Raw genomic sequence first — 56,515 nt, forward strand, 5'->3', positions numbered from 1 at the left:
CCTCAGTGGACAATGCCAAAGTCAGATCGGTCGTGCCAGCAATGGTGGCTGCGTTCGCGACATGCTCGATAGCTGAAGAAATCTGCGGATCTGCAGCTTTTGCCGTCTGAGTCGAGACGAGCAAAGTGCCGACGGTCAGCGCGAACGGCTTGAGAAAATTCCTGCTGGACATCTGTTCCCCCGAACGTGGTCTGAAGAAATTCTCGTTTACCAATAGCGCGGCGTCAAGTGGCAATCTTTCTACCAATTTGGCGGAAAAAGAAATTGAGGTGTTTCCCCGACGATATTTGGCTTTTTATAGACATCGCCTGCGCCACTGCGATAGCAAGGTCGCGGGATTGCCCTGATTACATTGCGCGATTGTAATCCGCGCGACACCACGCGCTCACGCTCACGCGTGCAGCACGAGCATGCCTTTACAAAGGAGGATCGTCATGAAGCTCAAGTTCACTGCCGCCATGTTCGTCGCTGCGCTGGCCCTGCCGGCGGCCGCCCATGCTGCGCCTTGCAAGGATGCCAAGGGCAAGTTCATCAAGTGTCCGCCCGCCGCGCCGGCCGCCGCTGCCAGCCATGCGGCAGCAGCGCCCGCAGCTGCCGCGACACACGCAGCGGCCACCACGCGTCGCGGCCCCTGTCGCGATGCCAAGACCGGCCGCTTCAAGAAATGCTGATGCACCCGATAGCCTGATACATCGCGCGGGTCGTGAGCCCCGGATTGTTCGAAAATACAGAACCCGCCCGGCCTCAACCGGGCGGGTTTTCTATGGAAATCAGCATGCCACCAAATTCGACCGGTTTTGCGGCGCAATGAGCGCAGGGGGAAAATTGTATTCTAATCAACAGACTATCGGGAGGGGCATATACGGTGGTACGCTGATCCCTCCGGATCCGAACGATTTTCAGTTACATTCGGATCGGACATTTCGTTTTCTTTGGGCGGAACACCCGGTCCGTGGCTGGCCTTGGTTGCAACGGGTGCATGGACAGGAGGGGGTACACCACCATGCACCAGCCTACCGCTCCCTGCCAAAAGCCGAGAAGTGGCAGATCCCACGACCTCTCCGGACAGTTCCAGCAAGAGGGACGGGCATCAACATCGGGCGCTTGAGGCCCCGCCCTTCGACCGAGCTAGCGAACCCGGCCGCGTTTCACGAGATTGTAGATCGCCAGCAGCACGACCGCGCCAAGAAAGGCGACGAGGATGGTCATCGGATCGAACGGGCTGCTGGTGAGATGGGCATGTCCCGAAAGTGAGCCGAACAGAAGACGGCCTACGATCGAGCCGACGCAGCCCACGAGAATATTCCAGATATACCCCCCCTCGGTCCGCATCACCATGCCAGCGATCCAGCCGATAAAGCCACCAATGATGAGCGCGATGATGAAATGCATGGCGACGGTATCCTTCCCAATGGTTTGTCTTCGTCCCCACCGCTGAAGATGACACCTTCATGTAAGCGGCGCTATCGGCCGTTCCACCAGAATGGAGCATATTTGTTCTCGGAATGGCGGGGCTCTGCCCAACGCACGAATGGAACTCTCGCGGGGCCAATTTACAGGATGCAAATATCGGCAGTTCCGGTGGAGATGGCGGTCTCGTTGCTCCGATTGCGAGATGAAATGGTTCGTGCAATGACTGATGACTCAATCTCGCCATGGACTGCGGCCGAGGTTGAACAGGGGTGGTGACATGGAGGTTCGGGGTAATGGTCGATAACAAGCCAGCTGGTGACGTCGATGTTACGAAGGCGTGGCGCGCCTCGCAGGATCAGAAGGCGGGTGCCAGGCGTCTGCGTCTGTTCGCCGCGCTCGCTTGGGTCGTTGCTATCGGTGGTGAGATCGCGGGGATCGTCCTGCTGCGCCAGCATAAGTTCGACCACGGTAACCTCGCACTCCTGATCGGGATTCTCATTGGTATCGCCGTCTTCGCGATCGCCGGCAGCCTGATGTGGAAAGCGGCCAACAAGCAGGATCCGGCGCGCGAGTCTGAACCCTTCAAGTTCTTCGTTCAGAACCAGCTCGGCGCGATCATCACGGTCATCGCCTTTCTGCCGTTGCTGGCTCTGATCTTCCTCGACAAGGACATGGATCCCAAAAACAAGAAGATCGCCGGCGGTGTTGGCGTCGTGCTGGCTCTGCTGGCGACAGTGTTAGGGATCGACTTCAATCCACCATCGGTGGAAAAGTACACGCAGGACATGAATCAGTGCGCGGCGCAGATCAAGGCTGGCCAGCCCACAACCGCCTGCTCGCCCGAAGTCGCCGAACAGGCCAAGCAGATCGCCGCGGATTCCGAGACGGTCGCGGACGCAACCAAGGATGACGCTCATCCCGCGGGCCAGGACGTCGTTTACTGGATCGCGCCGGAAAATGGAGCCAAGACCTCGGCTACGCCGCATGTCTTCCACCTATGCGAGGCGGTGAGCCCGCTGCGCGGCAAGACAGTAAACCATGGCTCGGTAGCCGAAGCCTACGCGCAGAACGCGAACCGCATCACCAAGCAGATTGCCATGGAACAGTCCCAATGCGGGTTCAAAAAGTCGGAAGCAGCCCCAAGCGCTTCCGCAACCTGACACAGTTGGTTGAAAATCCGTTGGTGTCCGATGCGGGGGCCGAGTTGGATCGTAAGGCTCGACGATCCTGCAATGGCTCCCGCCCATAGCTGGCTGCGCTATTTGACATATCGAGGGAATACCAACGCCCGACTGGGCTAGAGCCAGCTCGCGACACCACCGTGCCGCGAGCACGTACCGCGATGGTTTTCGCTGAAGCTCCATGTACCATCGCGACATCGGGCGGTAGCGCCTCTGGGTTGGGATTGGGACCGCATCGGCCGGTGAACCGAGTGTCCATTCACGTTCGTATAATAGTCGGAACCATGCGAGATTCGCGAAGCGGAACTGTGATGGTTTGGCGTCTTGGCGACGGAGGCTGACGGGACAGCCACCAGGGCGATGCAAGCAAGGATCAGCGCTTTCTTCATGGTTCCCCCAACCGTTTCGAATGCTTCCGTCAGGTGCTGCGCTGCAGAGGTAAGCAAATCCGGTCAGCCACCATCATGCCTCTATGCCTGCCCATGTCTATCGCCTTTCCGGATCTCCCGGAGTTGGGTGATGATGCCGGTCCAGACAGTCTCGTTGCCTTCATGCTCCTCGGCGATGGCGATCGCCAGATTTTCCTCGGCGGTGCGCTCGGCATCTTCGCCATAGGTGGCAATCAGCATGGTCGCGACGCTATGCAATTCCCATTTGGCGACAACGGGCTCGACATCGAACTGTTTCATCATGGTTTGCCTGTCCGCAGGGTCTCAATCGCAAGAACTACACCACATTGCCCGCTCCAAATCATCGCCAATTTGTCATTCTCTCGCGATCGGGGCCGGTGTGAATGTATGGCTGCTTCCGATGCCCTGACCAAGGGGCCCGAACGGCCGTTATTGGGGCGATCGCGGCAAAATGCCCAGATGGGCGGTTCGCGTCCAGTTTAGGACATCAATCGGCACCCGTCAGGTCGGTGCCGCAGCGGGGACATTGCTTCGGCGGTAATGAGCGAACGAAGGGCTTGCCAAAAGTTATAATGCGCCATCGACATGTGGGACATCGTGCAAAAAATCGCGTGTAGATAACCGACGCTACGCAAAGAGTGAACGACACGTAAGCCAAAGGTTGGGCAAATCGCTCGCTGAAGCTGGCTACGTAGATAGTCAGCGGCACGAACGGTAGCCAGCCAAAGGAAGCTATGTAGAAGCGGGTCAAAGGGCTCATGTCATGGCTATACGGGCTAAAGGTCAAAGCTCGCAACGACCGCTTCCCACCAACCCAGGCCATTCCCGGTGCCAGCGACATCGATAAACAAACGACCGCTTCCGGCGTACGAGTTTAGGCGCATGAACGGCCGCTTTTAAGGCGAATTCTCCAGTTGGATGAGGCGGAAACGGTGACCTGGACGCGGGTTCAGATTTGCCTCTGCTGATAATCGCCTCGGCAAGCGCGCATGGCTTTGGCGATAGCCTTGTTGGTCTTATCGAGGTCGAAGCGCTCTGGATCGAATTTCGTACCCGCCCAGCGGCGCATCGCCTTGTACTCTTCGTGCCCGGAGTCGAGCCACGCTTCCAGGAAATCGGCATAGCCTGGGTATCCGCCGACGTCTTCTGGCGGGCATGCACGCTGACCGGCTACGCAGCGCGGATATTTGACATCATCCTCGATCCCGGCGCGGCGCAAAACCAACTCGTGCTGCCAGTCATCGCCAAAATCATATTGATACGAGATCGTGAGCGTTGGGTCGGCCTCATAGGGAAACGTCAGATCCTTGAGCTGGACTTCGGTCGTCTCAAACACCCGTGGGCCATAGGGTGTATCCTCGATAGCCTCCGGCGCGCCGATCGTCAGGCCCCCGACGTGAAACTGGTGCAAATGGCTGTCGGTCCACCCGAAGGCCGCCTGCAGCACTTCATGCAGCTGAGCGAAGTTGAGGTCGCTGGGTAGTTCCAGCGTGCGGGTGATCGCCGGCTCGACGCCGAGGATCCGGGCTTCAAGACGGACGATATAGGCGTAAGGATTGTAGGGTTTCGGCATGGCGCGACCATGCCCGCGAAGACAAAGAGCCACAAGCGTGAGGCCAGCATTTTGCGGCGAGCAATCCCCGTCGCAACCTAATGCATCCAGCCCCGCGTCGGCGGCGTTGACGGTGCAGGGGAGGGCGAGCGGTGCGCCGGTGGCGGCAGCGGATCGCCGAGACGCCACGTCGCATGATCGACGCCCGGCGTCCGCATCAGCAAGGCCAACGCTTCGTCATAGGCGGGATCGGGAAGGGCGCGCGCGAGATGGATCGCGCTCGCCTGCGATCCCGTATCGGTCAATGCGAGGCTCGCGATCGGCGTGTCCGTCCCGAGGTTGAAACGCAGCCCTTTCACGAAACGACGCCGCTCCTCCACCGCCTTCGTGACCAGGGCGCGATCGTCGAGGCCCTCGTAGGGCAGCCATTCGCGCGTCACCGGCATGACGGTGATCTCGATCAGCTGCGGCAGCCCCGAGCGGCCGATCGAGAAGCTCCCGGCGATGACCAGATGACCCTCGTGGTCGTCCGAGCGCCACAGCTCCTCCTCCAACGCGAAGCGCTTGTGGAACCGCCGCGCCATGTCCTCGTCCATCAGGAACGGCCAGTCCGGCAGATGCCGCACCAGGATCTTCTCCCCGAGCCGCGCGGGCTCGATCGATTTCACCTCGCCGATGAGGATCATGATCGCGTCCTGCGAGGCGCGGGCCAGCTGCAGCTCGCCGTGCCGGCGCCCGGCGATCGCGTCCCGGTCGTCGAGGCGGTACGTCTCGGGTACGAACAGGACACTGCCGAGACCGTCACCGCGCGCCTTGCAGCCATGGGCCGCCTGCAGCAGTTGTCGGCGCACCACGTACCAGTTGCGCTTGCCCGCCATGCGCGGGTGCCAGTGCGTCAGTTCGGCCCGGTCCCACAGGTAGTGGAGCAAGCCCCGGATCGTCAGGCGCTGGTTGGTCGCCTTCACTTCGGGCTTGTCATTGGTGAACGAGGCGGGCGCGGCGCGGGCCGGCCCGCGCGACAGCGGGAAGCCGAGCTTCAGCAGGGTCTCTCCCGTCTTCGCATCGTCCACGATCGCGCCGCCGCGCACCTGGGCAAGACCCGTCAGGAAATCCGGCGCCTCGTAGTGGTCGCAATGCGGCGCATGGAGCGCACCGGTCCCCGGCCAGCGCGCGACGATGTGCTGGCCATGCCGGTGCGTGATGTAGAGATCGAGATCGGCATCGCGCCGGCACAGGCAGCGGATGCGCTCCTTCTGCGCATAGGCATGGACGAGCAGGGCCTCGAACCCCGGCTCGTCCGCACCCATTTCCCGGTCGATGATGTGGTAGCGCTGCGTCACAGGCCCTGCGCGATCCCGTCCTCGACAATTCCCTGCCACTGCGGCCCCAGCACGAAATCCCTGCCGAACACCCCGACCGGACCATCGGCGGCATCGGTCATGTAGGGGTCCGGTTCCTTCGTCACCGTGCGCCCGGCCTTGCGCGCGTCCATCCACTGCGCATCGCGGGCGCGCAGCAGGCCGGTGAGCCAGCGCACGTCCGTCGCGATCGCAAAGGGATGCCGGCCCGCCAGCGTGTACCACAGGCACCGCTGGTAATCGTTGCGCGCGTCGCCGAGGATTTCGGCAAGCTCACGCTTGCCATCGGGATCGCCGGCCACGATCCGATCGATCGTGCAGGCTAGGTTATGGGCCTCTGCAATGGCGATACCCGGATCGGTGCCCACGCTGGCGCCGGCGAGCGCGCGGCGCTCCCAGCAGGTGTCGGGATCGTCGCGGACCTCGATCAGGCCGAGGTCGATATGGAGGTCATGAAGCCAGTCGTGTGTCATCGTTTGCCGTCCTTGCCACAGGTTGAAACACCCGAGAGAGCGCACGGACAAGCCTCCGGCGCGCACCAAAATACGGGGGTCGTTATGCTCTGGGTATGCTGGCGAGGCGTCGCTCGCCGATGGCTGGCCGGAGGCCCTGGTCTAAAATAGCACCCGAAAGGGACAGCTGCCTTCCGGCGGACCGGTGGCTCTTCTGTTCCCTACCCGTTCCGTTCGGTTGCGGCAAGAACAGGTATCCGCCGAAGGCGTTCCAGTCCATCCCATGCCGCAAACCCGTCCCAGCGAGGCTCCACTGGCAAACTCAATGGATTGAGCAGGCATGCCTCTGCCAGCGTCGTCTCCATTCTACCAAAATTGCAGGGCGCGCACGTAACGACCACGTTTTCAAGGCTGCTCTCGCCGCCACGGCTGTTGGGCAAGACATGGTCATATTGCAGCCACATGCACTGGAACGCCGCATGTTGCCCGGCATTGCGGTTCGTCCAGGTCACCGTATCCGGATATTCCCTGTTCAACAGCGTTCGGATTGCGGGGTCCACAACTGGTATCCCGCAGAAGCGGCAATGATAGCCATCACGTTCCACCACTGCTTTCTTCGTCGCCGGCGTCGGCATCCTGGGAACCGGACGAGCGTCCTTTGCAAGGTATGGTGGACCATCAGGTATGGAAATGAACCCGTGCCGTACCCGGCAGCCGGCACCCCAGGCAGCGTCGGTATATTGCCACACGACCGGACTATTCGCTTCGGCGAAGCAGCGGTCCGCTGTTTTCCGATCACCTGCCAGATGTGCGTCGACGCCGCTCGAGAGCAGTCTCGCCACTTCAAAGATCTCCGGAATGGGCTGCATGAGGCTGCGGCGAAGAGAGCGTGTCATTCGTCAACTGTGTGATCACCGCCGTCGAGTGGCAAGATACGATATAGAGCTATGGTCCAGAGGCTTGGCCCCGCTCCGGCCCTGCGGTCCGCAGCGGAACCTGCCCTACTCGCCGGAGCGCGCTCCGGCTCCCCGAGCCCCGCTCGCGGGTCTCGGCTCATCCGAGTGACGGTCAGGGGCAGGGGAAAGGGGGAGGGACCGGCTTCGTCCCCGCCGTCGCCGCGCTGATGGACGCAGGGTGACGGGAAGTGGAGCGCGACCGTTGGTCCCGCGCGCCCTTGCGGCGATCGGCCGCTCGCGTTGCCGCTCACCGGCCCATCGCCCATGCCATCGCCGCCCGGGGACGGACGGCGATGCGTCCCCCACGCACAGGTCCTGTCCATCCTCTCCTACGCCACCTTGCAGGCTCCCGGCGTTGCAGCGTGGTTTCGGCAGGCAAGGAGTTGCGTCGAGGCCAGGCGCCTCTAGCCGGATCGGGGCCGCCGGCGTCTGTTTCTCCTCTCGAGAAGCGCCGGCCCCGATCCGCCAAGCTCTGCCAGTCCTCTCCCGTGCCTCTTGCCCGCCAAGTGCCCACGCCGCGCCTTGGGGCCTGCGACGGCGGCTCCGGAGATGATGGACAGGAAAGGCCGAACCCTTGCGCGCGGGTGACCGGGAAGGAACCGGCCCCTGGTCGGGGCCGGGCGTGGTTCGTGCCCCGCGCTGCCGCGCGGCGTTTTCGATGCTCCGGCTCACCAGAGACGATAGGATTTGTGTCAAGAAATCAATCAGATAGACCAGATTTACCGCGCCCTGTAATAAGTAAAGGCCAAGGCGGGAACAGTCCTTGGCAAGTCAACAGGGGCCTTGCCCGAATAGTCTGGAGTATATCATGGCAACTATCGGTTATCTCGCACGCAGCGAACGTGGCGCATTTATCGGCAAGATCGACACGCTCGCCTTCAGCAATGTTGTCGGTCTGCGTCCCTTCCATTCCAGCAAGCCTAACGCACCCACTTTTGAAATGGTCGCGCGCACCGCGTCGCGTTCCTGGGTGGCGATCGGGGGCCTGTGGGAACAGACCATGAAAAGCACCGGCGAGAGCTTCCTTCAGGGGCGGATTGACGAACCGAGCATGGCGCGGCCGATGGACATCGCGCTCTTTCCCAACGAGGAAGGCGGCTTCAACATCGCATGGACCCGCCGCCGCACCCGGCAGGACCTGCCCACCGGGGAGGAGGGCATGGACATGCCGCCCGCCAGCGAAGCGCAGGACGATGGGCTGGGCAGCAGCACCGCAGGCGACGACACGTTCCTTGCCGGCATGACTGGTTCTGACATGACCGGACCCGCAAAGGCGAAGGGCCGCAAGGCCGCCGACGAGAACCCGGCCTGAACCAAGTGGAGCCGGGAAGGGGGCTTCACCCTTTCCGGCTCCATGGCTGAACATCGGTTATGTTCGCCCCGACGCTTACAGAACATCCGGGGCGATGCACAAGGGCAATTCCCATGGCACGCTTTGATACCTTCCGCGACTTCGCCACGCATTATGCAGACCTCACCAGCGCCGAAGCCTTCCCCGCCGCGTTCACCGCCGAAATCGCCAGCGCGCAGCTTTCTATTGTAGAAGAACCGACCAGCGCCGACATGCCCGACGAGCAACAGGCCCGCGCCTGCGTCGAGCAGATGACCGGCGACCTGTTCACGCTCCTTGCCGATACCCGTCTGGCCCCGCTTGCCCCCCGGATCGCATGGGGCATGGTCCATTCGTTCCACAAGGTTGCGCACTATCTGGCGGCGCAGGAGGATGACGCCGCGCGCGAGTTGGGCGAGCTTGCCCGTATCAGCGACCCTTCGGAAATCCACGCCGCGCAGATCGAGGACAGGCAGCGCCTGTGTCAGTCGCTCCATGAAGCCATGGCCGCCATCGAATGCATGCGCGACCATGCCGCCGAGGTCTACCGCGTCGAAACCGGCAGGCCATGGAGCGCGACCGGGGGCAGCCGCACGAGCCGCGCGTTGACCGCCTCGCAGATCGAGGCGAGAGACTTCCTTGCCGCACGCGCGCAGGAGCGGCGCGAAGCCCACGCGCCGAGCGGGCCGCTTGTCGTGGTCTCGGGCGGCAGCAACTGGACCGAGATTGACGCAATCTGGAACCGGCTTGACCTGATCCATGCGCGCGTTCCGGCCATGGTGCTCGCCACCACCGCCCAGCAAAAGGGCGCGGACCTGATCGCGGCGCGCTGGGCAGCGGCGCGGGGCGTGCCCTCGGTGCATTTCCGGCTTGAGCGCCGACACGGCAACCGTGCTGGGTTCAAGCGCAACGAGCAGCTTGTGAACCTACGCCCCGTCGAGGCGATCATCTGCGAGGGCAGCGGCATTCAGGCGAACCTTGCCCAGCGGTGCCGCGCGGCGGGCGTTCCGCTTACCATCTACCGACACAGCGATTTCGCCGGCGACCGCGACGACGACGGAAAGGAGGTGGCCTGATCGCGCGAGGGCCAAAGGGCGGGGGATGGTGCCGGCATCCCCCTTGTCCGGGCAAGGGGCCGCCCTGGGCGCGCGGGTCCCCTCTGGCCCGCCTCGCGGCGGACCAGTCCCGCGCGCCGGCCCGCGCCAGGGGCGGGCCAGGTCCCGGCTCGCTCACGGCGGCACGGGGGCCGCCGGTTACGCCTCGCCGGGCCTGCATCATCAGCGACGCGCCATCCGGATAGCCTTCGCCTCGCTGACGGGCCGGCCCATGCCGGCCACGCCCACGCATCGGCGGGCGCGAGAGAGGCAGGGAAGGGGCCTGCTGCTGGTCGTCCCAGCATGGAGGCGAACCACGATCGCCCTCAAGGATCAGCGGCCCCTCCAATTTTCTGGCGAAAATTGGTTCCTCCGCTGCCCGCTCAGGCGCCGGCTGCGCCGTCCCTGACCGCGGTCGCGCTTCCCCTCCGCGCAAGGTCTTGCCGCTTGGCGGTACAGGGCGACGCGGTGTCGCTTCGTTCATCCAATCATGCTATGGAGATCATTATGGCTACGCAGCACCCGAAAGAGCGTCTCGACCTCGACGAGCAGATCATCCGGATCGAGAAGCTTATCGTCGATGTTCAGAACACGCGACAGACGATGAGGCTGGAGCCTTGGAAACTGATGGCTACCGGAATTACGTCAGGTGCCGCGCTGTTTGCCGCTGCCGCGGCATTTACCAAGCTGCTCATGTAATCCAATCCGGCCGGGGCTTCGCGCTCCGGCCTTTTTCCTTGCGCCGGTCGATCTGCGTGGCCTGGGTTGACGTCTCACCTCAATCCCGACCCCAAACCGAGAATGGCAACGTGTGGTGGATGCCGTTGAAAAAGTCGCTTCTTGGTCGAAGGGTAAGGTTCCGATCGCTGCGGACGAACTGAGATACCTGGCTTCAGGTCATCGCGGCTTGTCTGGCGATGCTGATCTTGGCGAGCTTGCGCAGGTTCTGGACGGCTGCGGCGAGGTGGAATTCGTCCCGGGCACCATTGGGTCCGCGCAATCGCAGCCGGTCGAGCCGCATGATCCGTTTCAGGTGAGCGAACAGCATCTCAACCTTCTTGCGCTCGCGGCGCGAGACGATCCATTCGTCTTCCTGTGACAAGGCCCGCGCCAGATCGCGTGCGCCTTCGTGGATCGAGCGGGTTACCTTGCGAGTTGGCAAGATCGGCGTGCATCGCGGCTTCAGGACGCAACTCGTGCAGTCCTGTTGCCGGGCTCTGTAGCGGATGAAGCCGTCCTGGTCAGCCTCCGGCCGCGGCGAGGTGAAGTTGCGGTTGCGCGGCCTCAGGCGCTTGCCGGCCGGGCAGATATAGCTGTCATCCTCGTGATCGAAGGTGAAGTCGCTGCGTTCGAAAGCGCCATCGCTCCTGGCGGATTTGTCGAACACGGGCACGTGCGGCTCGATGCCGCGCTCGTGCACGAGCCAGGCGAGCATGCCGGCCGAACCATAGCCGGTGTCGCCGATCAGCTTGCGGGGCCATAGGTCATGGCGATCGGCTACCCGCTACCCGCTCGATCATCCGTTTGGCGGCGGTCACCTCGGCCTGGCGCACGGCCGTGCTCGCCTCGACATCCACAATCACCGCGTTTTCGACGTCGATGAGGTAATTGGTGGCGTAGCAGAAATCGGCGCGTCCACCATGCGCTTGGGTATAGCGGGCCGCTGGATCGACTGGCGAGACACGCTTGGGCTCGACCGGAGTTGCGCCACCGAAGATGGCATCGTCGAGAACGGCGAGGTACTCCTCGACGGCGCGCCTTGGCAGATCGGTGGCAAGGCCCTGCGTGCCCTCGACATACGTCTGCCGGTTGGCTTCTGCGCGGATCAGGCTGGCATCGACAGCAAAGCCGTCGCCTCGGACCAACCCTTCGTCAATACAACGCCGCACAGTGGCTTCGAACAGCTGGCGAAACAGGTCGCTCTCGCGGAAACGACCATGGCGGTTCTTTGAAAAGGTCGAGTGATCGGGCACGTCGCCGTCGAGACCCAGGCGGCAGAACCAGCGGTACGCCAAATTGAGGTGCACCTCCTCGCACAGGCGGCGCTCCGACCTGATGCCGAAGCAGTACCCCACGATCAGCATCCGTAGCATCAGCTCGGGGTCGATCGAAGGGCGGCCGATCGCGCTGTAGAACCCTCGCAGGTGCTCGCGCATGCCAGACAGGTCCACGAACCGGTCGATTACCCGCAGCAAATGATCGGCCGGAACGTGCCGATCCAGGCTGAACTCGTAGAACAAGGCCTCCTGCGCCGCCCGGCGCTCGCCCATCATTGCTTGGCATCCTTCAGCATTCTGATGCTGAATCAGACACTCACACCGAGTTCAAGGCCAACTTTTTCAACACTATCGGTGGTTAGCTGCCGTTGAGTTCGCGAGGTGCGAATTTACCTCTCGGCAAATCGCAAGAAGGTCTGCGCCATATGAAGGTACGATGATTATTGGGGAGGCATCACCGGTTGCGATCCGGGCTTTCTGCCTGCCTATAATCGCGGCATGCTCGTCATGGTATTGCTTGGCTGCCGCTGGATGGGGAGGCGGCAATAATCGGTCCAAGCCAGAGTGCTCGTAAGGAAATTGGCCGCAGACCACCTCTACCATCGAAATGATGTTGCCTTGTCTGAAATCCTCCATCTGGAGAATTTCAAGACCGGAAAGCGTCAACGTGTATTCGTCGCCTATCGACTGGCGCAGAAAGACGGTCGCCTTGTTCTCTCCGAGAACAATTCCCGTGAGCAATCCATCGTGGAAGTGTGGTACTTTAGGCGCCATACAGCTTCGTATCGCCAATCACCTAAAGTCCGCAAGTGAGGCGCGAGCTGCCGTTCGAATTCGCCCACGCCGGCAACGTGATCGACTGTCCCGACAGCGACGGCGGAGCCACTGTCAGAGGGATCGCGCCCCTGGAGCCTGCGAGCCAGTCGCGAGTACCGTGATGGCAGCCCTTCATGGCCCCGAGATGCGGACGAGAAGCGCTCAGTCTACCGACAAACCCATCCATCTACCCCAGCGCCGGCGCAAGGCCGACGACATTCCGGCACCATCATTCGCATCCCCGCTCCTGTGCTGGCCCCGTTGCTGTCTGACGCACGTGGGCGGCTCGGCCGACTAATGCGGAACGGACCGGCAAGCCGGCCCTCAAGCAGAAAGCCGGCCACGGTGGGGCCTGCGGTTTCCACTGCGTGGACCCTCCGCTTTTCAGCTTGTCCGCGTCGACCGGCCGCCCCCTCGATGTGCGTCAGCAACGACACCAGCACAGGAGCAGTCCCCATGCAGAACATCGCGGAATTTCGCATCATCGGCCGCCTCGGCAAGATCAGCACGATGGAGAAGGTGACCTACCTCGACATCGCTTCCAACTACGCCCGCAAGGAGGGCGACGGATGGAAGGATGACACCCACTGGAACCGTGTCACGCTCTTCGGCCGCGCCAAGGAACGCGCCGACAAACTCTCGACTGGAGACCTCGTCCACATCACTGGCCGCATCCGCCAGAGCCGCTACGAACGCGACGGCGAAACCCACTACGGCACCGACATCATCGCCGACCGCATGGGTGTCCTTCTCCGCAAGGGTGGCACCACCGAGCAGGACCCGATCGAGGACGATGACATCCCCTTCTGAGGGCGCCGGGAACCGGGGTGGATCGTCCGCCCCGAAGCCGGTCCCTCCAGCCACGGATCGCCACGACGCACCGGTGTCGGCGGGGCCGGCGTAGAGGCGCTGCGCCCCTCATGCCAGAGCGCGACAGTTTACCCTGCATTTTTAGGAATGGGAAATTTGAAGGGTAATTGTTGCATTTTGGCTATTTACCCTGCATTTCCGCGAAATGATAATTTCGCAGGGTAAAGCATGAACTTCCAGCCATTCTCAGACGAGCAGGCGAGGGTGATCGTCAACCTCGAACAGGCCTACCAGGTCTGGATGGAGGCTCTGCGCACTTTGAATGACATGCCCTACAACATGCGCATCAAGGAGGTGTCGGGTCGGGAGTATCTCTACGAAGTGACCGACCGGCGCGGAAGCATGAAGAGCAAGGGGCCAGTCAATCCCGAAAGGCTAGCGGAGTTTGACCAGTACAAGACCGAAAAGGCGCAGCTGAAGGATCGTCTCACCCGGAGCAAAGAAACTCTCAAGGAGCAGGCCAGCCTTTACCGGGCTTTGCGCCTGCCGATGCTGCCGGCGGAAGCCGGCAAGATCCTGCGCGAAGCAGACCGCCTTCGTTTTCTGGGTGAGCAGGCGATGGTCGTCGGCACCAACGCGCTGATCGTCTACGCGCTGGAGGCCAACGGTTTCATTCGGGATGCTCCCGATGAGACCCTCGATTTCGACATGGCTCTGACAGGACTTGAAGCCGACGAGGAGCGGCCAACCTTGTGGAAGGTCCTCAAGGAGGCCGACATGACATATTCGGTCAATACCGAGCGGCCCTTCCAGGCGCGAAATGCAAAAGCCTATGAGGTGGAAATCCTGTCGGCACCGAGCCGCATCGGCGGACAGATTGCGCAGGATCGGCCTCGGCCGATCCCGCTTCCCGAGCAGGAATGGCTTCTGAACGGCCGGCGGGTTGACCGGGTGGTCGGTGTACGCGACGGCGAGGCGGCGCGCATGGTCGCACCAGACCCGCGATGGTTTGCACTACAAAAGCTCTGGATGGCGGCAAAGCCCGAGCGCGCCCCGCAGAAGCAACCCAAGGACCGCAAGCAGGGGATTGCGCTGCTCGACGCCGTATGGGGCGCCATGCGGCACTACCCGCTGGACGAGGCTTTCTACGAAACACTGCCCGATGCCTTGAAGCCGCATTTCGAGCTTTGGGAAGCGAACAAGCCGCAACGCGGTTGAGCGGGAAACCATGAGCGACGCCATGATCATCCCAATAGACGCCACCGGCGAGTTCCGGCTTCCGGATGAAGTCATGGCCCGGCGCGGTTGGCGAGCTGGATCGCGTCTCGTTGTCGAATTGGTTCCTGGCGGATTGCTACTGAAGAGCGCTCCGCCCGATGGAGATCGGGAAGACCGAAGCACCGAGTGCGGATAGGCCCGGTAGAAGCCAGGCGACATCCCTGACTTGGAGAGATAGCTCAGATTGAGAATCAAAATTATGTTAAGCGCTGCTATAATAAGCATGGCAATCAATCCGAAACCCACGCCCATGTCCAGTCGATCGAGCGCGTGAATCTGTGACCGGACCTTGATTCAGAAAACCCATTGGACCCGGTGCTGATGCCGGCAGACACTCCCGATATGCCGGACGCCAGCATCATTACCATCGGTGAACCCATCTGCCTTCAGGCGACCGATCCCGCGCGCAATATCGCACGGCGGTACACGATCCTCGTCCAGCGCGATTTCTTCGGCGCGATCACCGTCGATTACAGTTGGGGCCGGATCGGCTCCATGGGGCAATGTCGTCGGGTCGCCTTCACCGATACCGGCCAGGCCGAAGAGTTCGCGCGCAAGCTGCTGGTTCGGCGCGATAGCGCGAGAAAACGCATTGGCGTCCCCTATCGGACCTGTTGAAGGCGGCGCTTTATACCCGCGCTTTGCCGCAACCTCGACAGATCCGGGATGGCGTCGTCCACGCCAGCATACCCAATGCGGCTACCACGTATCGTGAAAATGTCGCATTTTTACAATCACTCAACGGCAAGAATGGACCAATCTCTGCATTGTAAAAAAGCGTTGCTGATGGAAATCTGGCGATGCTGACATACGGGGGTGAATATGCGAAGAGTCTCACGGCCTGGCGTTGATCCTGCTGCCGTTGCGCGCGGTGCAGGCGACAGACCCGATCACCTAAGACCTACGTGCGCGAGGCCGGCTGATCAAAGTGGTCCATACGGGCACGGTCAACAACAATGTCCAGACAACCTACTCGCATGACGCGGCCGACAATCGAACGAACGTCAAGACTGATCTGATCCCGGAAAACTGGATCGCTTTGAGTTAGAGCGCGGGCTCGTCAGCGGGAGGGATTTCATGAAGCGGATGTGGTCGCGATTTGGTGCGTCTGTAGGTCTTTGCTCGATTGCGGCCGCAGCTCTGGCAAACGATACCGTGGTCTATACGTACGATGCGCTGGGGCGCCTGACGGCGAGTAGCGTGTCAGGAGGTCCCAACAACGGGCTACAGACCTCAACCGGCTTTGATCCCGCAGGAAATCGGTCGAGTTACGCAGTCGCCGGTGCGCCGGCCGCAATTCTTTCGGTCGCCGATGCCAGCCTCACAGAAGGCGGGATTGCTGTTGTAACAGTGACGCGGACCGGTTCCTTGGCGGGCGCCATTACCGTAAGCTACGCGACGTCGAACGGCTCGGCGGCGGCACCTGCCGACTACGCCGCGACAACCGGAGTGCTGACCTTTGCTCCCGGGGAAGCGTCCAAGACCATTTCCATCACAACGGTTGATGACAGCATCTATAAAGGCACCAGGACCTTCAACGTCACGCTGTCCAACCCGTCCTCGGGGGCGAGTCTCGTACGAGCGACCGGTGTCGTCAGCTGTTGATTTCCGCTGAGAGTTGACCCGGGAGGGGCATAAATTTCCACTGAGAATTGACCCATGTTTTGATCGTTCCCCTGGCTGATTTGTCGGGGGATCCAGGAGTGATCGACATGGCGTTATTGAGCGTAATCCGGCGCTGGCATTTCCGGCAGCACATTCCGATCCGTGAGATTGAACGGCGCACGGGATTGTCGCGCAACACGATCCGCAAGTACCTGCGGGCGGATACGGTGGAGCCGAAGTTCAAGGTCCCCGAGAGGCCGAGCAAGCTGGACCCGTTTGCCGAGAAGCTCTCGGCCTGGTTGAGGATCGAGGCTGGCAAGTCGCGCAAGCAGCGGCGCACAGCCAAGCAGATGTACGCCGATCTTGTGGTGTTGGGATATGACGGTTCCTACAACCGCGTCGCGGCCTTCGCGCGGGCCTGGAAGGCCGACCGCCAGCGGGACGCCCAGACCAGCGGGCGTGGTACATTCGTGCCGCTGATCTTCCAGCCTGGCGAGGCGTTCCAGTTCGACTGGAGCGAGGACTGGGCCCTGATCGCCGGCAAGCAGACCAAGCTGCAGGCGGCTCACACCAAACTGTCGCACAGCAAAGCGTTCATCGTCAGAGCCTATCCGCTTCAGACCCACGAGATGCTGTTCGACGCCATGACCCAGGCCTTCCGGGTGCTGGGCGGTGTGCCGCAGCGCGGGATCTTCGACAACATGAAGACCGCGGTCGACAAGATCGGCACCGGCAAGGCCCGGCAGGTCAACGCCCGCTTTGCGGCGATGGCCAGCCTGTAGCGCGACAAACTGTATGAGGATTGCGCGTCAATCAGGATGAGAATGTGATTGTCACGGCGCGTCGATCAGTGGCTGTTTTGATTGTCGCTGGCAAGTTCGTCGTTCTCATCCTGATTGACGCGGATGGTCTCGAGGATCTTTGGCGTGGTGTAGGCGGCCGGGCGGCCGGCACCGGTGCGCCTGGCCTGTGCGGTGCGCCGCCGGTAACTTTCGACGTTCATCTCGAAGATGGTGGCGTGGTGCACGAGCCTGTCGACAGCGGCGAGTGTCATGGCGGGATCGGGGAAGACCCTGTTCCATTCGCCGAAGGGCTGGTTGGCGGTGATCAGCAACGACCGTCGTTCGTAGCGTGCGCTGATCAACTCGAAGAGCACCGACGTCTCGGCCTGATCGCGCGAGATGTAGGCAAAGTCGTCGAGAACGAGCAGGTGGTATTTGTCGAGCTTGGCCATGGCGGATTCGAGTGCAAGTTCGCGTCGGGCGACCTGCAGGCGTTGCACGAGGTCGGAGGTTCGAGAAAACAGAACCCTCCAGCCCCGTTCCACCAGCGCAAGGCCGATTGCCGCGGCCAGATGGGATTTGCCGCCGCCCGGCGGACCGAACAGGATGAGGTTGGCCCCTTGTTCGAGCCAGCCATCGCCGGCGCACAGGGCCATGACCTGGGCCTTGGAGATCATCGGCACGGCATCGAAGGCGAAGCAGTCCAGGGTCTTGCCTGCAGGCAGATGGGCCTCTGCCAGGTGACGCTCGATCCGGCGGCGATCTCGTTCGGCGAGTTCGTGTTCGGCGAGCGCGGCGAGGAACCTGCTCGCGGGCCACCCCTCCTTGTCAGCCTGGGCGGCGAAGTCCCCCCAGATGTGCTTGATGGTGGGCAGGCGCAGCTCGTTGAGCATGAGGCTGAGGCGCTGTGCATCGATCATGGGAACTGCACTCATGCGGCTTCTCCCTGTTCGATAAGTCCGTCGTAGATCGAGAGCGGCACCAGTTCGACCACGACTTCGGGCAGATCGGCGGGGTCCGGACAGAACCGGGCCCGCAAGGTTGTCAGGCACGGCGTTCGGCGCGCGGTCAGATCATCGGTCAGGATCCCGGCGAGTTCGGCCTCGCAGGCACGTTCGTGGGCCATGGCCAGAAGTTCGACGGTGGTGCGGCAGGCTTCCCGCTCGCCCTGAACTTCCAGCAGGTGGTCGAACATCAGGCGATAGGCATCTCGCGGGAACAGGCTGTCGCGATAAACCAGCCCCAGCAGCGCCATGGGCTTGCGGCGCAGGGAATGGATCACGTGGCGGTAATCAACGACGTGGCCGTGCTTCCCGTTCATGCCGGCGCGGCCGCGCGGCAGGGTCATGAGCCTCGTGCCCCCGATGAAGACGTCGAGGCGGTCATCATACAGGCGGACCCGCAAACGGTGCCCGATTAGGCGGGATGGGACCGTGTAGAACACCTTGCGCAGCGTGAAGCCGCCCGAGGATGTGACCGTCACGAGGATCTCCTCGTAATCGGTGGTGCGCACGTCCGGCAGCGACTGCAGGAACTTGCGTTCGGCATCGATCCCGGGGCTGTGCCGCCGGTTGCGCGCATTTACGACCTCGTCGATGAAGCGGCGATAGTCGGCAAGGTCAGCGAAGTCGCCGCTACCTCGCAGCAGCAGCGCATCCTTCACGGCAGCCTTGATATGACCATGGGCACTCTCGATCGCGCCGTTCTCGTGAGCAACGCCCCGGTTGTTCCTCGTGGGCTCCATTCCATAATGGGCACAGAGCGCGTCATAGCGCCTGGTCAGGTCGATCCTGGCATCGGCCTCCAGATTGCGGAAGGCGGCCGAGAGGCTGTCGGTACGATGAAGCTTCGGCGCACCGCCTGCGGACCAGAGTGCGTTCTGCAGCCCTTCGGCCAAGGCAACGAAACTCTCGCCGCCCAGGATGACGTGCCCATGCTCGAAACCGCCGCGCGGCAACCGGAAGTGATAGAGCAGGTGATCCAGTGGTTGTCCGGCGATCGAGACAGCCAGATCGTCCATGCACGTAAAATCGGACAGGCCGAGCCGCCCGGCCTCGTGCACCTGCCGGAAGATGACTTCGCGATCTTGCCCGTTCATCGCGCGCCAGTCGCGAATGCGCCTCTCCAGGGTTCGCCGGGAGCCGAACACCGTCTCGGGGTATCGGCGCCGCAGTTCCTCGAAGATCGCGATAGGCCGCAGGCCCGGAGCAGCCTCCAGCATCGGCACGACCACCTCATCGAAGATACCGGCAAGGGGGTCAGGCCGGCGCCGGCTGCGTGGCGTTTGCCGCTGTGATGGCAACCGGGCGTCCTGAAGAACCCGATAGCCCGTCGCCGGGCTGAATCCAGCCTTAGCCGCCGCCAGAGCGACGGGGTCATTACGTCTGTTGGTCATGAAAAGTCTCACCTGATGATCGTTGATGTGTCGACCGGCCACACGTCAGGTCCTCCTTCTCGGAAAACCTCATGCATAGCGGCCACCACGACCATCACAGGCACCCCGCAAAGAGCGCCTCCGGTGTGTCGGGACCGGCTACGGGCTACGCCCTCCGCCGATCCCGACACACCGGATTCCCATCTTGATTGTCGCGCTTTCTCAACCTGATCGTCGCGCAACAGGCCAGCCACTATCTGTTCGAGCCCGAGTTCTGCAACCCAGCTTCGGGTTGGGAGAAGGGGCAGGTCGAGAAGAACGTTCAGGATGCGCGGCGGCGAATGTGGCAGGTGATGCCCGGCTTCCCGGATATCGATGCGCTCAACGCCTGGCTCGAAGAACAATGCATCGCACAATGGGGGCAGATCCAGCATGGAGTCCTGCCCGGCACTGTCGCCGATGTGCACGCCGCCGAGGTCGCCAGCCTGATGCCGCTGGGCCGTCCCTTCGACGGCTTCGTCGAGCACACCAAGCGGGTATCGCCCACCTGCCTGATATCTTTCGAGCGCAACCGGTATAGCGTTCCGGCATCCTTCGCCAACCGGCCGGTGAGCCTGCGGGTTTATCCCGATCGGATCGTCATTGCCGCCGAAGGGCAGATCCTGTGCGAGCATGGGCGGGTTATCGAGCGATCCCATGATCAGCCAGGACGGACGATCTATGACTGGCGGCACTATCTGGCGGTGGTCCAGCGCAAGCCCGGCGCTTTGCGCAACGGGGCGCCCTTCACCGAGATGCCGTCAGCGTTCCGGCAACTGCAAGGTGCGCTTCTGCGGCGCTCCGGCGGCGACAGGGAGATGGTGGAGATCCTCTCGCTGGTCCTGCATCATGACGAGCAGGCCGTGCTCTGTGCGGTGGAACTGGCGCTCGAGGCCGGGGTCCCCACCAAGACCCACATTCTCAATATCCTGCACCGCCTGATCGACGGTAAGGATGGCACTCCGCCCAGGATCGATGCCCCCCAGGCGCTGGTCCTGAGGCGTGAACCCAAGGCCAACGTCGCCCGCTATGATACCCTGCGGGACAAGGATCTGCGCGCATGTTGAGATCTGGGCGTCATGATCCCGCCAGCGCCGCCGTCGTGGTCATGCTGCGCGGCCTCAAGATGTATGGCATGGCCCAAGCGGTCAGCGATCTCATCGAACAGGGCGCGCCGGCGTTCGATGCGGCAGTTCCCATCATCTCCCAGTTGCTCAAGGCCGAGGTCGCCGAACGCGAGGTCAGGTCCATCGCCTACCAGATCAAGGCGGCCAGGTTCCCCGCCTACAAGGATCTGGCCGGCTTCGACTTTGCCTCCAGCGAAGTGAACGAAGCTATGGTCCGCCAGCTCCATCGCGGCGACTTCATCGACGGCGCCCATAATGTAGTGCTGATCGGTGGCCCGGGAACCGGAAAGACGCACGTTGCCACCGCCCTCGGCGTTCAGGCCGTCGAGCATCACCGCAAGAAGGTCCGGTTCTTCGCCACGGTCGACCTGGTCAATGCGCTTGAACAGGAAAAGGCCATGAACAAGGCGGGCCAGCTTGCGGACCGGCTGCTGCGCCTCGATCTCCTCATCCTTGACGAGCTTGGCTATCTGCCGTTCAGCCCGTCAGGCGGTGCACTCCTCTTCCACCTGCTCAGCAAACTCTACGAGCGCACCAGCGTCATCATCACCACTAACCTGAGCTTCAGCGAGTGGGCCGGCGTGTTCGGCGACGCCAAGATGACTACTGCGCTACTCGACCGGCTCACGCATCACTGCCACATCCTCGAGACCGGAAACGACAGCTTCCGGTTCCGCGCCAGCTCGGCAGCACCCAAATCCAGAAAGGAAAAATCACCCGCTTGACCCACCGCCCGTATCGCGGGACATATTACCCACCCGGGTCACTTCTCGATGGAAATCCCGGGTCAACTCTCAGCGGAAATCAACATGATGCGCCCATTCTCACCACTGCCGTAGACAGCAAAGCCCGCGCTATCGGGACCGCGGCCGGTCATGACCACGAGCATTTCAGCAAGCAGTTCCCCGAAACGGGGCTCAAGCGTGCTGTTCTTCAAAAACAACCCAACAATTCCACACATGGTCGATTCCCTCGTCAGAGAAGGAAGTCGTACTGGAGTATGGAAAATTGGTCAACTCACAGGAAACAAATTTGCCTGTAAGGAAATCAACTCTTCGGATATATGATTATCGACAAATACTTGGATGTCTCCGATAGCATCCGTTCCGGGCCATGCAGGGTCCCGCTGTCGAACAGCAGCGAATCTCCCGGCTGCATAGGGTAGCTCGCGTTGCCGTGGCGGTAGGTCAGTTCGCCTTCGAGCATGTAGATGAACTCGACGCCGCTATGCGCGAAGCCGGTGTAAGGGGCCGCATCTTCGCGAAGGGTGATAAGGTACGGCTCGACGTTGACATCGCCGCGCAACATATGGCCGAGCAGTTGATAGATATGGCCCACCTTGGTGCCGCGGCGCTCTATCGTAACGCCGGCGTTCGCCTTCACGTGCGAGCAGTCCTGCCGGTCTTCGAACGACGCGAAGAGAAGAGACAGGGGAACCTGCAATACGCCTGAGATCGCCTGGAGTGTGCCAAGCGAAGCGGAAATGCCCCCATTCTCGATTTTCGAGAGCATGCCGGTGGATATGCCCGCTGCCGAGGCAAGATCGGCGATAGAGAGATCGAGATCGCGCCGGACGGCACGAATTTGGGTGCCCAGTGCTTTTTCCAGACTGCGATCGGGCTTGCCGGGTGCGGCCGAGCCCGTCAAGGTATCCTGATCTTCGGTATTGACGGTAGCAGTAATGCCGACTCTCCGTTAAAAACCTGTTCGGGCACTGTTTCATAAAGAGGATGTTGCCCGATGTCATCATATCGATCAGGCAACTGCCGCCTCGCGCACCGCGCCGGGCAGCCCGCGTCGGCGCCTCGCCGCCCGCAGGGTATTGCTCAGCAGGCAGGCAATCGTCATTGGCCCAACCCCACCGGGGACGGGCGTTACAGCGGCGGCGTGATCCATTTCCTCGCGCACGGCATCGCCGATGATCACCTTCCTGCCGTCGCGCTCGACGCGGTTGATGCCAACGTCGATGACCACAGCCCCCGGCTTAACCCAATCTCCGCGCACAAGGCCCGGACTGCCTGCGGCGACAACAACGATGTCGGCGCTGCGCACGGTGTCCGGCAGGTTGCGGGTGGCTATGTGAGTGACGGTGACGGTGCACTCGCGTTCAAGCAGCAGCATGGCGACCGGCTTGCCGACTATGTTGGACTTGCCGATCACGACTGCCTTCAGGCCCCGGTAGTGGTCGATCGCGGTGTCGAGCAGGATCATGCAACCCAGCGGTGTGCAGGGGATCAGTCCTCCGGTGCCGGTGGAAAGACGCCCGACATTGACCGGATGGAAGCCGTCGACATCCTTCAGCGGATCAATCGCGTCCAGCACCAGGTCTGAATCGATGTGTTGCGGCAAGGGAAGCTGCACGAGGATGCCGTCGACCGCATCGTCGTCATTGAGCGCGGCCACGAAGCCAAGAAGTTCCTCCTGGCTCGTGGAGGCGGGAAGGCGGTGCTCGAACGACCGCATTCCCGCTTCCAGCGTCTGCGTCACCTTGGAGCGGACATAGACCTGACTGGCAGGGTCGTCGCCGACGAGCACCACCGCCAGTCCCGGCACGATCCCTTCCGCGGCCAGACTGACGACTTCTTCCGCGACCCGGCCACGAAGCTTCGCGGCGATCGCCCGTCCGTCTATGATGGCTGCCATCGGGTCAGTCGCGAAACACGACCGTTTTCGCGCCATTGGCGAGCGCGCGGCCGTCGAGATGGAAAGCTACCGCCCGCGCCAGCACCCGGCGCTCGATGTCGCGGCCCTTGCGCACGAGATCGTCGGGCGTGTCGTGGTGCGAGATGCGCTCCACGTCCTGCTCGATGATCGGTCCTTCGTCGAGGTCGGCGGTGACGTAGTGCGCGGTTGCGCCGATCAGCTTGACACCGCGCGCATGCGCCTGGTGATAGGGCTTGGCACCCTTGAAGCCTGGCAGAAACGAATGGTGGATGTTGATGCACCGGCCCGAGAGAAACGCGGCAAGGTCATCCGACAGGATCTGCATGTAGCGCGCCAGCACGATCAGTTCCGCGCCCGTCTCATCGACAATCGCCTTGATCCGGGCTTCCTGCTGCGGCTTCGTTTCCTTGGTGATCGGCAGGTGGTGGAACGGAATGCCACCGAAATCGACACCTTGATAGGTGCCGAGGGGATGGTTGGAGATGATGCCCACGACGTCCATCGGCAGTTCGCCGATGCGGTTGCGGTAAAGCAGATCAACCAGGCAGTGATCGAACTTGGATACCAGGATCAGCACCTTGCGCAGTTCATCCTTGGGACGCAGCGTCCAGTCGAGCGCGAGCTCTTCTGCCAGCGGCGCGATGCCGGCACGCAGATCATCGGCAGCGGCCTCATCCGGCAGGCTGAGCACGATGCGGCCGAAGAAGCGGCCGGTTTCGGCGTCATCGTACTGGTGCGCTTCCTTGATGTCGCCGCCATGGCGATACATCACGTCGGTAACGCGCGTGACGATCCCTGGCCGGTTGGCGCAGGACAGGGTCAGGAGATAGGGTTTGGTCATCGTGTCCTCGGATTAGAAGGCCAGCGCGGCTGCGGCGTGGTCGATCCACTCGCGCAGGCTGCCGGCAAAGCTACGGAAAGTGGCAAGGTCGTAAGTGGGACCGTCGTCGACTTGCCGGATGACGACACCGATATGCGCGATCACCGTGGTTGCCACCGAACCGCTGGAAAAGGATGCGGAGTGGAAATCGATCGCCGCCCCGCGCTGTAACAGCTTGCGCGCGCCTTCGCCTGCAAGACGCAGGACAACGTAGCCGCTGGACTGGTCGGATACCGATGCGAGTCCCGCAAGCCGATGCGTGAGATCGGCAGCGAAATCGGGAGCGGTGCCATCGTGGAACGCGAGCCAGGTCCCCGGGCCCGTGCCGATGAAGGTCACGGCTCCCGAGCCGCAGGCCGCCGGTCGGTCAAGCAGCGACATGCCCAGCGCAGTGCCGATCTTCGCGGCACTCATGCTCTTTCTCGCCATGACGGATGCCAGAGCGATATCATCGCGCTCCTGGATGGTGAGGTGTTCAGGCACGGACGCGGACTCCTTCGGGGTCGACAAAAATCGGGTTGCAGACTTCCGCCTGGATATCGCCTCCGCGCACCGGATCGTGGATGACAATGCGCTCGCCGTGACGCTGTGCGCCGTTGACCAGCAGGCCAAGCGCGATCGAATGGTCCAGCGTTGGCGACCAAGCGGCCGAGGTCACGAACCCTTCGTCGTTCTGCGGCAGCGGTGCTTCACCTGGGGCGAGCAGGTGTCCGCCACCACGCAGATGCCGGGTACGGTCGACCGGCCTGAGACCGACCAGCGCGGGGCGCGACGGATCCGCGAGCCCGCGCCTGGCAGCCATGGCGCGGCCGATGAAATCCTTCTTTTTCGACATCATCCGGCCCATGCCGAGGTCGGCTGCAGTGGTCTGGCCATTCAGTTCGTTGCCCGCGGCATGGCCCTTCTCGATGCGCATAACGCCGAGCGCCTCGGTGCCGTAGGGCACGGCGTCGTAGGAGCGGCCGGCAGCGAAGAGGTGGCGCACCAGTTTGTCGCCGAGCGTCGCAGGTACGCTTACTTCGTAGGCCAGCTCACCGGAGAACGACAGGCGGTAGATGCGCGCCTCGAAACCCTGCCAGCGGAACTTCGCAGCGCCCATGAACGGCAGGGCGTCGTTCGATACGTCAAGGTCCGGAAATGCCGCCTGCAGCATCTCGCGCGAACGGGGACCGGCGACGGCGTAGGTGGCCCACTGTTCGGTCACCGAAGTGGCCTGAACGTCGAGCTCGGGCCAGAGCACTTGCCGGGCATAGTCGATATGCTGCATAACCCGCGCGGCGTTGACCGTGGTGGTGGTGACGAAGAAGCTGTCCTCTGCGAAACGGGTGGTTGTGCCGTCATCCATGACGATGCCGTCCTCGCGCAGCATCACGCCATAGCGCGCCTTGCCGACGGCAAGGGTCGAGAACATGTTGATGTAGAGCCGGTCGAGCAGCAGGGCGGCATCGGGGCCATGCACGTCGATCTTGCCGAGCGTTGACACGTCGCAGATGCCGACGCCGCGCCGGGTCATCGTAACCTCGCGGTTGACTGTCTCCAGCCAGGACGCCTCCCCCGGGCGGCTGAACCACTGCGCACGCTTCCACTGTCCGGCATCAACGAAGGTTGCACCTTGTTCGGCCGCCCAGTCATGGCTGGCCGTGCGGCGCACAGGGCGGAAGGATTCCTCGCGGTGATGGCCCGCCAGCACGCCGATCGCCACTGGCTGATAAGGCGCGCGCGACATGATCGTCCCTGCCGCACCAATCGTGCGGTCAGTTGCCGCCGCCAGCAGTGCGTGGCCATTGAGCTGACTGGTCTTGCCCTGGTCGGTCGCCATGCCAAGCGTCGTGTAGCGCTTCATGTGTTCGATGGACACGAAGCCTTCACGGGCAGCGAGCTGCACGTCGCTGGCTGTCACGTCGTTTTGGAAATCGACGAAGCACTTGGTTCGCGCGCCCGGTACATGCCACAAGGGCGCGGTCGACGCGGCTTCGTCCGCTGCCCGAAACGAGGGCGGGGGAACAGCGCGGCCGGTTGCGTCCGCCACGGCGTCGGTACCCTTGGCAGCGCCGTCGACTAGGGCCTGCGCCAGCGAGAACCGGCCTGCCGCCGCACCGGCCGGAACGAGCCCGGGTGGGGTCTCGTCGAGCAGGAAAGTCTGTTGCGATTCCGACCACACAGGTTTTGCTCCCATGTTGCTGCCAAGGCCGATTGCCGGATTCCAGCCGCCACCCATCGCGACGAGATCCGCGCGGAGCGTGCGGCGCGAACCATCCGCGAGGCGCACGTCAACCTTCCTGACCGGAACACCGTGCACGTCAGTGACGATCGCGCCGCTCAGGATTTCGACACCACGCGTACGTAGTTCAGCGGCGAGGGCAGGCTCATCTTCGCGGTGGTCGACAAGCACGACGGAGGCGCCCGCTGCCGCCAGGTCCCGCGCAGTCGACCATCCGCTGTCGCTGGCGGTAAACACGACGGCGCGCTGTCCGGGAACCGCGGCGTAACGATTGACGTAAGTCGAGACAGCCGAGGCAGTCATGACACCAGGCCGGTCATTGCCACCGAACACCAGCGGCCGCTCGATGGCGCCTGTCGCGAGGATGGCGCGGCGGGAGACGATCTTCCACAACCGCTGACGCGGCTGCCCCGGCAGCGGGGCGACAAGATGGTCGGAAACGCGTTCGACGGCCACATATTCGTCGTCATAGACCCCGAATACGCCGGTACGGCTGAGCACGCGCACGTTCGGAAGCGAGGCCAGCTCCGCCAGCACCTGTGCAACCCATTGCACTGCGGACATGCTGTCGATCTCCTGCCGCTCGCTCAGCAGGCGCCCGCCGGGACGGGCGTCCTCGTCCGCCAGCATGACGCGCAGCCCTGCACGTCCTGCGGTCAGGGCCGCCGCAAGACCGGCCGCACCACCACCGATGACGAGCAGATCGCAGAAGGCATGCTCGCGGTCATACTCGCTCGGATCGGGCAGCATGGAGAGCTTGCCCAGCCCCGCCGCCCGCCGGATAAGCGGCTCGTACACCTTCTCCCAGAATTTAGCGGGCCACATGAAGGTCTTGTAATAGAAGCCCGCCACAAAGATCGGCGAGGCAAGCTGATTCACGGCCAGCAGATCATAGCGCAGACTGGGCCAGCGGTTCTGACTGCTCGCCTCCAGACCGTCGAACAGCGAGACGGTGGTCGCGCGCGTATTCGGCTCGGCGTGGGCGCCGGTACGCAGGGTGACGAGGGCGTTGGGCTCCTCGCTTCCCGCTGTGAGGATCCCGCGCGCCCGGTGGTACTTGAACGAGCGGCCGACGAGACGGACATCATTAGCTACGAGAGCGGAGGCGAGAGTGTCGCCCTCAAAGCCCGAATAGGCCTTCCCGTCGAAGGTGAAGGAAAGCGGGCGCTGCCTGTCGATCAGGCCACCGGCAGAAAGGCGGCTCATGCGGGTGTCTCCCGGGACAGCGTGGCGGCGGCGATGCGGTGTGTGCGGGTGTGGCGCAGCACGGTGATCCAGTTGCGGCACCCTTGCGCATGGTACCAGTGCTCGGCCATCTCGCCGATCACGTTGTCGCGCAGGTACACATAGTCGTAGAAGCCGTCCTCGCCTTCAGGGCGGCGGGGCGAAGCATCGCCGCGATAGACGAATTCCTGGGAGTCACGTTCGCCGCAATAGGGACAGGGTATGCGCATGGCCTCGTTCCCTCAGTGAAGATTGGGTTGGGCGCCGGCGCCCTTTTCGTCGATCAGATGACCGCGCTCGAAGCGGTCGAAGCGGTAGGCGGCAGCCGTATCGTGCGGGGCGCCCGTCGCGAGCAGATGGGCAAAGCAGCGCCCGGCGGCCGGCGTTGCCTTGAAACCGCCGTAGCACCAGCCCCCGTTAAGATAGAGGCCCTCGACCGGGGTGCGGTCAATGATCGGGGAGCCGTCCATCGACATGTCCACGACACCGCCCCAGGAACGCAGCAGGCGGGCGCGACCGATCATCGGCATGATCGCCATGCCACCCTCGCACACGTCCTCCACTACCGGCATGTTCCCCCGCTGGGCGTAAGTGTTGTATCCGTCGATGTCGCCGCCGAAGACGAGCCCCCCCTTGTCCGACTGGCTGATGTAGAAGTGTCCGGCCCCGAAAGTGATGACGCCGGGAATGACCGGCTTCAGCCCCTCGGTCACGAAGGCCTGGAGCACATGGCTCTCGATCGGCAGGCGCAGCCCGGCCATCGCTGCGACGGCAGAGGAATGTCCGGCCACCGACAGGCCGACTTTGTTCGCGCGGATTGCACCGCGCGTTGTCTCCACGCCGGTGACGGCGCCGCTGGCGTCACGAAGGAAGCCCTTGACCTCGCAGTTCTGAATGATGTCGACCCCAAAGTCGGAAGCGCCGCGGGCATAACCCCAGACGACCGCGTCGTGCCGGGCAGTACCTCCGCGACGATGCAGCAGGCCACCCATGATCGGGAAGCGGGCCGAATCGAAATTCAGGAACGGTGCCATCTTGCGCACCGCGTCCCGGTCCAGCAATTCCGCTCCCGCGCCATGGAGCAGCATCGCGTTGCCGCGCCGGGCGAAAGCATCACGCTGGGCATCGCTGTGGTACAGGTTCAGGATGCCGCGCTGGCTGACCATCACATTGTAGTTCAGGTCCTGCTCCAGCCCTTCCCAAAGCTTCATCGAAAATTCGTAGAAGGGCTCGTTGCCGGGCAATCCGTAGTTGGAGCGGATGATCGTGGTGTTGCGTCCGGCGTTGCCGCCGCCGATCCACCCACGCTCGACCACTGCGACGCGGCGGATACCGTGGACCTTGGCGAGGTAGTAGGCAGTGGCCAGGCCGTGGCCGCCGCCACCGACGATGACGATATCGTAACCCTCAGCAGGCGCGGAATCGCGCCAGGTCGGGCGCCAATCGCGATGCCCCTTGAGAGCGTGCGTGGCAAGATTGAAAATGGAAAAGCGCGTCATGCGTGCGGCGCCTCGAAATTCGTGTGATGTGATGTCTTGTAAGTAGCCGTTCGGCACCATATCGCTTGTCCATGAGCGACCCTTATATGACCAAAACCGACAAGCTTCGCAGCGCTGAAGAAATTCGGACGCTAGGGCTGTTGCTGATCGACGGATTCTCGCTGATGTCCTATGCCTCAGTAATTGAGGTCTTCCGCGCAGCGAACGCGCTGGCGGGGCGCACGCTCTATCGCTGGTCCCACATTTCAGTTGATGGAAGGCCGATCCATGCGTCGAATGGCGCAACGATCCTAGCCGACTTCGCGGTGGGCCAGCCGTTTGACTGCGAAACGCTGTTCGTTTTCGCAGGCGGTGACCCCACGGGGTTTTCGGATGCACGCACATTTGCTTGGTTACGGCGCATGGCGGCACAGGGCGCAGTCATCACAGGGGTATCTGCTGGCCCTTTCCTGCTGGCGCGGGCCGGGCTTCTCGATGGTTATCGCGCGACGATCCATTGGGAGCATCGGCCCGTCTTCGTTGAAACTTTTCCGAATGTTTCGCCAGAAACCGTACTGTTTGTCATCGACCGCCGCCGCGTGACCTGCGCGGGCGGGATGGCGGGTTTGGACCTGGCGATCGAAATGATCGAGCGTGAGCAAGGTTACGGCCTTTCCTCGATTATTTCGGACTGGTTCATCCGTACCGATACCCGTAGGGCCGACCGCCCTCAGCGGTTGAGCCTGCGCGAAAGGCATCAGGTGTCCAATGACACGGTACTGAAGGTACTCGCTCATATGGAGGAAACGGTGGAGGAACCATCCCCGCGCGAAACCCTAGCTAAAATCGCAGAGGTCTCGGTCAGGCAATTGGAACGCCTGTTCCGCAACCATCTCAGTGCGACCATGCGGGAGAGCTATATGCGCATCCGGCTCGAGAAGTCGGAGCAACTCTTGCGCACGACGGCGCTGTCCGTCACACAAGTTGCATTAGCTTGCGGGTTTCAGAGTGCCAGCCATTTTAGCCGCAGTTTTCGTGATCGCTATGGGAAACCGCCCTCGGGGCGGGCGAGGAGAGATCGAGAATCCTAATCGGGGGCGTTCGCGGGCCGGTGTTCCCAGCACGAGGCCGGGAATTGGACTCAGCACCAGCATCGTCGCCACGGGAAGTTCGGATCGGGCCATCGATACGTGGTTCACGCGAGTCGAGGACGTCCACGGTGCGCAGCCGGTCGAATGAATCGCGCGCCAGCCATGAAGCGATGGCAATCTTGGCATGATCGCGGGCCGTTGGGCAAAAGACCCGTCACCGCGTCGACGGCGAATCGAACATCACGCCGCAAGTGGACGAGGCAGATGTCGGACGCCAAAATAGAGCGCAATGGCGTGCAATGCGCTGTTATTGAGCGCCACAATAGACTGCATTCAAAGGGCGCAGCAGCGGCAGGCAGATCCGGTTACTGATCGGCGAACCGCTTGGCCAATCTGGCGCTTGCCCCACTTTTAGCGGCAAGCTTTGAGCCATACCGCAAGACGGTACGCGCATCGCGCCACCGGTAGGCCTGCATGATAGCTGGCAGTCCTTCTCCTGCCGCAAAATTGTCCTGGGCCACCCCGACCCGGATCGAATGTGACGAGACCGTGCTGAGCCAGCGGTCGCGTTCGGCTTCGCTCATTTCACCGAGCAGGCCCTTCTCCCAGGCGCGACGGATGAGCCGCCTGTAAATGAGTGTGATGCTGTTCGGGTGCAGGCGCTCGGTGCCGATGCTGTCGATCGAGCCGTCGAAGTGCGTCGTCACGCGGCGCAGCAGCGGACCCTTGTCCACCCTGCCCGCTTCACGCCAGCGGGCAATGGCCGCCATCGTCGCGGGAGAAAGATAAGCCTCGGCTCCGGCTTGCTTTCGGTCGGTCTTGCTTGAAGGGATGTGCAACAAACCGGCTCCGTCGCTGTCGGGCCCCTCGATATGCCCGACATCGATCGCGACCAGTTCCGAGCGCCGCGCGGCTGTATCGTAAGCGATGCGCAACATGGCCGCGTCGCGCATCCCCAATTCATCGCGGCGGCAGGCCTTGAGCACATGGGCCAGGCACACGCCAGAGGCGGGACTGTCGAGATCAGCGATGTCGCCCTTGAACCGGATGGCGCGCGCCTGCCTCTGGCGCACGCCGAGATGATTGCGCGCCGCCTTGCGCTCGAACTTGACCAGCGCTGCGGCGGTCGGATCCGTCAACCCTGCCATGCGGTAGGCCCACCCGACATGGACGAGGTAGCGCTCGATCGTGGCCATGGCGCGGGTCTTTACGGACGATGGATCGATCCCGGCAAGCGCACGGATCCAGGCGGCGACGTCGGCGGGTTCGGCCGCACCCGGTACAATCCGGCGTGAGTGGCACCACTGTCCCCACAAAGTCAGGTCCGAGCGGAACGCGCGCCGGGTATTGATCGACCAGCCCCGCATCGCGGCGTCGAGCAAGGCCTCGTCGATACCGCCACCCGGACGGGTTCCCGTCCCAATCAGGGGGCGTCACATAAAACGGGCACAGATATACGCTAAGCCTTTTGGGGCACGGTAGCGCCGATCTTTTGGCGCAGCGGCCGTAGCGTGCCGGTCGTTAAGTCATGATCCGTCCAAAGGTAATCGCCGGTCAGATTGATGTGTTGCCAGCCCAGCGGTGACAGATGTTGGAGAAATTCGGCCGGGATTTCCTTTCCTTGCTGCTCCATATGGCGAAGCACCGCCTCGAGGTAGGTCGTGTTCCAGAGGACAATGGCTCCAGCCACCAGATTGAGCGCGGACGCTCGGTGTCCTTGAGCCTGTAGCCCATGGTCGCGTATCCGGCCGGTGCGGTGAAAGAAGATCGCGCGCTTGAGGGCGTTCTGCGCCTCGCCCTTGTTCAGTTCGCGCGTAGCACGGCGCCGTTCTTCCAGCTTTTCGATCCAGTCTAGGGTGAAAAGCGTCCGTTCAACCCGGCCTATCTCGCGTAGCGCCAGCGCCAGGCCGTTGGCGCGCGGATATGAACCAAGGCGCTCGAGCATGGTGGAGGCACTCGTGACTCCGGTCCGGATAGATGTTGCGAGGCGGACGATGTCTTCCCAGTGGCTAGCGATGAGCTGTTCATCAATGGCTTGCGCGGCCATCGGGGCTATGGTCGGCCCTGGCCGCGCATCGCGGAACAAGTGGAGGCGCCGGGCGGCGATATTGGGAATTCGCGGTGCGAACTGGAACCCCAGCAAATGGCAGAGCGCGAAAACATGGTCGGAAATGCCGCCGCCATCGGTATGGTGGCGTTCAATCGCAAGTTCGGCACCATGATGCAGCAGGCCGTCAAGGACGTGGGCTGCCTCGCTCGCACCGGCGGAAATAACCTTGGCATGAAACGGCGCATAGCGATCCGAGACGTGAGTATAGAAGGATACCGAAGGTTCACTGCCCTTGTGGGGATTGACAGAACCGGTCGCCTGCGCGCGGCGATCAAGTGGAAAGTTCTGGCCATCGGAACTCGACACATTTCCATCGCCGAACACATTTGACAGCGTCATGCGATGCTGAGCATCGGCCAACATCGCCAAGGCGGCGCCGTAGCTGTCTTCGCGTAAATGCCATGCCGCAAGCCAACCGAGTTGGCGCTGGCTCACCAAATCGCAGGCCTCTGCCATGCGGGCGTGGCCGAGATTGGTGGCGTCGGCAAGAACCGCTGTCAGGACAGTGCGGGGATCATCATGTACGCGGCCCGTGGTGAGATGGGTAAAGCATTTCGAGAAGCCGGTCCAACGATCAACCTCCGCCAGCAGGTCAGTAATGCGGATGGCCGGCAAATGGCCATACAAGGGAGAGAGTGCCCTTTCGGCTTCCTCCGGTGTGATGGCTCGAAGTGGCGATATCCGCAGCTTGCCGCCTGAAAAGTGCACATCTTCGAGCCCGTCCGCTTCCACCTTTGCGTCCACCTCGGCCAGCCTTCGGGAAAGGAGCGCCTTGCGCTCCTCGAGCCAGACTGCGGCCGTATCGGCGACCGGGACAGGCAATGGACCAGCGGCCCTCATAGCAGTGAACACCGGGGTGGAGATAAGTTGCTGCTCCACGGCTCTGTATCGCCGGCTGCCTTCGACCCACACGTCACCCGCTCGCAAGCGGTCCCGCAACTCGGCGAGGACACAGAACTCGAAAATACGGCGATCAAGACCGGCTCGGCCAATCCGTCGCCGCCATGCCGGTCGGACGAAACCAAGCGCGGCATCTGCTGGTAGCTTGCGCAGGCGGCCACTTCCGAGATCGCGCATTGTCGCGATGGCTCGAGCAAGACCCACACAGGCAGGCACCGCACCGAAGGTGAAGCTTGCGACGAAGGCCGGGCCGATCTGTCGCAGGATCGGCAGGTTCGATCGCGCGAGTTCGACGGGATCGAGCGGATCGGGACGGACAAGTCGCTTGGCTTCCTCGATCTCGGAACCGAGATCGTCCCATCCGATAACCTCTTCAATGGCGCTGAGAGGATCTGCACCGCTGTCCCTTGCATCAATGATCGCAGTTCCGAGACGGGCCAGCAGACGAATTTTGCCATTGATGGTGCGTTTGTCGCGCTTCAGCGCAGCCTCTTCCCGGCGCTCGGCACGCCGGAACATCTGTCCGATCAAACGTTCGAACATCATCACGGCATCGTCAGTCAGGGCGATCTGCATTTCGGCAACGGTGGCAGCCAGAATGGCCCGGCGACGGATCGGGTTCAGGACGGATAGATGTTGCGCAGTGAGCCGCACGCCCTCCTGATTAAGGCGCCGCAGTCGTTCTGGATGGACTGGGGCTACAACTTCAGGCTCCAAGCCGATTGCCCGCAATGTGGACAATCGCTCGAGAATTTCCGCGAAGGCACGTCGTCCCGGTCTACCGGGTGGTTGGCGGATCCAGGCAAGAATGCTGATGCGGCCTGCATTGTGCTGCAGCAGCAGCGAGTCCAGCAGGCCGCATTGCACTGAAGTCAGACTTCCCGTCAGCAGGTTGCCCACGTTCCGCTCGGCATCTAACAGAGCTTTGCTCACCATGCGTTCCAGGGACGTGATACCGGGCACGATTATCTGCCGGCGGCGGAATTCTTCCATCAGGATCCGCGCGAGATCGATTCCACCGGTCATGGTCAGTGCGATCGGCAAGAGCCAAGCCTGCAGTTCTGCATGGATCGGACGGCTCAATTGCCGGAAACCGAATACCTCGCGCAGCGTATCGAGTTGCTCATACCGGGTGGGACCACGCGTGGCATAATCGGCAAGCGCGTCCGGCTCGACGCCGAGCTGATCCCCGACGAACCTGAGAGGAGCATCAGGGATGAATTCGCCGGGTTTCAGCAATCGGCCAGGATATCGCAAGGCGCAGAGCTGCAGCGCAAAACCGAGGCGGTTGTGGGGACGCCTCCGGCTCGTGATGACGCGCAGATCTGCGGAACTGAGCGTCCAGTATCGCACCAGATCTGGCTCGCTCTCCGGCAAGGCGAACAACTCGGCGTGTTGCGCCTCGATCAGAACAGAGCGGCGGGGCATCGGGTCAGGCCTTGACCGGTCCCGTCCAGCCAATGCGATCGAGCGTGCCGATGAGGGTCGATCGCGGCACCTTGAATGATCGGCACACCGACGCCTTGCTTGCGCCGGCATCGAGGGCTGCCGTGATCTGCTCGATCGTTTCCGCGTCAATGCTGGGCGGCCGGCCCCCGCGCCGGCCCCGTCGTCGAGCTGCGACCAAGCCTGCCATCACCCGCTCACGCGTGAGCGCGCGTTCATATTGGGCGAGCGCGCCGAAGAGCGAAAACAGCAATTCACCATGGGGCGTGCTTGTGTCCATCTGCTCCGTTAGCGATCGGAAGGCCACACCTCGATTTTTCAGATCGGTTATGATCGCCAGAAGATTGGTCAATGATCGCCCGAGACGGTCGAGTTTCCAAACGACCAAGGTGTCGCCGGCCTTCAGGAATTCGAGGCAAGCCTTCAGGCCGGGACGATCATCCCGGGCGCCCGATGCCTTGTCGGAATAGAGATGGCGCTCATCGACACCTGCGGCGAGGAGGGCATCGCGTTGAAGGTCAACCGACTGACGGTCATCGACCGATGAGACACGCATGTACCCGATGAGCATGTGCGACAAACCCTGAAATTGATGTTGTCGCGCACTAGATCAAAGCGACAGGGTTTGTCGTGCAAAATCAACCATGGTTGTCGAGGCGTAGCGTGGTTGCGATGCTACCCTGTCGGACAACATGCGTTTTCCGATCAGATTAGATCCGACCAATGCGCGTCACCAAAAAATCCAGCATCTTTCATGGTGACGCGCAATTTACTCTATCGCGTACTTTCGTTGAAATCGGACCTTAGATGAGCCGTGTCGTAGATGATCGTGATTTTCTGGAATTTTTGCGCATCGGCTGTCAATTCGAAGACGTCGACGCACTCGAACTTGACCAGCTTCCCATTCCCCAGCGTCCAGTCGTACTCGAAATGCAGAGCGATCGCTGAGCCAGTGTTGGATTGGTAAAAGACATTCAACAACCGGGTTTCAGACCGCGCGGTATCTGCGAACAGCGCCGTGTAGAAGGACTGCGCGTCACGTACACCGTAAAGAGGCGAGGAAACCTGAGCATCTTGCGAAAATAAAGCCAGTGTGGCGTCAAGATTCCCATCATTAAGCGCGGTCAGGTATCTTTGGCATAATTCTTTGGTAGTCATACTTGGTTCCTTTAGAGCCAAGCCGACACGCCTCATCGAGTCTCGCCAGCTTGGCGGCCTCGATGAAAGATGGTCTATCCGAGCCGCAATCAGGTGCGGCGATAATAATCTCGATGGGAAAACGGACTGACCATTCGCCGATTATGCCCGACGGCATATAGCAACGTCAAGGACTGTCATCAGGAGCTCTCATGAGATTTTCTAGTTGAACGACAATCAGGTGTTTTGCGACGCTCACCGGCCTTACCGTATATCTGTGCCCGTTTTATGTGACGTCCCCAGACGGAGGTGCCCGAACTCCAGTGGTAAGAGCCGCCGTATCGGGGCGATTTCGAGCACCTGCGCCGTTGGAACTGCTGCGGCAATATTTCGGCCTTGACCTTGGACCATGGTCCTGCCCGTAAGAGGCCTCCCCAATAGCGGTGCCTTTGCGGCGCGGCACTCCAGATCGATCCGAGGAGTATGGGGAACAAGCGCGTCGTTCACATCGTCGATGACGAAGAGACAATCCGAAAGGCACTGCGATTCACGTTGCGTACCGCCGGCTTCGCCGTCGAGGCCTACGCTTCGGGGCCGGAGTTTCTGTCGGCCGCGGGTGACGCTAAGAAAGGCTGCGTGATCCTCGACATGCACATGCCGGATATGGACGGCCTTCAGGTCCAGGTGGAGCTGACGCGACGCGGGATTGATATGCCTGTCGTCATGCTCACCGGCAATGGCGATCCCACGCTCGCCGTGCAGGCAATGCAGGCGGGCGCTGCCGACTTTCTCGCCAAACCGGTCGAAAAGGCCGCATTGCTTGGCGCGATCGACCGCGCCTTCAGCTCGCTGGAGAATATAACCGGGCGTGCCGCAGTACAGGCCGACGCGCTGTCGAAAGCCGCGAGACTGACGCAGCGCGAACGGGCCGTTCTTAGAGGGATTGCGCGAGGCTATCCCAATAGCTTTATCGCAGATGAACTCGGTACCACGCCGCGCACGGTCGAGCTGGATCGAGCCAGCCTGATGGTCAAACTGGGAGCCCAAAGTTTGCCCGACTTGCTACGGATCGCGTTTGCTGTGGACCTGAACGGATCGCCTGAGGACGATCGCCATTAGGCTTCACCATCCTGCGACATCGGACGTTATGCGGATCGGCCCGTGGCGAGTTCGGCAATGATCGGACAATCCGGCCGCGCGTCGCCGTGGCAGCGTTCGGCGAGATCGACCAGCGTGTCGCGCAGCGCCGTCAGCGCTGCCGCCTTGCGCTCGAATTCCTCGGCACGGGCCAGCGCAAGCCGCTTCACCTCGCCACTCGCGCGACCCGTATCCGCCCAAAGGCCGAGCAAAGTGCGGATCTCCTCGATCGGAAACCCCAGATCGCGCGCATTGGCGATGAACCGCAGGCGATGAAGATCGCGCTCGTCATAGTCGCGATAGCCCGCACCCCGGCGCGGCGGCGCCGGGATGAGGCCTATCTTCTCATAATGGCGGATCATCCGCTCCGAGACGCCGCTCCGCCGAGACGTCTCGCCGATGTTCACAGCGCCTTCCGGTTGAGTCGCAGCGCGTTGGTGACCACGCTGACCGAGGAGAGCGCCATGGCGGCGGCCGCGATGATCGGCGAGAGCAGGATGCCGAACAGCGGATAGAGCGCGCCCGCCGCCACCGGCACGCCCGCGACATTGTAGATGAAGGCGAAGACGAGGTTCTGGCGGATGTTCGACATGGTCGCCTGGCTGAGCTTACGCGCCCGGACGATGCCGGTGAGGTCGCCCTTGAGCAGGGTCACGCCCGCGCTCTCGATGGCGACGTCGGTGCCCGAGCCCATGGCGATGCCGACATCGGCGGCGGCCAGCGCGGGGGCGTCGTTGACACCGTCGCCGGCCATGGCGACCACCCGCCCCTCGCGCTTGAACTTGGCGACCACGGCGCTTTTCTGATCGGGCAGCACCTCGGCTTCGACCTCGTCGATGCCCAGGCGCCGGGCGACCGCTTCCGCTGTCGTGCGGTTGTCGCCGGTCAGCATGACCACGCGAATACCCTCCGCCTTGAGCGCGGCGAGCGCTTCGGGCGTCGTGGCCTTCACCGGATCGGCGATGGCGAAGGCACCGCCGACGGTGCCGTCGATTCCGATGAAGATTGCGGTGGCGCCATCGCGTCGCAGTGCGTCGGCCTGGCTGGCGAGCGCCTCAGTCGCAACCCCTTCGTCGGCAAGGAACCGCGCATTGCCGAGGACGATGCGCCGCCCTTCGACCGTGCCGAGCGCGCCGCGCCCAGTCGGCGAGTCGAAGTCGATGACGTCGCTCGTGGCGATGCCGCGATCCTTCGCGGCCTCGACGATTGCCAACGCGAGCGGATGCTCGGAGGCCCGCTCGACCGAGGCGGCAAGCCGCAGCAGTTCGGCTTCGTCGAAGCCGGGCGCCGGCACGATCTGGGTGACGGCAGGCCGGCCTTCGGTGAGCGTGCCTGTCTTGTCGACGACGAGCGTGTCGACCTTTTCCATTTGCTCGAGCGCTTCGGCGTTCTTGATAAGGACGCCGAGCCCGGCGCCGCGGCCGACGCCGACCATGATCGACATCGGCGTGGCGAGACCCAACGCGCAAGGACAAGCGATGATCAGCACGGCGACCGCCGCCACCAGCCCGTAGGCGAAGCGCGGCTCTGGGCCCCAGATACCCCAGGCGATGAACGCGACCACCGCGACCGCGATGACCACCGGCACGAACCAGCCCGACACCTGATCGGCCATGCGCTGGATCGGCGCGCGCGAGCGCTGCGCCTCGGCGACCATCTGGACGATCCGCGCGAGCATGGTGTCGCGTCCGACCTTGTCGGCGACGATCACCAGCGCTCCGGTCTGGTTGAGCGTGCCGCCGATCACCGTGTCGGCCTTGGCCTTGGTGACGGGCATGGACTCACCGGTGACCATCGACTCGTCGAGCGAGGAGCGGCCGTCCTCGACCACGCCGTCGACCGGCACCTTCTCGCCGGGCCGCACGCGCAGGCGGTCGCCGACCGCGACCAGATCGAGGCTGATTTCCTCTTCGTTGCCATCGGAACCGATGCGGCGCGCGGTCTTGGGCGCGAGATTGAGCAGCGCCTTGATCGCGCCCGAGGTTCGCTCACGCGCGCGCAGTTCGAGCACCTGGCCGAGCAGCACGAGGACAGTGATCACCGCGGCCGCCTCGAAATAGACGGCAACCATGCCGTCCTCTCCGCGGAAGGCGGGCGGGAACAGCTGGGGCGCGAGCGTCGCGACGACGCTGTAGATCCAGGCGACCCCGGTCCCCATCGCGATCAGGGTGAACATGTTGAGGTTGCGGGTCTTGAGCGAGGTCCAGCCACGCTCGAAGAAGGGCCAGCCCGCCCAGAGCACGACGGGTGTCGCCAGCACGAACTGGATCCATACCGAGATCGACATCGGCACGAGGCGATGGATCGCGGGAAAGAGATGCGCGCCCATCTCGAGGATCAGCACCGGGAGGGCCAGCATCAGGCCGACCCGGAAGCGCCGTGTGAAATCGACCAGCTCATGGCTGGGGCCGCTGTCGGCAGTCACGGTCGCGGGCTCGAGCGCCATGCCGCAGATCGGACAGGACCCGGGATGGTCCTGCCGAATCTCGGGATGCATAGGGCAGGTCCAGATCGTGCCTTCTGGCACCGCGACTGGCGGTGCCGGCGGGCCGAGATAGCGCTCGGGATCGGCGATGAATTTTGCCCGGCAGCCCGCGCTGCAGAAATGATAGCTTTCACCGCCATGCTCGGCATGGTGCGCAGTGATCGCAGGATCGACGGTCATGCCGCAGACCGGGTCCTTGACGCCAGCCGCTGGTTTCGCAGCGCCGTGGCTGCCGCAGCAACCGCCGCCATGCGCCGCTCCATGTGTCTCGTTCATCGCCTTGCTCCTTTCGACGCCTGACGATCTAGGGTCTGACACCGTGTCAGGGTCAATACGTAATCGCCTAAGCGGACAAATCGGCGGGCCCGTTCGCCTGGCCGCCATCAGCCAAGGTCATTGGCAACCGTAAGGCCGTGGTCCTGCGCCGGTCGATGCGCCGTAAACAAGTCGATCGCGCCGGTGATGGTCAAAAGCCGAAACGTCTCGGCCACATGCCTGAAGCCGGCCGCCGCGATCAGGCCGGGGAGCACGCCGTCGGCATTGGGCCGGGTATCATCGATGCCATCGAGCCGCTGCACGGTCAGGCGGAAGGCAAGCCGCATGAAACCCTGCTGGCGGCCATAATCGGCGATCACCAGGCGCCCACCCGGGCGCAGCATGGCGAACATGGCGCGCAGGGTTGCCGCCTTCTCCCTGACCGGCATCTGATGCAGCACGAGACTCGACACGACAGCGTCGGCGGTACCCGGGGCCACGTCCCTGGCAAATCCCTGACGCCAGTCGATATCGGCCCGCCGCACAGCGGCCTTGTGCCGCGCGATGTCGAGCGCCTCGGCATCGGGATCGAGACCGATCACCTGCGTCCTGGGCTCGGCTTGCTTGAGCATCAGCGCGAAGCTGCCGGTGCCACAGCCGACGTCGACGACCGTCTCACCGGCTTTGGGCGCCAGGGCGGCGAGCATGGCGGCACGCCACCGCTTCTCCCGCGTCCACAGGCGGATCGCGCGATCATAGTCTTTCGTCGATCCGGTCCCGAGCGGCGGGGTGTAGGATTGCATTGGCTTCTCCCAACGCGAGGCGTCCGAAACGATAAGCTACATCGACATGGGCGGCGATAGTGTCCCCAGCCAGGCGACGAGCCCGAGAATGACGATCGCAAGACCGCCTTCGACGACGAGGCTCGCGCGCAGCAGCGCCTGCGCCCGTGGCGCGTCCTCTTCCTCGATCGCCTGCGCAAGTGCCGGGGTCAGGCGATAACGGTTGAGCGCGGCCAGGCCCAGCATGCCGGCGAACAGCAGCAGCTTGGCGATGAGCAGCAGGCCGTAGGTCGACTGCCCGAGCGAGGCGATGTTGCCCGGACCGACGAGGAACCAGCCGTTCACCGTCCCGGTCAGGATCAGCAGGGCGACGATGATCGTGCCGACGAGGGAGAAGCCCCGCAACGCTTCCTCGGCGAGCGTGACCCGGTCCATGTCTTGAGCGGCGAGATCGTCGGTTGCGAGCCTGGGAAGTACCAGCGCGAGGAATGCGGCAAGCGCGCCGACCCAGGCGCCGGCGGCGAGCAGATGGATGAGATCGGCCCCCAGTTGCAGCCAGCCCGCCTCGCCTTCGCCAGCCGCGCCATGCCCACTCCAGGCGAGGGTCGCGAGTGCGACCGCGCCTGCCAGAGTGGAGGCGATGAAGGCAGGACGGGATTGCCGGCGATAGAAGGGGATGGAGAGCAGAAGAACGAGGAGCGCGACGAGGCGCGCCTTCAGCGCCGTTCCCATGGACGTGCCGTTGAACAGCTCTGCGACCATGGAAAGATCAGGCTGGGTGAGCGGCAGCCCGGTCATGGCCGCTGCCTGCAACGCGAACCCCAGCGCCGACAGCAGGAGGGCGAGACAGGCGAGACCGGCCACCATTGCTACCATCGGCAGATGCCGCTGTACCATCCGGCCGCCGCCGGGCGCATAGAGCGCGAACAGCGGCAGGCCGAACAACAGGCCGAGATCGACGTAGAGCGCCCAGCGGACGGCGACGAGTGCCACGTCGTTCATGGCGTCACTTGACGGTAAAGGCGAGATTGCCCTGGATGCGGTGCGTGTCGGTCGAGACGACGTGCCAGGCGACCTGATAGCTGCCCGCCATGAGCGGCTTGGCGAGCGTCAGCACGAGCGTCTTGTCGCCTTCGACGGACGTCTTGAAGCCGGTTACCGCCATGCGGTGGTTGGGCATGCCGGGCATGCCGGTCATCACGATCTCGGCGCCCGACAGCTTCGGCATCAGACCTTCACTGAAGGTGAGCGTTATACGCGACGGCGCCGGGACGCTGGCGTTGGCGGCGGGCGTCGAGGACACGAGCTTGGGATGGGCGTAGGCCGGAGCCGAAACACTCAGGCCGACGGCGGCGATGGCTGCGAGGGGCGAAAAGAAGCGCATTTGGACATTCTCCTGTCAGTGACATGAGAGAATACGCAGCCGCGACCTGCACCCCTCGCAATTTTCTTTTTGTTCCCGGACAAGGGTTGCCGGACCATCCTGCGTATTGAGAAGTGAAGACGGAGAAACATCATGGACCACCTCGACGACATGCTCAGCCGGTTGCGGGAAGCGCCGCTCGATCCCCGGCTTGCCGGGCTGGACAGCCGCGTCATGGCCGAGATCGCCCGGCTCCAGGCCATGCCCCGCCTGAGCGCCACGACATTCGGTATCGCCGCGGCAGCAGCCTTGTTCCTGGGAATTGCCGGCTCGGCCGTGCCTGTGCGGTCGACCGAAGCCGGGCCGATATCGCCCTTTGACGCGCGGCTCGCGCTCGCTCCTTCGACGCTGCTGAGTTCACAATGATGCGCGACCGCCGGCTCCTGCTCCTCGTCCTGCTGACCTTTGCCGCGGCGATCGCCGGTGTGGTCATCGGCCGCGTCTATGTGGTTCCGGTGCGCCCGGTCGAAAATGAGCTGCACGAGCTGCTCCATCGCGATCTGAAGCTGGATTCCGCGCAACACAGCCGGCTCGAGACAATCGAGAAGAACTACGCCTTACGGCGTCAAGCGCTGGAGGCCGAACTGCGCGCCGACAATGCGCGCCTCGCGGAGGCGATCGAAGCGGAGCATGGCTATGGCCCGCAAGTCGCAGCGGCGGTGGATCGCTCGCACCAGGCCATGGGGGCCCTGCAGAAGGAAACGCTCGAGCACATCTTCGCAATGCGGGCCGTGCTGCGTCCCGATCAGACCGAGAAGTTCGACGACGCCGTAGTGAAAGCGCTGACGGCCAAGTCCAAATGACCGCGTGCCTCCCCGACTGCTCGGACGGGGAGCTCGCGGCTCTGGCGCTTGGAGGCCGGCAAGCGGCCTATGGCGAGCTGGTCCGCCGGCATCAGGGCTGGGTGCACCGCCTCGTGCGCAGCCATATAGGTGACGGAGAGGAGGCGCTGGACGTCACGCAGGCAAGCTTCGTCGCCGCCTTCGCCGCACTCAACCGCTATGACGCTGCGCGACCCTTCCAGGTCTGGATGTCCCGGATCGTCATCAACAAATGCCATGACTGGCGGCGCCGGCGCGCGGTCCGGAACTTCTTCTCCATGGCCCTGCCGCTGGGCGAGGCGGATGACGTCGCCGATGAGGCGCCGCTACCCGACCAGGCAATCGGCGCCGAGCAGCAACTGGCAGAGGCGATGAAAGCGATCGCCGCCCTGCCCGCCTCTCTCAAAGACACGCTCATCCTGCGGACGATCGACGAGAAATCGGAAGCCGAAACCGCCGAGATTCTCGGCATCAGCCAGAAGGCAGTCGAGACCCGCCTCTACCGCGCCCGCGCACGCCTCGCGGAAATGTTGAAGAAAGTTTGAGGGGGATGAGGCCACGCTGCGTATTTCCAATAGGTCCGCCCTCTTTCTTAAAGCTGAGACAACCGAATGATTTCTGCTCTCGACCGCCGCCAGTTCCTCCGCGGCGCGGCCCTCGCCGGCGGCGGCGCAGCATTGTCAGCCTGGCTGCCGGCCTGGGCGCAGACGATCTCGCCGGGGATGCGACCGACGCTGCCGACCGTGTCGGGCGAAGACATCACGCTCACCATCGCCCGGCAGTCGATGACCATCGACGGGCGCAAGTTCCGGGCAATCGGCCTCAACGGCACGGTCCCCGCCCCGCTGATCCGGCTGCGCGAGGGCCAGCGCGTGCGGCTCAACGTCATCAATCAGCTGGAGGAGGACAGCTCGATCCACTGGCACGGGCTGATCCTGCCGGCCAATATGGACGGTGTGCCGGGCGTGTCTTTTCCGGGCATCAAGCCGGGATCGAACTACCTCTACCAGTTCCCCGTCGTGCAAAGCGGCACCTACTGGTATCACAGCCATTCAGGCCTGCAGGAACAGGAAGGCCATTACGGCCCGATCATCATCGATCCCGCCGGTGCCGATCCGGTCGCCTATGACCGCGAGCATGTCATCGTGCTCGCCGATCACAGCGCGCTCTCGCCGCAGGCGATCTTCCGGCGCCTCAAGGTCAACCCCGGCCATTTCAATTTCCAGCGCCAGACCCTGGCCGGGCTCCTGTCGGGCAAGGATCAGCCGCTCAAGGACCGGCTCGACTGGGGCCAGATGCGGATGGACCCGGCCGACATCTCCGATGTGACCGGATCCACCTACACCTATCTCGTCAACGGCCATGGTCCGATGGACAACTGGACCGCGCTCTTCACCCCGGGCGAACGGGTGCGGCTGCGGGTCATCAATGCGTCGGCGATGACCACCTTCAACGTCCGCATCCCCGGCCTGCCGCTGACCATCGTCCAGGCCGACGGGCAGAATGTGGTGCCGGTCACCGTCGACGAGTTCCAGATTGGTGTTGCCGAGACCTACGACGTCGTTGTCAGCCCAGGCGATGACAAGGCCTACACCCTTGTCGGCGAGGCGATCGACCGCTCGGGCATGGCGCGTGCCACGCTCGCGCCGCGCGCCGGCATGGCCGGCGAGGTTCCCCCCTTACGCAAACGGCCGCTCGCCGACATGAAGGACATGGGCATGGACATGTCCTCGATGCCGGGCATGGAAGGCATGGACATGTCGGGCGGCGCTATGCGGGGCGTCGATCCGACGGCCGAGAAGAACGCGTCCGCGCGCCTCGCGACCGGCGCGGCGGCAGCGATGGCGACCATGGACAACAGCGCCATGGCGGGCATGGACCATTCGGGGATGGATCATTCCGCGATGAGCGGGATGGATCATGGATCGATGGCCGGCATGGACCACGGCGCGATGGGCGCCGATGGCCAGATGGCGGGCATGGATCATGGCGGGCACGCGATGGGTTCGATGAAGATGCGCGACTTCTCGAACGCGCCGCAGGTGAAGCGCGATCCGAGCGTCCAGACCATCTCGCCGATGCCCGTCGACCGCACCGGCGAGCCCGGCCAGGGCCTCACCGACGTCGGCCACAAGGTGCTCGTCTACAAGGATCTGATGGCGCTCGAGCGCAATCCAGACGTGCGCGCGCCGAGCCGCAGCATCGACATCCACCTCACCGGCAACATGGAGCGGTTCATGTGGTCGTTCGACGGCGAAAAAATGTCGGACCATCACGAGCCGATCCCGTTCATCGAAGGCGAGCGGGTGCGCGTCAATCTCATCAACGACACGATGATGGGGCATCCGATCCACATCCACGGCCATTTCTTCGAGCTGGTGACCGGGCATGGCGACCATGCGCCGCGCAAGCACACCGTCATCGTCCAGCCCGGCGGCAAGGTGAGCTGGGACTTCACCGCCGACGCGGTCGGGGACTGGGCCTTCCACTGCCATCTCCTCTACCACATGCATGCAGGGATGATGCGGGTCGTGAGCGTGCGTCCGAAGGGAGACGCGCAATGACCCGCATCCTCACGCCGCTGGTGAGCGCGATCGCCCTTCTCGCCGCCGCACCCGCCTTTGCCCAGGATCATTCGATGCACGACATGCCCGGCATGGCGCCGCCGGGCGGGGCGCGGCCGGCGCAGGAGAAAAAGAAGGACAAGGCCGCCGCGCCGCGCCCCAAGCCCACTGCCAGGCCGCGCGCTCAGAAGCCAGCGCCGGACACCATGCCGGCAATGGACCATTCGCAGCACCAGACCACTCCCGCGGCGCAAGCAAATGCGGCCGGTCAGCCGCAATCCACGTCTCCCGCAATGCCGGAGATGCCGGGCATGGACCACTCCCAGCATCAGGACGGCGCGATGCCCGACATGCCCGGGATGGACCATGCGCAGCATGGCCAGACAGCGACGCCGGGAACGCCCGCCATGCCCGGCATGCAAATGACCGGCACCGCACTTCCGGCCGGCAATGCGCCCCCGCCGCCGCCCCCAGGCGACCACTTCGCCGATCGGGATTTTCCCGGCGGCGAGATGGCGCGCTCGCGCGACATCATGATGAAGGACAGCGGCGGCAACAATTTCGGGCAGGTGCTGCTCAACCTGTTCGAGTATCAGGCGCATAGCGGCCGCGATGGCTATCGCTGGGATGGCGAAGGCTTTTACGGCGGCGACATCAACCGCCTCTGGCTCAAGAGCGAGGGCGAAGGCGAGTTCGGCCGCGGCATCGACAGCGCCGAGGTGCAGGTGCTCTACAGCCGGGCCATCGACCCCTATTTCAATCTTCAGGGCGGTATCCGCCAGGACTTCGGCCGCGGGCCCGACCGCACCTACGCGACGATCGGCGTCGAGGGCCTGGCTCCTGGCATGTTCGAGGTCGAAGGCGCGCTGTTCCTCTCGACCAAGGGCGACCTTCTGGGCCGGGTCGAGGGCTATTACGACCAGCGCATCACCCAGCGCCTGATCTTGCAGCCGCGCGCCGAGGTCAATTTCGCCGCGCAGGATATTCCGGAGAACGACATCGGTTCGGGGCTGGTCAACATAGAGCTCGGCGCGCGCCTGCGCTACGAATTCAGCCGCCAGTTCGCACCTTACATCGGCGTTTCCTATCTGCGCAAAGCCGGAGACACGGCGCGGCTGTCGAGGCTTGCGGGCGAGGACGTCCATGCCACCAGCTTCGTCGCCGGCATCCGCTTCTGGTTCTAGGATCGGGACAGCTGATGGCGGGGGCGAACAAGAGAGCGGGGCGTTACACTCATACCCAGGTCGGCCGGCGCCGAGCGAAGGAGATACGCCATGGACCATTCGTCCCACATGAACACCCGGAAGATGGGTGCCTATTGGAGCCTTGCCGTTCAGACCGTCATCAGCGGCGTCATCATGTATCTGGTGATGTTCGTCATGATCGACGGGCTCGACAGCTTCTACAACAACCTCAACATGCTCTACATGACGCTGATGATGGTCGCACCGATGGTGGTGCTGATGATCCTCGCCATGCGACACATGTTCGTGTCGAAGGCCGCCAACATCGCGCTGATCGCCGCGTCGCTGGTCGCCTTCTTCGGCAGCTTTGCACTCATCCGCACCCAGACCACGATCGGCGACACGGCCTTTCTGCGCTCGATGATCCCGCATCATTCCGGGGCGATCCTGATGTGCCAGGAAGCAAAGCTCAGCGATCCGGAAGTCATCCGGCTTTGCGAAGCGATCAAGCGCTCGCAGCGGCAGGAAATCGACGAGATGAAGGCCATACTCGCGCGGCGCTGAGTGGCACGGTCGGGCTACGCCCGGATACGTGCGCCCGGCCAGGCATGTGAGCCGGGACGATGGTCGACACGAGGCGCGGGCCGGACGAGATTGCCAGGGAGGTGGTGCGGCTTGCGCCGTTGTTCCTGCGACAGGCTGGCGGCCATGTCCTGACGCTGCTCGATCCTGCCGGGATCGTGCTGAGCTATAATGAAGAAGGCGAGCGTGCCGAATGCTGGCCGCTCGATCGCGTTCTGGGACAGCCCCACGACCTGTTCTACCCGCCTGACGAGATTGCGGCGCGTCGTCCAGGCGCAGACCTGGCGGCCGCCCTTCACGAGGGCACGCTGGAGCGCGAAGCGTGGCGGGTCTGCGAGAACGGCGCGGAATATCTCGCGCGCCTGACGATCAGCGCCCTGTTCGAAGGCGACACACATCGAGGCTTCGCCTGCATCAGCCGCGATGTCACCGACGAGGCGGCGGTCCGCGCATCGATCGAGACCCGCGAGCAGCATCTGCAATCGATTCTGGCGACGGTGCCGGATGCGATGATCATCATCGACGAGACCGGCGCCATCACGTCGTTCAGCGCAGCGGCCCAACGCCTGTTCGGCTACAGCGAAGCCGAGCTCGTCGGCCGCAACGTCTCCTGCCTCATGCCCCAGCCCGATCGCGACCGGCATGACCAATATCTCGCGCATTATCTGCAGACCGGCGAGCGCCGGATCATTGGCCTCGGTCGCGTCGTGGTCGGCCAGCGCCGCGACGGCTCGACTTTCCCGATGCAGCTGTCGGTTGGCGAGGCCGGTGAAGACGGGCAGCGGTTGTTCACCGGCTTCATCCGGGATCTCACCGCCAAGGAGCAGGATGAGCTCAGGCTCAAGGAACTGCAGGCAGAGCTGGTCCATGTCTCCCGGCTGAGCGCGATGGGCACGATGGCCTCGACCCTCGCGCATGAGCTCAACCAGCCGCTTGCCGCGGTCGCGCTCTATCTCGAGACGATCCGCGACATGCTCGACGAGCGGGACGACGAACCCTTCGTGTCGCTACGGTCGGTGATGGATGATGCGGCACAGGAAACGCTGCGGGCCGGCCATATCGTCCGGCGCCTGCGCGATTTCGTCGCCCGCGGCGAGGTCGACAAGAGCCTCCACGATCTGCCGCAGGTTGTCGCCGAGGCGAGCGAGCTCGCGCTGGTCGGTACACGCGAGCGCGGCATCCGCAGCTTCTTCGCGGTCGATCCCGCCGCGACGCCGGTTCTCGTCGACAGGGTGCAGATCCAGCAGGTGCTGGTCAACCTGATGCGCAACGCCATCGAGGCGATGGCGGCGTGTCCTGTTCGCGACCTCAAGGTAGCGACCAGGTTGCGCCCTGACGGGCTGATCGAGGTGACCGTGGAGGATACCGGCCCCGGCATCGCCGACGAGGTCCGCGAGCAGCTCTTCACGGCGTTCAACTCGACAAAGGCCGACGGCATGGGCCTCGGCCTCTCGATCTGCCGGACCATCATCGAAGCGCATGGGGGCCGTATCTGGATGGAGCGCCCCGACCGCGGCGGCGCGCGCTTTCACTTCACGCTGATCCACGCGCGGGCGAAGGAGGAACATGGGGGATAGACGCATCATTCATCTGGTCGACGACGAGGAGAGCATCCGCAAGGCGGCGAGCTTTGCGCTCAAGACCGCGGGCTACGACGTCGTGACCTATGCCTCGGGCGTGGAGTTTCTCAAGGAGGCGAAGTCGGCGGCCGTCGGCTGTAGCGCGACAAACTGTATGAGGATTGCGCGTCAATCAGGATGAGAATGTGATTGTCACGGCGCGTCGATCAGTGGCTGTTTTGATTGTCGCTGGCAAGTTCGTCGTTCTCATCCTGATTGACGCGGATGGTCTCGAGGATCTTTGGCGTGGTGTAGGCGGCCGGGCGGCCGGCACCGGTGCGCCTGGCCTGTGCGGTGCGCCGCCGGTAACTTTCGACGTTCATCTCGAAGATGGTGGCGTGGTGCACGAGCCTGTCGACAGCGGCGAGTGTCATGGCGGGATCGGGGAAGACCCTGTTCCATTCGCCGAAGGGCTGGTTGGCGGTGATCAGCAACGACCGTCGTTCGTAGCGTGCGCTGATCAACTCGAAGAGCACCGACGTCTCGGCCTGATCGCGCGAGATGTAGGCAAAGTCGTCGAGAACGAGCAGGTGGTATTTGTCGAGCTTGGCCATGGCGGATTCGAGTGCAAGTTCGCGTCGGGCGACCTGCAGGCGTTGCACGAGGTCGGAGGTTCGAGAAAACAGAACCCTCCAGCCCCGTTCCACCAGCGCAAGGCCGATTGCCGCGGCCAGATGGGATTTGCCGCCGCCCGGCGGACCGAACAGGATGAGGTTGGCCCCTTGTTCGAGCCAGCCATCGCCGGCGCACAGGGCCATGACCTGGGCCTTGGAGATCATCGGCACGGCATCGAAGGCGAAGCAGTCCAGGGTCTTGCCTGCAGGCAGATGGGCCTCTGCCAGGTGACGCTCGATCCGGCGGCGATCTCGTTCGGCGAGTTCGTGTTCGGCGAGCGCGGCGAGGAACCTGCTCGCGGGCCACCCCTCCTTGTCAGCCTGGGCGGCGAAGTCCCCCCAGATGTGCTTGATGGTGGGCAGGCGCAGCTCGTTGAGCATGAGGCTGAGGCGCTGTGCATCGATCATGGGAACTGCACTCATGCGGCTTCTCCCTGTTCGATAAGTCCGTCGTAGATCGAGAGCGGCACCAGTTCGACCACGACTTCGGGCAGATCGGCGGGGTCCGGACAGAACCGGGCCCGCAAGGTTGTCAGGCACGGCGTTCGGCGCGCGGTCAGATCATCGGTCAGGATCCCGGCGAGTTCGGCCTCGCAGGCACGTTCGTGGGCCATGGCCAGAAGTTCGACGGTGGTGCGGCAGGCTTCCCGCTCGCCCTGAACTTCCAGCAGGTGGTCGAACATCAGGCGATAGGCATCTCGCGGGAACAGGCTGTCGCGATAAACCAGCCCCAGCAGCGCCATGGGCTTGCGGCGCAGGGAATGGATCACGTGGCGGTAATCAACGACGTGGCCGTGCTTCCCGTTCATGCCGGCGCGGCCGCGCGGCAGGGTCATGAGCCTCGTGCCCCCGATGAAGACGTCGAGGCGGTCATCATACAGGCGGACCCGCAAACGGTGCCCGATTAGGCGGGATGGGACCGTGTAGAACACCTTGCGCAGCGTGAAGCCGCCCGAGGATGTGACCGTCACGAGGATCTCCTCGTAATCGGTGGTGCGCACGTCCGGCAGCGACTGCAGGAACTTGCGTTCGGCATCGATCCCGGGGCTGTGCCGCCGGTTGCGCGCATTTACGACCTCGTCGATGAAGCGGCGATAGTCGGCAAGGTCAGCGAAGTCGCCGCTACCTCGCAGCAGCAGCGCATCCTTCACGGCAGCCTTGATATGACCATGGGCACTCTCGATCGCGCCGTTCTCGTGAGCAACGCCCCGGTTGTTCCTCGTGGGCTCCATTCCATAATGGGCACAGAGCGCGTCATAGCGCCTGGTCAGGTCGATCCTGGCATCGGCCTCCAGATTGCGGAAGGCGGCCGAGAGGCTGTCGGTACGATGAAGCTTCGGCGCACCGCCTGCGGACCAGAGTGCGTTCTGCAGCCCTTCGGCCAAGGCAACGAAACTCTCGCCGCCCAGGATGACGTGCCCATGCTCGAAACCGCCGCGCGGCAACCGGAAGTGATAGAGCAGGTGATCCAGTGGTTGTCCGGCGATCGAGACAGCCAGATCGTCCATGCACGTAAAATCGGACAGGCCGAGCCGCCCGGCCTCGTGCACCTGCCGGAAGATGACTTCGCGATCTTGCCCGTTCATCGCGCGCCAGTCGCGAATGCGCCTCTCCAGGGTTCGCCGGGAGCCGAACACCGTCTCGGGGTATCGGCGCCGCAGTTCCTCGAAGATCGCGATAGGCCGCAGGCCCGGAGCAGCCTCCAGCATCGGCACGACCACCTCATCGAAGATACCGGCAAGGGGGTCAGGCCGGCGCCGGCTGCGTGGCGTTTGCCGCTGTGATGGCAACCGGGCGTCCTGAAGAACCCGATAGCCCGTCGCCGGGCTGAATCCAGCCTTAGCCGCCGCCAGAGCGACGGGGTCATTACGTCTGTTGGTCATGAAAAGTCTCACCTGATGATCGTTGATGTGTCGACCGGCCACACGTCAGGTCCTCCTTCTCGGAAAACCTCATGCATAGCGGCCACCACGACCATCACAGGCACCCCGCAAAGAGCGCCTCCGGTGTGTCGGGACCGGCTACGGGCTACGCCCTCCGCCGATCCCGACACACCGGATTCCCATCTTGATTGTCGCGCTTTCTCAACCTGATCGTCGCGCAACACGTCGGCTGCGTCATCCTCGACGTGCGCATGCCCGAGATGGACGGTCTCGAGATTCAGGCCGCCATGGCAGCACGCGGGGTCAACATGCCGGTCATCGTCCTGACCGGCCATGGCGACGTGTCGGTTGCGGTGCAGGCCATGAAAGGCGGCGCGGTCGACTTTCTCGAGAAACCCTTCGAGAAAGCCGCCCTGCTCGGCGCCGTCAGCCGCGCGTTCGCGCGTCTCGACGATGTCGACCTTCGTACCCTGGAAACGTCCGAAGCAGGGGTGCGGGTCGCTGCACTGACGCCCCGGGAGCGGGAAGTGCTCGAAAGGCTGGCCAACGGCCTGCCCAACAAGACGATCGCCTATGACCTGGGCTGTTCATCGCGAACGGTCGAGGTCCATCGCGCGAGCCTGATGGCCAAGCTCGAGGTCCGCAATCTGTCCGAAGCCCTGCGGATCGCCTTTGCCGCGGGCATGGGCCGCAAGCCGAAGTGACTGCGACCTCTACGTAGCGACGGGACGAGGCGCGATATGCGATCGATGGTGCAATCGTCACACGGGTGTCCGCTTCTCGCAATGCCATCGGTCCGTTCCACCCAGCATGATGGCAGATACACCATCCTCGTCTCCGACGACGATCCCGGCGTGCGGCGTGGCCTCCAGCTGCTGCTGAGATCGCGCGGCTATGCCGTGTGGGGATATACGACCGGCCGCGCGCTGTTGGCCGACCCCCGCGCGAAGGAGGCGGACTGCGTCATCCTCGACTATCGCATGCCCGACATCGACGGATTCGCGATGCTGCGTCACCTTCGCGAGATCGGATGGTCGGGACGGGCCATCATGATCTCAGGCTTTCACGACACGCTGCTGGCCTCGCGGGCCGCCGAGGCGGGCTTCGATCACGTTCTCGCAAAGCCGTTGATCGGCAGGGCTTTGCTCGATGCGTTGGACCGGCACCGCGCCGAGACGCTTCGAAAGCATTGAACTGTGGCAACCTGCCCCCGGCGGCCTCAGCCCTGCGCGATGTGGACAGCGGTCAGCGACGTCAAAGCCAGTGGTTGCGTTTGAACCGGATGTAGAGTCCGATGCAGACCGCAGCGATGACGCCGAGGATGACGAAATATCCCCACTGCGTCTTCAGTTCGGGCATATTCTCGAAGTTCATCCCGTAGATCCCGGCAATCGCGGTAGGCACCGCGAGGATCGCGGCCCAGGCGGCGAGCTGACGCGTGATCGCACCCTGGCGCTGCTGTTCGAGCAGGTGACTCGCCTCGAACACCGAGATCAGGATGTCGCGGATGCCGGTGATGGCGCTCTCAACCCGGAGCATGTGATCGAGCAAATCACGGAAATAGGGTTTGGAGGCCTCATCAAGCCGCGGAAGCTGCAGGTTCACCAGCTTGCGACCGACCTCGAGCATGGGTCCGAGCACGCGTTGGAAGCGGACGAGCTCACGCCGCAGCGTGAAAATCCGGGTCACCTCCTCGCGGGTGAGAAAGGCTGCAAGCATGCGCTGCTCCATCTTGAGGACGTCCTCCTCGATCGCCTCGACGATCGGGAAATAGCCATCGACGATGAAGTCCAGAATGGCATGGAGCACATAGTCCGGGCCCTCGCGCAGCAGGTCCGGCGTGATTTCGAGATGCGCGCGAAGCTCGCTGTGCGAGCGTGCCGAACCCTGCCGAACGGTGATGAGGAAATTCTTGCCCAGGAAAATCGCGGTGGAGCCGTAGGCGATATGATCGCCTTCAAGATGTGCCGTCCTGGCGACGATGAACAACTGGTCACCGTAGACGTCGAGCTTGGAAATCTGGTGGCCGTTGCCGGCATCTTCCACGGCAAGCGGGTGAAGGCCGTAATTTCCGGCGATGTCGGCAAGTTCTGTTTCGCTGGGCTGGGAGAGGCCGATCCACACAAAGTCATCCTTGGCGATATGCTCGCACGCCGGATCGATCAGGGTCACCGGCCGCAGCCGTTTGCCCTCGTGATAAAGAAAGGCGGCGACGACGCTCATGGCACTTTCCGGTGCCGCCACCTGCGGCGGCGACCGGAAGCCGTGTGCCTCGCCCATTGAGACGCGTGCACAAGCAGGCGCGCCTCGCCCTTTAACCCCAGTCGCAGGAAGACGAAGGCGGCGCGCAGCAATTCGAGCGAGAGCTTATAGAAGATGCGGCGGAGCGTTGGGTTTCGCAGAAGGCCGCTCCCGTTCATGACGCGCGTGGCTGGGCGGCGCGCTGCCACATCAAGGGCACGCAGACTGCGAAGGTCCGCGCACCCTTGATTGGCGACCGCGAAGGTTTTCCTCTCTTGCGATGGTACCAAGCGATTGCCCGTTTGGCGCTTCGGCAATCGTGTCGGATGGCTATACCTAAGTATCGGATAGCGGCGCTGACGACAGGGGTTGCCGGGCCCCGGTGAGGCGCATCGCACCGCGCGGAGACGAAAGCTGGAAGACGGAAAAGCTCAACTGTCGAAAGCGACCGAGCGCGCGAGCGCTTCCTGGGACTGCAGAAAGGCGAGCCGCGATTGCAGCGCCGCCTGGACAACGCCGAAAGCGTCACCCCCCAGAGTCACGCGCAGCGGCGGATGGTCGCTGGTTGCGACATCGACGATCGCTTGCGCGATCTTTTGCGGGTCGAGCGTGTAGAGCTCGTTTCCGGCGGTCTCGAACATCTTGCGGATATCGCCGGCGGGCGTATCGCGATAGGCGGCGATCTCGCTGGCGAATTGCAGGTTGTGGCTGAAGCTGGTGCGCGCGCCACCCGGCTCGATCAGCGTCACGAACAGGTTGAAGGGTTCAAGCTCCTGGCGGAGGCATTCGCTGAAGCCCTCCAGGCCCCATTTGGCCGCATGATAGAGACTGCTCGTCGGAAGCGAGCCCTGACCGCTGGCGCTGGAGATCTGGATGATCCGGCCGCTCCCGCGCAGGCGCATCGCGGGGACAAAGGCGCGGGTGATGTGGATGGGCGCCATGAGATTGAGCGCGATCTGGCCTTCGACCTCGGCGTCCGACATCTCTTCGGTGGCGCCGATCACGCCGCCGCCGGCGTTGTTGACCAGAATATCGACGGGTCGACGCGCCTGCGCCCGGGCCACGACCGCAGCAATATCGTCCTTGACCGTGACGTCGAGCGCTTCGACGCGCAGCTGGCTCGGATATTTCGCCGCAAGGTCGTCGAGGCTTTCGGGCCTGCGAGCCGTCGCGGTAAGGTCGTCGCCCGCGGCCAGGATCAGTTCGGCCAGATGGCGGCCAATGCCGCTGGACGCGCCCGTGAGAAACCAGTGATTGGACATATGCTGCTCCATATATTACCAACTGGTAGGTAACTTCATATGTGGAATGCGTCAATGCCGGGAGGTGTGATGAAGGAACGAACCAGGCGGAATGCCGCACAGAGCCGCGAGACGCTCCTGGCTGCAGCGACCGAGGAGTTCGCGTCCCATGGGCTGGCGGGCGCGCGGATCGATCGCATTGCGCAGGCGGCGGGTATCAGCAAGCCGATGCTCTACACCTATTTCGGGGACAAGGAGGCGCTCTTCGATGCCGCGCTGACGCAGGAAGTGATGGACGCGGCGCAGGCCGATCGCTTCGATCCCAATGATCTTGAGGGTTATGCGGGGCGCACCTATGACTTGCTGGTCGAGCGCCCGCGCTTGTGGAGGCTGCTGACCTGGCATCATTTGGAGCGTGGCCAGGATGTTCTGATGCTCCCGGCCGGCGAGGTCCTTCTCGGGGAGAAGCTGGACGGGATCGCAGCGGCGCAGGCCGAGGGGCGGATCGTCGCCGACTTCACGCCCATGGACGTCGTCCGGCTTGTCGCCGCCCTCACCCAGCTCTGGTGCATGACCGGAGCCGCACGCGACGCTACCGAGCATGCGGCGCGCAGGGCGACGATCATGCGAGCGGTGGGGCGACTGCTGCGCGTGTGATCGTGCGAGGCGCGCGTTGCCCGCCCGCGCGCCGATCAGGACACAGCAAGCTCCATCGCACCCCGCGACAATACCCGACCGCGAAGATACGGCGGCTCATCTGCTCGCGCTGCCCGTGGGCACGGCGGGCCGAGCGACGATCAGAATTGCGCGGCCACAGCCGAACCGGAGTGGATCGGCAAGTGAGCCCGTCGCAGCGCGATGACCTCAGGTCGCAGGCCTTGATGCGCGACGTTTCGTCAGCAGTCGTTTGAGATCCTTCGCAAGGCGATAAAACAGAATGACGATCCCGGTGACCACGATGAGCAACGTCGCCGATGCAGCGACAACGATCAGTGGATGGTTGTAACTGCGCGAGGCGCCAAGGTTCATGATATGGATTTTGTAAAAGAAATCATAGAAGTCCCACAGGTCCGAACGGCGACTGAGCACCTCTCCGGTGAACGGATCCAGATAGAGGCGACTATGCTCCTTGTCGGCGAAGCTGGCGCGCCACAGCGGCCCGCCGACCTGCGCTTCCTCGGGCGCCGTTTCCTGATAGTCGACCGCCTGCAGCCTGCCGGATCCTTTGTAGGACATCAGAGCATAGCGCCGAGCGTCTGCCAGACTGATCTCATCGACATTTTCGCCAGTGTAGGCGTTCCACCAGCTTTCGCTTCCGCCCCGCGCCTTGAGGACCCATATCGGACCGCGCGGCGTATTTTTGAGCGTGGCCTCGTTGAGGTCGGTGTGGCATGCGATCTTCGATCCCATGCGACGGAAAGCGGATAGTGCAGACGCCCCCGCCTGCAAAATCCCTCGCGAGCTATGGCAAATCCGGCTCGCCGCTGGATGCCCCCGCGCGCCACAAGCGCGCGGGGATCCGGGGGTCAGAAGGGCACGTCGTCGTCGAGCTCAGGATCAGGGTCGCCGGCCTCGTCGGACTTAGATTTCGCCCGGCTGAGGAAGTCGATCGTCTCGGCGATGATCTCGGTGCCGTAGCGCTCGACGCCGTCGCCATCGGTCCATTCGCTGTAATGGATGCGGCCGCGCACCAGCAGCTTCATGCCCTTGGTGCAATGCTCCTGCACGGTCTTGCCGAGGCCATTGAACGCGGTGATCCGATGCCATTCGGTGTCCTGGACGCGGTAGCCTTTCTCATCGCGAACGACCTTGCCTTCCGAATAGCGGGGACGCGAGGTCGCCAGGGTGAAGTGGGTGATGCGGGTCCCGCCCTGGGTGGTGCGGCTCTCCGGATCCATGCCGATATTGCCGGCAAGAATGACGATGTTCTGCATGATCAAATCTCTGTTGCTTCCGTCC

Annotated in this window: 54 protein-coding genes and 6 pseudogenes (1 of these 60 running past the window's edge); 26 read left to right on the forward strand and 34 right to left on the reverse strand. The window is 63.4% G+C overall.

The window, feature by feature from the left end; translation table 11 throughout:
* A protein-coding gene (locus FA702_RS23045) for a hypothetical protein (RefSeq protein ID WP_210417678.1) crosses the window boundary here: on the reverse strand, nt 1-172 show its 5' portion. It extends 104 nt beyond the left edge of the window; 172 of the gene's 276 nt are visible here — the first part of the coding sequence; its start codon is at nt 170-172; its stop codon lies off the left edge, out of view.
* A gap of 262 nt (nt 173-434) precedes the next feature.
* Here FA702_RS23045 and FA702_RS22120 point away from each other — a divergent pair, with 262 nt between their 5' ends.
* Nucleotides 435-671 (forward strand): hypothetical protein, encoded by a 237-nt coding sequence (locus tag FA702_RS22120; RefSeq protein ID WP_136958197.1) that lies wholly within the window; start codon nt 435-437, stop codon nt 669-671.
* 457 nt (nt 672-1,128) lie between these two features.
* Here the strand turns inward: FA702_RS22120 and FA702_RS22125 are convergent, their stop codons facing one another.
* Nucleotides 1,129-1,392 (reverse strand): GlsB/YeaQ/YmgE family stress response membrane protein, encoded by a 264-nt coding sequence (locus FA702_RS22125; RefSeq protein ID WP_136958198.1) that lies wholly within the window; start codon nt 1,390-1,392, stop codon nt 1,129-1,131.
* Nucleotides 1,393-1,706: 314 nt separating this feature from the next.
* Here FA702_RS22125 and FA702_RS22130 point away from each other — a divergent pair, with 314 nt between their 5' ends.
* A complete protein-coding gene (locus tag FA702_RS22130; protein ID WP_136958199.1) occupies nt 1,707-2,573 on the forward strand; it encodes a hypothetical protein in 867 nt (288 codons plus the stop codon).
* Between the two features lie 137 nt (nt 2,574-2,710).
* On the opposite strand, the gene FA702_RS22135 is transcribed toward FA702_RS22130, so the two are convergent.
* From FA702_RS22135 to FA702_RS22160, 6 genes are all read right to left on the reverse strand, one after another.
* Complete coding sequence (locus tag FA702_RS22135; RefSeq protein ID WP_136958200.1) at nt 2,711-2,983, reverse strand: DUF3761 domain-containing protein; 273 nt, start codon at nt 2,981-2,983, stop codon at nt 2,711-2,713.
* 81 nt (nt 2,984-3,064) lie between these two features.
* Complete coding sequence (locus tag FA702_RS22140) at nt 3,065-3,286, reverse strand: hypothetical protein (protein ID WP_136958201.1); 222 nt, start codon at nt 3,284-3,286, stop codon at nt 3,065-3,067.
* A gap of 667 nt (nt 3,287-3,953) precedes the next feature.
* Entirely contained in the window at nt 3,954-4,577 is a 624-nt protein-coding gene (locus FA702_RS22145; protein ID WP_136958202.1) for a plasmid pRiA4b ORF-3 family protein, read from the reverse strand.
* Between the two features lie 77 nt (nt 4,578-4,654).
* Entirely contained in the window at nt 4,655-5,896 is a 1,242-nt protein-coding gene (locus tag FA702_RS22150) for a DUF1173 domain-containing protein (protein ID WP_136958203.1), read from the reverse strand.
* Nucleotides 5,893-6,387, reverse strand: coding sequence for a hypothetical protein (locus tag FA702_RS22155; RefSeq protein WP_136958204.1), 495 nt, complete (start codon nt 6,385-6,387; stop codon nt 5,893-5,895). Before FA702_RS22155 ends, FA702_RS22150 begins: the two co-directional genes overlap by 4 nt.
* A 200-nt stretch (nt 6,388-6,587) precedes the next feature.
* The gene (locus FA702_RS22160; protein ID WP_168196195.1) at nt 6,588-7,235 is read right to left on the reverse strand and encodes an HNH endonuclease; all 648 of its coding nucleotides are present in this window, start codon (nt 7,233-7,235) and stop codon (nt 6,588-6,590) included.
* 850 nt (nt 7,236-8,085) lie between these two features.
* On the opposite strand from FA702_RS22160, the gene FA702_RS22165 reads away from it, so the two are divergent.
* The 3 genes from FA702_RS22165 to FA702_RS22175 all read left to right on the forward strand — a co-directional run bounded on the left by FA702_RS22165 (nt 8,086) and on the right by FA702_RS22175 (nt 10,445).
* Nucleotides 8,086-8,634, forward strand: a complete 549-nt coding sequence (locus FA702_RS22165; protein ID WP_136958206.1) for a DUF736 family protein — start codon at nt 8,086-8,088, stop codon at nt 8,632-8,634.
* Nucleotides 8,635-8,747: 113 nt separating this feature from the next.
* A complete protein-coding gene (locus FA702_RS22170) occupies nt 8,748-9,728 on the forward strand; it encodes a DUF2493 domain-containing protein (RefSeq protein WP_136958207.1) in 981 nt (326 codons plus the stop codon).
* A gap of 525 nt (nt 9,729-10,253) precedes the next feature.
* Nucleotides 10,254-10,445, forward strand: a complete 192-nt coding sequence (locus FA702_RS22175; RefSeq protein WP_136958208.1) for a hypothetical protein — start codon at nt 10,254-10,256, stop codon at nt 10,443-10,445.
* Nucleotides 10,446-10,638: 193 nt separating this feature from the next.
* On the opposite strand, the pseudogene FA702_RS22180 reads toward FA702_RS22175, so the two are convergent.
* Nucleotides 10,639-12,019: pseudogene (locus FA702_RS22180) on the reverse strand (IS1182 family transposase).
* Nucleotides 12,020-12,322: 303 nt separating this feature from the next.
* Between FA702_RS22180 and FA702_RS22185 the strand changes: the two are divergent.
* The 6 genes and pseudogenes from FA702_RS22185 to istA (FA702_RS22210) form a co-directional block, all read left to right on the forward strand.
* Nucleotides 12,323-12,556: a hypothetical protein gene (locus FA702_RS22185; protein ID WP_136958209.1), complete on the forward strand. Its 234-nt coding sequence runs from the start codon at nt 12,323-12,325 to the stop codon at nt 12,554-12,556.
* Between the two features lie 459 nt (nt 12,557-13,015).
* Entirely contained in the window at nt 13,016-13,369 is a 354-nt protein-coding gene (locus tag FA702_RS22190; RefSeq protein ID WP_136958210.1) for a single-stranded DNA-binding protein, read from the forward strand.
* Between the two features lie 228 nt (nt 13,370-13,597).
* Nucleotides 13,598-14,587, forward strand: coding sequence for a GSU2403 family nucleotidyltransferase fold protein (locus tag FA702_RS22195; protein ID WP_136958211.1), 990 nt, complete (start codon nt 13,598-13,600; stop codon nt 14,585-14,587).
* Nucleotides 14,588-14,962: 375 nt separating this feature from the next.
* On the forward strand, nt 14,963-15,265 hold the full coding sequence (locus FA702_RS22200) for a WGR domain-containing protein (RefSeq protein WP_255504940.1): 303 nt from the start codon (nt 14,963-14,965) through the stop codon (nt 15,263-15,265).
* A 459-nt stretch (nt 15,266-15,724) separates the two neighbouring features.
* Nucleotides 15,725-16,252, forward strand: coding sequence for a Calx-beta domain-containing protein (locus FA702_RS22205; protein WP_136958212.1), 528 nt, complete (start codon nt 15,725-15,727; stop codon nt 16,250-16,252).
* Between the two features lie 107 nt (nt 16,253-16,359).
* Nucleotides 16,360-17,028: pseudogene (gene istA / locus FA702_RS22210) on the forward strand (IS21 family transposase); the annotation flags it as partial.
* 71 nt (nt 17,029-17,099) lie between these two features.
* Here the strand turns inward: istA (FA702_RS22210) and istB (FA702_RS22215) are convergent.
* A complete protein-coding gene (istB, locus tag FA702_RS22215) occupies nt 17,100-17,954 on the reverse strand; it encodes an IS21-like element helper ATPase IstB (RefSeq protein ID WP_370385548.1) in 855 nt (284 codons plus the stop codon).
* 11 nt (nt 17,955-17,965) lie between these two features.
* Nucleotides 17,966-19,429: an IS21 family transposase gene (gene istA, locus FA702_RS22220; protein ID WP_255504932.1), complete on the reverse strand. Its 1,464-nt coding sequence runs from the start codon at nt 19,427-19,429 to the stop codon at nt 17,966-17,968.
* A gap of 215 nt (nt 19,430-19,644) precedes the next feature.
* Here istA (FA702_RS22220) and FA702_RS22225 point away from each other — a divergent pair.
* Nucleotides 19,645-20,514: pseudogene (locus tag FA702_RS22225) on the forward strand (IS21 family transposase); the annotation flags it as partial.
* Nucleotides 20,508-21,299: an IS21-like element helper ATPase IstB gene (gene istB / locus FA702_RS22230; protein WP_136958215.1), complete on the forward strand. Its 792-nt coding sequence runs from the start codon at nt 20,508-20,510 to the stop codon at nt 21,297-21,299. The pseudogene FA702_RS22225 and the gene istB (FA702_RS22230), both read left to right, overlap by 7 nt.
* Before the next feature lie 89 nt (nt 21,300-21,388).
* Here the strand turns inward: istB (FA702_RS22230) and FA702_RS22235 are convergent.
* The 8 genes and pseudogenes from FA702_RS22235 to FA702_RS22270 form a co-directional block, all read right to left on the reverse strand.
* Nucleotides 21,389-21,535: pseudogene (locus tag FA702_RS22235) on the reverse strand (glutamine amidotransferase); the annotation flags it as partial.
* A gap of 86 nt (nt 21,536-21,621) precedes the next feature.
* Complete coding sequence (locus tag FA702_RS22240) at nt 21,622-22,221, reverse strand: XRE family transcriptional regulator (RefSeq protein ID WP_017181649.1); 600 nt, start codon at nt 22,219-22,221, stop codon at nt 21,622-21,624.
* A gap of 108 nt (nt 22,222-22,329) precedes the next feature.
* On the reverse strand, nt 22,330-23,253 hold the full coding sequence (locus FA702_RS22245; protein ID WP_370385549.1) for a bifunctional 5,10-methylenetetrahydrofolate dehydrogenase/5,10-methenyltetrahydrofolate cyclohydrolase: 924 nt from the start codon (nt 23,251-23,253) through the stop codon (nt 22,330-22,332).
* A complete protein-coding gene (purU, locus tag FA702_RS22250; protein WP_017181647.1) occupies nt 23,222-24,079 on the reverse strand; it encodes a formyltetrahydrofolate deformylase in 858 nt (285 codons plus the stop codon). The genes FA702_RS22245 and purU overlap by 32 nt, the downstream gene beginning before the upstream one ends.
* A 12-nt stretch (nt 24,080-24,091) precedes the next feature.
* Nucleotides 24,092-24,601: a sarcosine oxidase subunit gamma gene (locus FA702_RS22255; protein ID WP_017181646.1), complete on the reverse strand. Its 510-nt coding sequence runs from the start codon at nt 24,599-24,601 to the stop codon at nt 24,092-24,094.
* On the reverse strand, nt 24,594-27,545 hold the full coding sequence (locus tag FA702_RS22260; protein WP_136958216.1) for a sarcosine oxidase subunit alpha family protein: 2,952 nt from the start codon (nt 27,543-27,545) through the stop codon (nt 24,594-24,596). Before FA702_RS22260 ends, FA702_RS22255 begins: the two co-directional genes overlap by 8 nt.
* Nucleotides 27,542-27,793: a sarcosine oxidase subunit delta gene (locus FA702_RS22265; RefSeq protein WP_017181644.1), complete on the reverse strand. Its 252-nt coding sequence runs from the start codon at nt 27,791-27,793 to the stop codon at nt 27,542-27,544. Before FA702_RS22265 ends, FA702_RS22260 begins: the two co-directional genes overlap by 4 nt.
* A gap of 12 nt (nt 27,794-27,805) precedes the next feature.
* On the reverse strand, nt 27,806-29,062 hold the full coding sequence (locus tag FA702_RS22270; RefSeq protein WP_017181643.1) for a sarcosine oxidase subunit beta family protein: 1,257 nt from the start codon (nt 29,060-29,062) through the stop codon (nt 27,806-27,808).
* An 86-nt stretch (nt 29,063-29,148) separates the two neighbouring features.
* Here FA702_RS22270 and FA702_RS22275 point away from each other — a divergent pair, with 86 nt between their 5' ends.
* Complete coding sequence (locus tag FA702_RS22275; protein ID WP_017181642.1) at nt 29,149-30,132, forward strand: GlxA family transcriptional regulator; 984 nt, start codon at nt 29,149-29,151, stop codon at nt 30,130-30,132.
* Nucleotides 30,133-30,497: 365 nt separating this feature from the next.
* On the opposite strand, the gene FA702_RS22280 is transcribed toward FA702_RS22275, so the two are convergent.
* The 4 genes from FA702_RS22280 to FA702_RS22295 form a co-directional block, all read right to left on the reverse strand.
* On the reverse strand, nt 30,498-31,499 hold the full coding sequence (locus tag FA702_RS22280) for a tyrosine-type recombinase/integrase (protein WP_136958235.1): 1,002 nt from the start codon (nt 31,497-31,499) through the stop codon (nt 30,498-30,500).
* A 92-nt stretch (nt 31,500-31,591) separates the two neighbouring features.
* Nucleotides 31,592-34,570 carry a Tn3 family transposase gene (locus FA702_RS22285; protein WP_136958217.1) on the reverse strand — a complete coding sequence of 993 codons (2,979 nt, stop codon included), beginning with the start codon at nt 34,568-34,570 and terminating at the stop codon, nt 31,592-31,594.
* Nucleotides 34,571-34,574: 4 nt separating this feature from the next.
* Nucleotides 34,575-35,159, reverse strand: a complete 585-nt coding sequence (locus FA702_RS22290) for a recombinase family protein (RefSeq protein WP_126053394.1) — start codon at nt 35,157-35,159, stop codon at nt 34,575-34,577.
* 203 nt (nt 35,160-35,362) lie between these two features.
* Nucleotides 35,363-35,746 carry a nuclear transport factor 2 family protein gene (locus FA702_RS22295; RefSeq protein WP_136958218.1) on the reverse strand — a complete coding sequence of 128 codons (384 nt, stop codon included), beginning with the start codon at nt 35,744-35,746 and terminating at the stop codon, nt 35,363-35,365.
* A gap of 462 nt (nt 35,747-36,208) precedes the next feature.
* Here FA702_RS22295 and FA702_RS22300 point away from each other — a divergent pair, with 462 nt between their 5' ends.
* Nucleotides 36,209-36,844, forward strand: coding sequence for a response regulator transcription factor (locus FA702_RS22300; protein ID WP_136958219.1), 636 nt, complete (start codon nt 36,209-36,211; stop codon nt 36,842-36,844).
* 26 nt (nt 36,845-36,870) lie between these two features.
* On the opposite strand, the gene cueR is transcribed toward FA702_RS22300, so the two are convergent.
* From cueR to copC, 5 genes are all read right to left on the reverse strand, one after another.
* The gene (gene cueR / locus FA702_RS22305) at nt 36,871-37,269 is read right to left on the reverse strand and encodes a Cu(I)-responsive transcriptional regulator (protein ID WP_020820526.1); all 399 of its coding nucleotides are present in this window, start codon (nt 37,267-37,269) and stop codon (nt 36,871-36,873) included.
* The gene (locus FA702_RS22310; protein WP_136958220.1) at nt 37,266-39,623 is read right to left on the reverse strand and encodes a heavy metal translocating P-type ATPase; all 2,358 of its coding nucleotides are present in this window, start codon (nt 39,621-39,623) and stop codon (nt 37,266-37,268) included. Before FA702_RS22310 ends, cueR begins: the two co-directional genes overlap by 4 nt.
* A 107-nt stretch (nt 39,624-39,730) precedes the next feature.
* On the reverse strand, nt 39,731-40,405 hold the full coding sequence (locus FA702_RS22315; protein ID WP_017501308.1) for a class I SAM-dependent methyltransferase: 675 nt from the start codon (nt 40,403-40,405) through the stop codon (nt 39,731-39,733).
* Between the two features lie 36 nt (nt 40,406-40,441).
* Nucleotides 40,442-41,386 (reverse strand): copper homeostasis membrane protein CopD, encoded by a 945-nt coding sequence (gene copD / locus FA702_RS22320; RefSeq protein WP_007406374.1) that lies wholly within the window; start codon nt 41,384-41,386, stop codon nt 40,442-40,444.
* Nucleotides 41,387-41,390: 4 nt separating this feature from the next.
* Complete coding sequence (gene copC / locus FA702_RS22325; RefSeq protein ID WP_007406420.1) at nt 41,391-41,768, reverse strand: copper homeostasis periplasmic binding protein CopC; 378 nt, start codon at nt 41,766-41,768, stop codon at nt 41,391-41,393.
* 132 nt (nt 41,769-41,900) lie between these two features.
* Here copC and FA702_RS22330 point away from each other — a divergent pair, with 132 nt between their 5' ends.
* The 8 genes and pseudogenes from FA702_RS22330 to fixJ form a co-directional block, all read left to right on the forward strand.
* The gene (locus FA702_RS22330) at nt 41,901-42,173 is read left to right on the forward strand and encodes a hypothetical protein (RefSeq protein WP_007406394.1); all 273 of its coding nucleotides are present in this window, start codon (nt 41,901-41,903) and stop codon (nt 42,171-42,173) included.
* The gene (locus FA702_RS22335; RefSeq protein ID WP_039335535.1) at nt 42,173-42,610 is read left to right on the forward strand and encodes a periplasmic heavy metal sensor; all 438 of its coding nucleotides are present in this window, start codon (nt 42,173-42,175) and stop codon (nt 42,608-42,610) included. The genes FA702_RS22330 and FA702_RS22335 overlap by 1 nt, the downstream gene beginning before the upstream one ends.
* A complete protein-coding gene (locus tag FA702_RS22340) occupies nt 42,607-43,173 on the forward strand; it encodes an RNA polymerase sigma factor (RefSeq protein ID WP_136958221.1) in 567 nt (188 codons plus the stop codon). The genes FA702_RS22335 and FA702_RS22340 overlap by 4 nt, the downstream gene beginning before the upstream one ends.
* Before the next feature lie 66 nt (nt 43,174-43,239).
* Nucleotides 43,240-45,192: a copper resistance system multicopper oxidase gene (locus FA702_RS22345; protein WP_136958222.1), complete on the forward strand. Its 1,953-nt coding sequence runs from the start codon at nt 43,240-43,242 to the stop codon at nt 45,190-45,192.
* Entirely contained in the window at nt 45,189-46,376 is a 1,188-nt protein-coding gene (locus FA702_RS22350) for a copper resistance protein B (RefSeq protein WP_136958223.1), read from the forward strand. Before FA702_RS22345 ends, FA702_RS22350 begins: the two co-directional genes overlap by 4 nt.
* 90 nt (nt 46,377-46,466) lie before the next feature.
* Entirely contained in the window at nt 46,467-46,940 is a 474-nt protein-coding gene (locus FA702_RS22355) for a DUF305 domain-containing protein (protein ID WP_015449253.1), read from the forward strand.
* 59 nt (nt 46,941-46,999) lie between these two features.
* On the forward strand, nt 47,000-48,535 hold the full coding sequence (locus FA702_RS22360; RefSeq protein ID WP_136958224.1) for a PAS domain S-box protein: 1,536 nt from the start codon (nt 47,000-47,002) through the stop codon (nt 48,533-48,535).
* Nucleotides 48,525-48,677 (forward strand): annotated as a pseudogene (fixJ, locus tag FA702_RS22365) (DNA-binding response regulator); the annotation flags it as partial. The gene FA702_RS22360 and the pseudogene fixJ, both read left to right, overlap by 11 nt.
* Nucleotides 48,678-48,744: 67 nt before the next feature.
* On the opposite strand, the gene istB (FA702_RS22370) reads toward fixJ, so the two are convergent.
* Complete coding sequence (gene istB / locus FA702_RS22370) at nt 48,745-49,599, reverse strand: IS21-like element helper ATPase IstB (protein WP_370385548.1); 855 nt, start codon at nt 49,597-49,599, stop codon at nt 48,745-48,747.
* Between the two features lie 11 nt (nt 49,600-49,610).
* Entirely contained in the window at nt 49,611-51,074 is a 1,464-nt protein-coding gene (gene istA / locus FA702_RS22375; RefSeq protein WP_255504932.1) for an IS21 family transposase, read from the reverse strand.
* Nucleotides 51,075-51,271: 197 nt separating this feature from the next.
* Here istA (FA702_RS22375) and FA702_RS22380 point away from each other — a divergent pair.
* Nucleotides 51,272-51,778: pseudogene (locus FA702_RS22380) on the forward strand (response regulator transcription factor); the annotation flags it as partial.
* Between the two features lie 81 nt (nt 51,779-51,859).
* Entirely contained in the window at nt 51,860-52,267 is a 408-nt protein-coding gene (locus FA702_RS22385; RefSeq protein ID WP_021245219.1) for a response regulator, read from the forward strand.
* Nucleotides 52,268-52,328: 61 nt separating this feature from the next.
* On the opposite strand, the gene corA is transcribed toward FA702_RS22385, so the two are convergent.
* Nucleotides 52,329-53,297, reverse strand: coding sequence for a magnesium/cobalt transporter CorA (corA, locus tag FA702_RS22390; protein WP_004212726.1), 969 nt, complete (start codon nt 53,295-53,297; stop codon nt 52,329-52,331).
* A 449-nt stretch (nt 53,298-53,746) separates the two neighbouring features.
* Complete coding sequence (locus FA702_RS22395; RefSeq protein WP_021245217.1) at nt 53,747-54,577, reverse strand: SDR family oxidoreductase; 831 nt, start codon at nt 54,575-54,577, stop codon at nt 53,747-53,749.
* 69 nt (nt 54,578-54,646) lie between these two features.
* On the opposite strand from FA702_RS22395, the gene FA702_RS22400 reads away from it, so the two are divergent.
* Entirely contained in the window at nt 54,647-55,213 is a 567-nt protein-coding gene (locus FA702_RS22400; RefSeq protein ID WP_004212724.1) for a TetR family transcriptional regulator, read from the forward strand.
* Between the two features lie 207 nt (nt 55,214-55,420).
* Here the strand turns inward: FA702_RS22400 and FA702_RS22405 are convergent, their stop codons facing one another.
* Both FA702_RS22405 and FA702_RS22410 read right to left on the reverse strand, forming a co-directional pair.
* On the reverse strand, nt 55,421-55,966 hold the full coding sequence (locus FA702_RS22405) for a PepSY-associated TM helix domain-containing protein (protein WP_004212723.1): 546 nt from the start codon (nt 55,964-55,966) through the stop codon (nt 55,421-55,423).
* 116 nt (nt 55,967-56,082) lie between these two features.
* Nucleotides 56,083-56,490, reverse strand: coding sequence for a single-stranded DNA-binding protein (locus tag FA702_RS22410; RefSeq protein WP_004212722.1), 408 nt, complete (start codon nt 56,488-56,490; stop codon nt 56,083-56,085).
* Between the last annotated feature and the right edge of the window lie 25 nt (nt 56,491-56,515).

This window comes from Novosphingobium sp. EMRT-2 (assembly GCF_005145025.1).
GTDB lineage: Bacteria > Pseudomonadota > Alphaproteobacteria > Sphingomonadales > Sphingomonadaceae > Novosphingobium.

Coding starts and splice junctions, on each gene's coding strand:
- FA702_RS22120 (WP_136958197.1), top strand. CDS start 435: ATGAAGCTCAAGTTCACTGCCGCCATGTTCGTCGCTGCGCTGGCCCTG.
- FA702_RS22125 (WP_136958198.1), bottom strand. CDS start 1,392: ATGCATTTCATCATCGCGCTCATCATTGGTGGCTTTATCGGCTGGATC.
- FA702_RS22130 (WP_136958199.1), top strand. CDS start 1,707: ATGGTCGATAACAAGCCAGCTGGTGACGTCGATGTTACGAAGGCGTGG.
- FA702_RS22135 (WP_136958200.1), bottom strand. CDS start 2,983: ATGAAGAAAGCGCTGATCCTTGCTTGCATCGCCCTGGTGGCTGTCCCG.
- FA702_RS22140 (WP_136958201.1), bottom strand. CDS start 3,286: ATGATGAAACAGTTCGATGTCGAGCCCGTTGTCGCCAAATGGGAATTG.
- FA702_RS22145 (WP_136958202.1), bottom strand. CDS start 4,577: ATGCCGAAACCCTACAATCCTTACGCCTATATCGTCCGTCTTGAAGCC.
- FA702_RS22155 (WP_136958204.1), bottom strand. CDS start 6,387: ATGACACACGACTGGCTTCATGACCTCCATATCGACCTCGGCCTGATC.
- FA702_RS22160 (WP_168196195.1), bottom strand. CDS start 7,235: ATGCAGCCCATTCCGGAGATCTTTGAAGTGGCGAGACTGCTCTCGAGC.
- FA702_RS22170 (WP_136958207.1), top strand. CDS start 8,748: ATGGCACGCTTTGATACCTTCCGCGACTTCGCCACGCATTATGCAGAC.
- FA702_RS22175 (WP_136958208.1), top strand. CDS start 10,254: ATGGCTACGCAGCACCCGAAAGAGCGTCTCGACCTCGACGAGCAGATC.
- FA702_RS22190 (WP_136958210.1), top strand. CDS start 13,016: ATGCAGAACATCGCGGAATTTCGCATCATCGGCCGCCTCGGCAAGATC.
- FA702_RS22195 (WP_136958211.1), top strand. CDS start 13,598: ATGAACTTCCAGCCATTCTCAGACGAGCAGGCGAGGGTGATCGTCAAC.
- FA702_RS22205 (WP_136958212.1), top strand. CDS start 15,725: ATGAAGCGGATGTGGTCGCGATTTGGTGCGTCTGTAGGTCTTTGCTCG.
- istB (WP_370385548.1), bottom strand. CDS start 17,954: ATGATCGATGCACAGCGCCTCAGCCTCATGCTCAACGAGCTGCGCCTG.
- istA (WP_255504932.1), bottom strand. CDS start 19,429: ATGACCAACAGACGTAATGACCCCGTCGCTCTGGCGGCGGCTAAGGCT.
- istB (WP_136958215.1), top strand. CDS start 20,508: ATGTTGAGATCTGGGCGTCATGATCCCGCCAGCGCCGCCGTCGTGGTC.
- FA702_RS22245 (WP_370385549.1), bottom strand. CDS start 23,253: ATGGCGCGAAAACGGTCGTGTTTCGCGACTGACCCGATGGCAGCCATC.
- purU (WP_017181647.1), bottom strand. CDS start 24,079: ATGACCAAACCCTATCTCCTGACCCTGTCCTGCGCCAACCGGCCAGGG.
- FA702_RS22260 (WP_136958216.1), bottom strand. CDS start 27,545: ATGAGCCGCCTTTCTGCCGGTGGCCTGATCGACAGGCAGCGCCCGCTT.
- FA702_RS22265 (WP_017181644.1), bottom strand. CDS start 27,793: ATGCGCATACCCTGTCCCTATTGCGGCGAACGTGACTCCCAGGAATTC.
- FA702_RS22270 (WP_017181643.1), bottom strand. CDS start 29,062: ATGACGCGCTTTTCCATTTTCAATCTTGCCACGCACGCTCTCAAGGGG.
- FA702_RS22275 (WP_017181642.1), top strand. CDS start 29,149: ATGACCAAAACCGACAAGCTTCGCAGCGCTGAAGAAATTCGGACGCTA.
- FA702_RS22280 (WP_136958235.1), bottom strand. CDS start 31,499: ATGCGGGGCTGGTCGATCAATACCCGGCGCGCGTTCCGCTCGGACCTG.
- FA702_RS22285 (WP_136958217.1), bottom strand. CDS start 34,570: ATGCCCCGCCGCTCTGTTCTGATCGAGGCGCAACACGCCGAGTTGTTC.
- FA702_RS22290 (WP_126053394.1), bottom strand. CDS start 35,159: ATGCTCATCGGGTACATGCGTGTCTCATCGGTCGATGACCGTCAGTCG.
- FA702_RS22295 (WP_136958218.1), bottom strand. CDS start 35,746: ATGACTACCAAAGAATTATGCCAAAGATACCTGACCGCGCTTAATGAT.
- FA702_RS22300 (WP_136958219.1), top strand. CDS start 36,209: ATGGGGAACAAGCGCGTCGTTCACATCGTCGATGACGAAGAGACAATC.
- FA702_RS22310 (WP_136958220.1), bottom strand. CDS start 39,623: ATGAACGAGACACATGGAGCGGCGCATGGCGGCGGTTGCTGCGGCAGC.
- FA702_RS22315 (WP_017501308.1), bottom strand. CDS start 40,405: ATGCAATCCTACACCCCGCCGCTCGGGACCGGATCGACGAAAGACTAT.
- copD (WP_007406374.1), bottom strand. CDS start 41,386: ATGAACGACGTGGCACTCGTCGCCGTCCGCTGGGCGCTCTACGTCGAT.
- copC (WP_007406420.1), bottom strand. CDS start 41,768: ATGCGCTTCTTTTCGCCCCTCGCAGCCATCGCCGCCGTCGGCCTGAGT.
- FA702_RS22330 (WP_007406394.1), top strand. CDS start 41,901: ATGGACCACCTCGACGACATGCTCAGCCGGTTGCGGGAAGCGCCGCTC.
- FA702_RS22335 (WP_039335535.1), top strand. CDS start 42,173: ATGCGCGACCGCCGGCTCCTGCTCCTCGTCCTGCTGACCTTTGCCGCG.
- FA702_RS22340 (WP_136958221.1), top strand. CDS start 42,607: ATGACCGCGTGCCTCCCCGACTGCTCGGACGGGGAGCTCGCGGCTCTG.
- FA702_RS22345 (WP_136958222.1), top strand. CDS start 43,240: ATGATTTCTGCTCTCGACCGCCGCCAGTTCCTCCGCGGCGCGGCCCTC.
- FA702_RS22350 (WP_136958223.1), top strand. CDS start 45,189: ATGACCCGCATCCTCACGCCGCTGGTGAGCGCGATCGCCCTTCTCGCC.
- FA702_RS22355 (WP_015449253.1), top strand. CDS start 46,467: ATGGACCATTCGTCCCACATGAACACCCGGAAGATGGGTGCCTATTGG.
- FA702_RS22360 (WP_136958224.1), top strand. CDS start 47,000: ATGGTCGACACGAGGCGCGGGCCGGACGAGATTGCCAGGGAGGTGGTG.
- istB (WP_370385548.1), bottom strand. CDS start 49,599: ATGATCGATGCACAGCGCCTCAGCCTCATGCTCAACGAGCTGCGCCTG.
- istA (WP_255504932.1), bottom strand. CDS start 51,074: ATGACCAACAGACGTAATGACCCCGTCGCTCTGGCGGCGGCTAAGGCT.
- FA702_RS22385 (WP_021245219.1), top strand. CDS start 51,860: ATGCCATCGGTCCGTTCCACCCAGCATGATGGCAGATACACCATCCTC.
- corA (WP_004212726.1), bottom strand. CDS start 53,297: ATGAGCGTCGTCGCCGCCTTTCTTTATCACGAGGGCAAACGGCTGCGG.
- FA702_RS22395 (WP_021245217.1), bottom strand. CDS start 54,577: ATGTCCAATCACTGGTTTCTCACGGGCGCGTCCAGCGGCATTGGCCGC.
- FA702_RS22400 (WP_004212724.1), top strand. CDS start 54,647: ATGAAGGAACGAACCAGGCGGAATGCCGCACAGAGCCGCGAGACGCTC.
- FA702_RS22405 (WP_004212723.1), bottom strand. CDS start 55,966: ATGGGATCGAAGATCGCATGCCACACCGACCTCAACGAGGCCACGCTC.
- FA702_RS22410 (WP_004212722.1), bottom strand. CDS start 56,490: ATGCAGAACATCGTCATTCTTGCCGGCAATATCGGCATGGATCCGGAG.